The sequence below is a fragment of the Kitasatospora sp. NPDC001132 genome, assembly GCF_053598415.1.
The window spans coordinates 459,034-513,028 of sequence record NZ_JBSFKF010000002.1; the positions used below are offsets into that span (position 1 = coordinate 459,034).

Annotated in this window: 55 protein-coding genes and 1 pseudogene (2 of these 56 running past the window's edge); 29 read left to right on the forward strand and 27 right to left on the reverse strand. The window is 73.8% G+C overall.

The window, feature by feature from the left end; all coding sequences use genetic code 11:
* Positions 1-973, reverse strand: partial view of an MFS transporter gene (locus ACWDBE_RS04015; RefSeq protein WP_449807150.1) — the 5' portion only. Its footprint begins 362 nt before the window's first position; 973 of the gene's 1,335 nt are visible here — the first part of the coding sequence; it begins with the start codon at positions 971-973; its stop codon lies off the left edge, out of view.
* 491 nt (positions 974-1,464) lie between these two features.
* Between ACWDBE_RS04015 and ACWDBE_RS04020 the strand changes: the two genes are divergently transcribed.
* Positions 1,465-2,274, forward strand: coding sequence for an aminoglycoside N(3)-acetyltransferase (locus ACWDBE_RS04020; RefSeq protein WP_392921561.1), 810 nt, complete (start codon positions 1,465-1,467; stop codon positions 2,272-2,274).
* Between the two features lie 56 nt (positions 2,275-2,330).
* Here the strand turns inward: ACWDBE_RS04020 and ACWDBE_RS04025 are convergent, their stop codons facing one another.
* The 5 genes from ACWDBE_RS04025 to ACWDBE_RS04045 form a co-directional block, all read right to left on the reverse strand.
* On the reverse strand, positions 2,331-3,869 hold the full coding sequence (locus ACWDBE_RS04025; protein WP_449807151.1) for a M1 family metallopeptidase: 1,539 nt from the start codon (positions 3,867-3,869) through the stop codon (positions 2,331-2,333).
* Between the two features lie 165 nt (positions 3,870-4,034).
* Positions 4,035-5,573: a M1 family metallopeptidase gene (locus ACWDBE_RS04030; RefSeq protein WP_449787721.1), complete on the reverse strand. Its 1,539-nt coding sequence runs from the start codon at positions 5,571-5,573 to the stop codon at positions 4,035-4,037.
* A gap of 167 nt (positions 5,574-5,740) precedes the next feature.
* Complete coding sequence (locus ACWDBE_RS04035) at positions 5,741-6,613, reverse strand: sulfurtransferase (protein WP_449787722.1); 873 nt, start codon at positions 6,611-6,613, stop codon at positions 5,741-5,743.
* 204 nt (positions 6,614-6,817) lie between these two features.
* Positions 6,818-7,144 (reverse strand): hypothetical protein, encoded by a 327-nt coding sequence (locus ACWDBE_RS04040; protein ID WP_449787723.1) that lies wholly within the window; start codon positions 7,142-7,144, stop codon positions 6,818-6,820.
* A gap of 164 nt (positions 7,145-7,308) precedes the next feature.
* A complete protein-coding gene (locus ACWDBE_RS04045; protein ID WP_449787724.1) occupies positions 7,309-7,944 on the reverse strand; it encodes a polysaccharide deacetylase family protein in 636 nt (211 codons plus the stop codon).
* Between the two features lie 482 nt (positions 7,945-8,426).
* Here ACWDBE_RS04045 and ACWDBE_RS04050 point away from each other — a divergent pair, with 482 nt between their 5' ends.
* A complete protein-coding gene (locus tag ACWDBE_RS04050; RefSeq protein ID WP_449807152.1) occupies positions 8,427-9,287 on the forward strand; it encodes an SAM-dependent methyltransferase in 861 nt (286 codons plus the stop codon).
* Between the two features lie 46 nt (positions 9,288-9,333).
* On the opposite strand, the gene ACWDBE_RS04055 is transcribed toward ACWDBE_RS04050, so the two are convergent.
* On the reverse strand, positions 9,334-10,203 hold the full coding sequence (locus ACWDBE_RS04055; RefSeq protein WP_449787726.1) for an Fpg/Nei family DNA glycosylase: 870 nt from the start codon (positions 10,201-10,203) through the stop codon (positions 9,334-9,336).
* Between the two features lie 191 nt (positions 10,204-10,394).
* Here ACWDBE_RS04055 and ACWDBE_RS04060 point away from each other — a divergent pair, with 191 nt between their 5' ends.
* The 5 genes from ACWDBE_RS04060 to ACWDBE_RS04080 all read left to right on the forward strand — a co-directional run bounded on the left by ACWDBE_RS04060 (position 10,395) and on the right by ACWDBE_RS04080 (position 13,870).
* On the forward strand, positions 10,395-10,904 hold the full coding sequence (locus ACWDBE_RS04060) for an SRPBCC family protein (protein ID WP_449807153.1): 510 nt from the start codon (positions 10,395-10,397) through the stop codon (positions 10,902-10,904).
* Positions 10,905-11,002: 98 nt separating this feature from the next.
* The gene (locus ACWDBE_RS04065; RefSeq protein ID WP_449807154.1) at positions 11,003-11,665 is read left to right on the forward strand and encodes a hypothetical protein; all 663 of its coding nucleotides are present in this window, start codon (positions 11,003-11,005) and stop codon (positions 11,663-11,665) included.
* A gap of 147 nt (positions 11,666-11,812) precedes the next feature.
* Positions 11,813-12,604, forward strand: a complete 792-nt coding sequence (locus tag ACWDBE_RS04070; RefSeq protein WP_449787729.1) for a DsbA family protein — start codon at positions 11,813-11,815, stop codon at positions 12,602-12,604.
* On the forward strand, positions 12,601-13,221 hold the full coding sequence (locus tag ACWDBE_RS04075; RefSeq protein WP_449787730.1) for a vitamin K epoxide reductase family protein: 621 nt from the start codon (positions 12,601-12,603) through the stop codon (positions 13,219-13,221). The genes ACWDBE_RS04070 and ACWDBE_RS04075 overlap by 4 nt, the downstream gene beginning before the upstream one ends.
* A gap of 64 nt (positions 13,222-13,285) precedes the next feature.
* A complete protein-coding gene (locus tag ACWDBE_RS04080) occupies positions 13,286-13,870 on the forward strand; it encodes a dihydrofolate reductase family protein (RefSeq protein WP_449787731.1) in 585 nt (194 codons plus the stop codon).
* Positions 13,871-13,891: 21 nt separating this feature from the next.
* Here the strand turns inward: ACWDBE_RS04080 and ACWDBE_RS04085 are convergent, their stop codons facing one another.
* Positions 13,892-14,875, reverse strand: a complete 984-nt coding sequence (locus tag ACWDBE_RS04085; RefSeq protein ID WP_449807155.1) for an adenosine deaminase — start codon at positions 14,873-14,875, stop codon at positions 13,892-13,894.
* Between the two features lie 184 nt (positions 14,876-15,059).
* On the opposite strand from ACWDBE_RS04085, the gene ACWDBE_RS04090 reads away from it, so the two are divergent.
* Both ACWDBE_RS04090 and ACWDBE_RS04095 read left to right on the forward strand, forming a co-directional pair.
* Positions 15,060-15,341: a DUF6158 family protein gene (locus ACWDBE_RS04090; protein ID WP_449787733.1), complete on the forward strand. Its 282-nt coding sequence runs from the start codon at positions 15,060-15,062 to the stop codon at positions 15,339-15,341.
* A gap of 119 nt (positions 15,342-15,460) precedes the next feature.
* The gene (locus ACWDBE_RS04095; RefSeq protein ID WP_449787734.1) at positions 15,461-16,849 is read left to right on the forward strand and encodes an NADP-dependent succinic semialdehyde dehydrogenase; all 1,389 of its coding nucleotides are present in this window, start codon (positions 15,461-15,463) and stop codon (positions 16,847-16,849) included.
* Positions 16,850-16,881: 32 nt separating this feature from the next.
* On the opposite strand, the gene ACWDBE_RS04100 is transcribed toward ACWDBE_RS04095, so the two are convergent.
* Together ACWDBE_RS04100 and ku are read right to left on the reverse strand one after the other, a co-directional pair.
* On the reverse strand, positions 16,882-17,175 hold the full coding sequence (locus tag ACWDBE_RS04100; protein ID WP_449787735.1) for a hypothetical protein: 294 nt from the start codon (positions 17,173-17,175) through the stop codon (positions 16,882-16,884).
* Between the two features lie 56 nt (positions 17,176-17,231).
* Positions 17,232-18,254 (reverse strand): non-homologous end joining protein Ku, encoded by a 1,023-nt coding sequence (ku, locus tag ACWDBE_RS04105; RefSeq protein WP_449787736.1) that lies wholly within the window; start codon positions 18,252-18,254, stop codon positions 17,232-17,234.
* Positions 18,255-18,400: 146 nt separating this feature from the next.
* Here ku and ACWDBE_RS04110 point away from each other — a divergent pair, with 146 nt between their 5' ends.
* The 3 genes from ACWDBE_RS04110 (at position 18,401) to ACWDBE_RS04120 (ending at position 21,787) form a co-directional block, all read left to right on the forward strand.
* Positions 18,401-18,637, forward strand: a complete 237-nt coding sequence (locus ACWDBE_RS04110) for a hypothetical protein (protein WP_449787737.1) — start codon at positions 18,401-18,403, stop codon at positions 18,635-18,637.
* 266 nt (positions 18,638-18,903) lie between these two features.
* Positions 18,904-20,343 (forward strand): amino acid permease, encoded by a 1,440-nt coding sequence (locus tag ACWDBE_RS04115; protein ID WP_449787738.1) that lies wholly within the window; start codon positions 18,904-18,906, stop codon positions 20,341-20,343.
* Positions 20,344-20,605: 262 nt separating this feature from the next.
* Positions 20,606-21,787, forward strand: coding sequence for a helix-turn-helix domain-containing protein (locus tag ACWDBE_RS04120; protein ID WP_449787739.1), 1,182 nt, complete (start codon positions 20,606-20,608; stop codon positions 21,785-21,787).
* A 153-nt stretch (positions 21,788-21,940) separates the two neighbouring features.
* On the opposite strand, the gene ACWDBE_RS04125 is transcribed toward ACWDBE_RS04120, so the two are convergent.
* A complete protein-coding gene (locus ACWDBE_RS04125) occupies positions 21,941-22,729 on the reverse strand; it encodes a S1 family peptidase (RefSeq protein ID WP_449787740.1) in 789 nt (262 codons plus the stop codon).
* Between the two features lie 141 nt (positions 22,730-22,870).
* Here ACWDBE_RS04125 and ACWDBE_RS04130 point away from each other — a divergent pair, with 141 nt between their 5' ends.
* The 3 genes from ACWDBE_RS04130 to ACWDBE_RS04140 all read left to right on the forward strand — a co-directional run bounded on the left by ACWDBE_RS04130 (position 22,871) and on the right by ACWDBE_RS04140 (position 26,141).
* Positions 22,871-23,710 carry an EI24 domain-containing protein gene (locus ACWDBE_RS04130; RefSeq protein WP_449807156.1) on the forward strand — a complete coding sequence of 280 codons (840 nt, stop codon included), beginning with the start codon at positions 22,871-22,873 and terminating at the stop codon, positions 23,708-23,710.
* Positions 23,711-24,251: 541 nt separating this feature from the next.
* Positions 24,252-24,929 (forward strand): aggregation-promoting factor C-terminal-like domain-containing protein, encoded by a 678-nt coding sequence (locus tag ACWDBE_RS04135; protein WP_449807157.1) that lies wholly within the window; start codon positions 24,252-24,254, stop codon positions 24,927-24,929.
* Between the two features lie 207 nt (positions 24,930-25,136).
* A complete protein-coding gene (locus ACWDBE_RS04140) occupies positions 25,137-26,141 on the forward strand; it encodes a glycosyltransferase family 2 protein (protein WP_449807158.1) in 1,005 nt (334 codons plus the stop codon).
* Here the strand turns inward: ACWDBE_RS04140 and ACWDBE_RS04145 are convergent.
* Positions 26,125-26,772 (reverse strand): HIT family protein, encoded by a 648-nt coding sequence (locus tag ACWDBE_RS04145; protein WP_449787744.1) that lies wholly within the window; start codon positions 26,770-26,772, stop codon positions 26,125-26,127. The genes ACWDBE_RS04140 and ACWDBE_RS04145 overlap by 17 nt on opposite strands.
* Positions 26,773-26,893: 121 nt before the next feature.
* On the opposite strand from ACWDBE_RS04145, the gene ACWDBE_RS04150 reads away from it, so the two are divergent.
* On the forward strand, positions 26,894-29,809 hold the full coding sequence (locus ACWDBE_RS04150) for an FAD-binding and (Fe-S)-binding domain-containing protein (protein WP_449807159.1): 2,916 nt from the start codon (positions 26,894-26,896) through the stop codon (positions 29,807-29,809).
* Here ACWDBE_RS04150 and ACWDBE_RS04155 read toward each other — a convergent pair.
* Both ACWDBE_RS04155 and ACWDBE_RS04160 read right to left on the reverse strand, forming a co-directional pair.
* Positions 29,806-30,309, reverse strand: a complete 504-nt coding sequence (locus tag ACWDBE_RS04155) for a hypothetical protein (protein WP_449807160.1) — start codon at positions 30,307-30,309, stop codon at positions 29,806-29,808. The genes ACWDBE_RS04150 and ACWDBE_RS04155 overlap by 4 nt on opposite strands.
* 42 nt (positions 30,310-30,351) lie before the next feature.
* Positions 30,352-30,855: a DUF1453 domain-containing protein gene (locus ACWDBE_RS04160; protein ID WP_449807161.1), complete on the reverse strand. Its 504-nt coding sequence runs from the start codon at positions 30,853-30,855 to the stop codon at positions 30,352-30,354.
* 74 nt (positions 30,856-30,929) lie between these two features.
* Here ACWDBE_RS04160 and ACWDBE_RS04165 point away from each other — a divergent pair, with 74 nt between their 5' ends.
* From ACWDBE_RS04165 to ACWDBE_RS04175, 3 genes and pseudogenes are all read left to right on the forward strand, one after another.
* On the forward strand, positions 30,930-31,553 hold the full coding sequence (locus ACWDBE_RS04165; RefSeq protein ID WP_449807162.1) for a TetR/AcrR family transcriptional regulator: 624 nt from the start codon (positions 30,930-30,932) through the stop codon (positions 31,551-31,553).
* Between the two features lie 32 nt (positions 31,554-31,585).
* A pseudogene (locus ACWDBE_RS04170) lies at positions 31,586-32,012 on the forward strand (PaaI family thioesterase).
* Positions 32,013-32,108: 96 nt separating this feature from the next.
* On the forward strand, positions 32,109-32,939 hold the full coding sequence (locus tag ACWDBE_RS04175) for an SDR family NAD(P)-dependent oxidoreductase (RefSeq protein ID WP_449807163.1): 831 nt from the start codon (positions 32,109-32,111) through the stop codon (positions 32,937-32,939).
* Positions 32,940-33,039: 100 nt separating this feature from the next.
* Here ACWDBE_RS04175 and ACWDBE_RS04180 read toward each other — a convergent pair whose 3' ends face one another.
* Positions 33,040-33,489 carry a CBS domain-containing protein gene (locus ACWDBE_RS04180; RefSeq protein WP_449787750.1) on the reverse strand — a complete coding sequence of 150 codons (450 nt, stop codon included), beginning with the start codon at positions 33,487-33,489 and terminating at the stop codon, positions 33,040-33,042.
* Positions 33,490-33,591: 102 nt separating this feature from the next.
* Positions 33,592-34,584 (reverse strand): slipin family protein, encoded by a 993-nt coding sequence (locus tag ACWDBE_RS04185; protein WP_449787751.1) that lies wholly within the window; start codon positions 34,582-34,584, stop codon positions 33,592-33,594.
* A gap of 148 nt (positions 34,585-34,732) precedes the next feature.
* Between ACWDBE_RS04185 and ACWDBE_RS04190 the strand changes: the two genes are divergently transcribed.
* Positions 34,733-35,521: a uracil-DNA glycosylase gene (locus ACWDBE_RS04190; RefSeq protein ID WP_449807164.1), complete on the forward strand. Its 789-nt coding sequence runs from the start codon at positions 34,733-34,735 to the stop codon at positions 35,519-35,521.
* 95 nt (positions 35,522-35,616) lie between these two features.
* Here the strand turns inward: ACWDBE_RS04190 and ACWDBE_RS04195 are convergent, their stop codons facing one another.
* The gene (locus ACWDBE_RS04195; RefSeq protein WP_449807165.1) at positions 35,617-36,495 is read right to left on the reverse strand and encodes a CHAD domain-containing protein; all 879 of its coding nucleotides are present in this window, start codon (positions 36,493-36,495) and stop codon (positions 35,617-35,619) included.
* Positions 36,496-36,696: 201 nt separating this feature from the next.
* Between ACWDBE_RS04195 and ACWDBE_RS04200 the strand changes: the two genes are divergently transcribed.
* From ACWDBE_RS04200 to ACWDBE_RS04210, 3 genes are all read left to right on the forward strand, one after another.
* Complete coding sequence (locus tag ACWDBE_RS04200; RefSeq protein WP_392879896.1) at positions 36,697-37,371, forward strand: hypothetical protein; 675 nt, start codon at positions 36,697-36,699, stop codon at positions 37,369-37,371.
* A 151-nt stretch (positions 37,372-37,522) separates the two neighbouring features.
* Positions 37,523-38,326: a DsbA family protein gene (locus tag ACWDBE_RS04205; RefSeq protein WP_449792891.1), complete on the forward strand. Its 804-nt coding sequence runs from the start codon at positions 37,523-37,525 to the stop codon at positions 38,324-38,326.
* Between the two features lie 88 nt (positions 38,327-38,414).
* Positions 38,415-39,065, forward strand: coding sequence for a vitamin K epoxide reductase family protein (locus ACWDBE_RS04210; RefSeq protein ID WP_449792892.1), 651 nt, complete (start codon positions 38,415-38,417; stop codon positions 39,063-39,065).
* A 7-nt stretch (positions 39,066-39,072) separates the two neighbouring features.
* Here ACWDBE_RS04210 and ACWDBE_RS04215 read toward each other — a convergent pair whose 3' ends face one another.
* From ACWDBE_RS04215 to ACWDBE_RS04230, 4 genes are all read right to left on the reverse strand, one after another.
* Positions 39,073-39,573 carry an NUDIX domain-containing protein gene (locus tag ACWDBE_RS04215; RefSeq protein ID WP_449792893.1) on the reverse strand — a complete coding sequence of 167 codons (501 nt, stop codon included), beginning with the start codon at positions 39,571-39,573 and terminating at the stop codon, positions 39,073-39,075.
* A 119-nt stretch (positions 39,574-39,692) separates the two neighbouring features.
* The gene (locus tag ACWDBE_RS04220) at positions 39,693-40,781 is read right to left on the reverse strand and encodes a serine hydrolase domain-containing protein (RefSeq protein ID WP_449807166.1); all 1,089 of its coding nucleotides are present in this window, start codon (positions 40,779-40,781) and stop codon (positions 39,693-39,695) included.
* Positions 40,782-40,833: 52 nt separating this feature from the next.
* Entirely contained in the window at positions 40,834-41,349 is a 516-nt protein-coding gene (locus tag ACWDBE_RS04225) for a GNAT family N-acetyltransferase (protein WP_449792895.1), read from the reverse strand.
* 24 nt (positions 41,350-41,373) lie between these two features.
* Positions 41,374-41,790 (reverse strand): ankyrin repeat domain-containing protein, encoded by a 417-nt coding sequence (locus tag ACWDBE_RS04230; protein WP_449792924.1) that lies wholly within the window; start codon positions 41,788-41,790, stop codon positions 41,374-41,376.
* A gap of 397 nt (positions 41,791-42,187) precedes the next feature.
* Between ACWDBE_RS04230 and ACWDBE_RS04235 the strand changes: the two genes are divergently transcribed.
* The 3 genes from ACWDBE_RS04235 (at position 42,188) to ACWDBE_RS04245 (ending at position 44,788) form a co-directional block, all read left to right on the forward strand.
* Entirely contained in the window at positions 42,188-42,382 is a 195-nt protein-coding gene (locus ACWDBE_RS04235; RefSeq protein WP_392879911.1) for a hypothetical protein, read from the forward strand.
* 105 nt (positions 42,383-42,487) lie between these two features.
* Positions 42,488-44,101, forward strand: coding sequence for a hypothetical protein (locus ACWDBE_RS04240; RefSeq protein WP_449792896.1), 1,614 nt, complete (start codon positions 42,488-42,490; stop codon positions 44,099-44,101).
* Positions 44,102-44,413: 312 nt separating this feature from the next.
* The gene (locus tag ACWDBE_RS04245) at positions 44,414-44,788 is read left to right on the forward strand and encodes an RNA polymerase-binding protein RbpA (RefSeq protein WP_049655293.1); all 375 of its coding nucleotides are present in this window, start codon (positions 44,414-44,416) and stop codon (positions 44,786-44,788) included.
* Positions 44,789-45,000: 212 nt separating this feature from the next.
* On the opposite strand, the gene fxsA is transcribed toward ACWDBE_RS04245, so the two are convergent.
* From fxsA to ACWDBE_RS04270, 5 genes are all read right to left on the reverse strand, one after another.
* Positions 45,001-45,579: an FxsA family membrane protein gene (fxsA, locus tag ACWDBE_RS04250; protein ID WP_449807167.1), complete on the reverse strand. Its 579-nt coding sequence runs from the start codon at positions 45,577-45,579 to the stop codon at positions 45,001-45,003.
* A gap of 82 nt (positions 45,580-45,661) precedes the next feature.
* A complete protein-coding gene (lnt, locus tag ACWDBE_RS04255) occupies positions 45,662-47,281 on the reverse strand; it encodes an apolipoprotein N-acyltransferase (RefSeq protein ID WP_449807168.1) in 1,620 nt (539 codons plus the stop codon).
* A gap of 146 nt (positions 47,282-47,427) precedes the next feature.
* A complete protein-coding gene (locus tag ACWDBE_RS04260) occupies positions 47,428-47,619 on the reverse strand; it encodes a hypothetical protein (RefSeq protein ID WP_449807169.1) in 192 nt (63 codons plus the stop codon).
* Between the two features lie 42 nt (positions 47,620-47,661).
* A complete protein-coding gene (locus ACWDBE_RS04265) occupies positions 47,662-49,269 on the reverse strand; it encodes an amidohydrolase (RefSeq protein ID WP_449807170.1) in 1,608 nt (535 codons plus the stop codon).
* A gap of 50 nt (positions 49,270-49,319) precedes the next feature.
* Positions 49,320-49,760, reverse strand: coding sequence for an Lrp/AsnC family transcriptional regulator (locus ACWDBE_RS04270; RefSeq protein ID WP_045694655.1), 441 nt, complete (start codon positions 49,758-49,760; stop codon positions 49,320-49,322).
* A 229-nt stretch (positions 49,761-49,989) separates the two neighbouring features.
* Between ACWDBE_RS04270 and ACWDBE_RS04275 the strand changes: the two genes are divergently transcribed.
* Positions 49,990-50,508 carry a hypothetical protein gene (locus tag ACWDBE_RS04275; protein WP_449792901.1) on the forward strand — a complete coding sequence of 173 codons (519 nt, stop codon included), beginning with the start codon at positions 49,990-49,992 and terminating at the stop codon, positions 50,506-50,508.
* Positions 50,509-50,583: 75 nt separating this feature from the next.
* On the opposite strand, the gene ACWDBE_RS04280 is transcribed toward ACWDBE_RS04275, so the two are convergent.
* On the reverse strand, positions 50,584-51,747 hold the full coding sequence (locus ACWDBE_RS04280) for an acyl-CoA dehydrogenase family protein (RefSeq protein WP_449792902.1): 1,164 nt from the start codon (positions 51,745-51,747) through the stop codon (positions 50,584-50,586).
* A gap of 211 nt (positions 51,748-51,958) precedes the next feature.
* Here ACWDBE_RS04280 and ACWDBE_RS04285 point away from each other — a divergent pair, with 211 nt between their 5' ends.
* Complete coding sequence (locus tag ACWDBE_RS04285) at positions 51,959-52,615, forward strand: uridine kinase family protein (protein WP_449792903.1); 657 nt, start codon at positions 51,959-51,961, stop codon at positions 52,613-52,615.
* A 322-nt stretch (positions 52,616-52,937) separates the two neighbouring features.
* Positions 52,938-53,995 carry the beginning of an AAA family ATPase gene (locus ACWDBE_RS04290; protein ID WP_449792904.1) on the forward strand. The gene runs 1,105 nt beyond the window's last position, so 1,058 of the gene's 2,163 nt are visible here — the first part of the coding sequence; its start codon is at positions 52,938-52,940; the stop codon falls past the right edge of the window.

Consider the following 53,995-nt stretch of genomic DNA (forward strand, 5'->3'; position numbering starts at 1 on the left):
GCAGCGCGACCGAGGCCAGGACCGGCCCGGCGCCGGTGGCGAGCACGATCAGCAGGCAGCCGCCCAGCACCGTCACCCCGTACCAGCGCACCGCCGCGGCCGCCCCGAGCGGCCCCTCCGCCCAGGCCGAGACCCGCAGTTGCAGCAGCACCACGAGAACCGTGTTGAGCACCAGGAAGATCGGGACGACGACGTGCGGCGCGCCGGTGTGGTGCACCAGCCAGAGCGGCAGCCCGACGTTGAGGATCGAGTCGTCCAGGCTCAGCGGCATGTCCAGCAGGACGAACCGCAGGTAGCCGCGGTCGCGCCAGGGGTTCGGCGGGGCGGCCGGCGCCCCGCCGGGCTCGTCCCCGGTCTTCGCCGCGACCAGGCCGCGCCCGGACGGCTCCCGGGTGCGCCAGACCAGCAGGGCGGCCAGCACGTAGGAGAGCCCGTTGGCCAGGATCAGCACCCGGTAGGCGGACGTGGTCCCCACGGCCAGCCCGATCGCCGCGACGCCCGCCCCGAGCGCGTACCCCGCGTTGGCCACGCTGCGGAACAGCGCCTGGTAGGTGGCCCGCCGCTCGCCCGCGACCCGGGTCGCGAACAGCATCTCCAGCATCTTGGCGGCCCGCTCGGCCAGGCAGATCAGGGCCACCACGGGCAGCAGCGCGGCGAAGTCGTCGACCACCAGCAGCAGCGCCATCGCGCCCAGCCGCAGCAGGTGGCAGCCGATCAGCAGCAGGCGCACCGGCGCCCGCTCGGCCGCCCGCCCGGCCAGCGGGGACCCGGCGATCCCCGCCACCGCGCCCACCCCGAGCAGGAGGCCCAGCTGCCGCGCGTCCATCCCGCAGACGTAGGTGAAGTAGAGCACCGAGGCCGCCGCCCACACCCCCGTGCCGGTCCGGTCGACGCACTGCGCCAGCAGCATGATCCGCGCGTCCCGGCCGCCCGGCGGCCGCCGCAGCTGCGCTATCAGTCCGTTCCCCCGCATGGCGGTCCCCCGTCGCACTCGACAATCCATCCCGGAATCAATCTCGACATCAAGATACTTCATGTCAAGAGACTTACGGAACCCCCGGGAACGCCGATGGCGCCCGACCCTCACAGGGCCGAGCGCCACCGGTGCTGCGACAGGTACCCGACGGGCCCGCCGCCGAGGCGCGCGCCAACTGCTTCAGATCGCGTTCTCGTCCGGAAGGACCGGGTCCGGACCGGCCACCTGGGGCCAACGGGCCACCTGGGACGCCGTACGACAGCTGCCGCCGACCGACGCGCCGCGCTACGAAATCGCCACCGCGGCACCGCTGGACCCGGGGCGGCCCGTGCTCGTCCTGCTCACGGCGCTGCAGCAGCTGCACCCGCCGCAGGGCCCGCCGCCCACGCCTGACCCCGAGGCCGTCCTGACCGCCTGTCAGTGCCACACGCTATGGTCGGCCTCGAACGATCCCAGCACGAACAGCACCACCGTCACCAGGGGGCACCATGACCACACCGGGCACCGGCCCGCTCACCACCGCCGACCTCGTGGAGGGCTGGCACCGGGTGGGCGTCCGTGCGGGCATGGCGCTGATCGTGCACTCCTCGCTCTCCAGCCTCGGCCGGGTCGAGGGCGGCGCGGCGGCCGTGGTGGCCAGCCTGCGCGAGGCGGTCGGGCCCGGCGGCACCGTCGCCGCGCCCACCTTCACCTCGGACACCGTCCGTGACCCGGCCCCCGGGCACAGCGGCCCGCCCGGCCCCGGGGTCGCCGAGCTCCGCGCCGCCGTCCCGCTCTTCCACCCGGGGTTGCCCGCCACCACGGGTGCGGTGGCGGAGGCGCTGCGCGCCCTGCCGGAGAGCCTCCGCAGCAGCCACCCGCAGGTCTCGGTCGCCGCCGTCGGCGCGCACGCCAAGGAGGTCACCGCCCGGCGCTCGCTCGGCTTCGCCGTCGGTCGGGAGTCGCCGTTCGGTGCGCTGCACGATCTCGGCGGCTACGTGCTGCTGGTCGGCGTCGGCCACAACCGCAACACCTTCCTGCACTACGCCGAGACCTTCGCCCCCAACCGCCGGCTCAAGCTCCGCCGCTTCCCGATGGCGATCCAGGGCGAGCGGGTCTGGATCGAGGCGCCGGACGTCGCGGACGACAACGGCACCCACTTCCCGGTCGTGGGGCGTGAGTTCGAGGAGCGGGCGGGAATCCGGGAGGTGCTGGTCGGCGACGCTCCCTGCCGACTGATCCCGGTCCGCGACCTCATACCCTTCGCCGTCCGCCGCCTGACCGAGCTGCTGGCGGCGGACGGCCCCGGAGCGGCATAGGCCGGGCCAGCGATCCCGCCGTAAGCGCGGAACCGCCGACTCCTTCCCGCCTGCCGTCAGTGACGGTCCTGGTGCACCGAGGCGGCGTCCTGGATCTTCTTCCAGGACTTCGGCTCCACCGGCAGCTGCGCCTGCGCTGCCCGGCTCGCGCCCGTCTCCGGCGCCGGCGAGGCGACGGCCGCGGCGCCCGGCGGCACCGGCCCGACGGCCGGCTTGCTCGGGGTGAACAGCCAGGTGTTCAGCAGATCGCCGAGCTTCTGGCCCGACACCTTCTCCGCGTACGCCTGGAACTCCGGGATGGTGGCGTTGCCGTAACGGCGCTCGGTGGGCCAGCCCTTCAGGATCCGGAAGAACTTCTCGTCCCCGACGGCGTTGCGCAGCGCCTGGATGGCCACCGCGCCGCGGTAGTACACCGCGCCGGAGAACTGGTTCTCCTCACCCGGGTCGCCCGGCTTGACGGTCCAGAACGGGTCGTCGGCGGGGCGTGAGGCGTAGATGTAGTCGGCCAGTTCCTGTGCGGTGCCCTCGTTCTCGTGCTCGGACCAGAGGAACTGCGAGTACTCGGCGAAGCCCTCGTTCAACCAGATGTCGCTCCAACGGGAGAGCGAGACGCTGTCGCCGTACCACTGGTGGGCCAGCTCGTGCACGACCACGGAGGTGTTGGACCCCTTGGCGAACAGCCCGGGGCCGTAGGAGACCCGGGTCTGGGTCTCCAGGGCGCCGCTGGACTGGATGTTGGCGACGTAGCCGCCGACCGAGCTGAACGGGTACTCGCCGAAGTAGCCGCTCAGCCAGTCCACCAGCTCGCCGGTGCGCTCCACGCTCGCCCGGGCCGCGGCGGCGTTGTCGCCCAGGTCCTTGCTGTAGGCGTTGTAGACCGGCAGCCCGCCGGCCGTGGTGTCCTGGGTGATGTCGAACTTGCCGATCGCGAGTGTCGCCAGGTACGTCGCCTGCGGCTTGTTCTCCCGCCAGCTGTACCGGGTCCAGCCCGCCTGGGAGGTGGTGCCGGCCAGCACGCCGTTGCTGATCACCTGGGTGCCGCTCGGCACCTGCACCGAGACGTCGAAGGTCGCCTTGTCGCTCGGGTGGTCGTTGCTCGGGAACCACCACCCGGCCGACACCGGCTCGCCGGACGCGACCGCACCGTCCGGGGTACGGCGCCAGGCGGTGTAGCCGCCGTACTTCTTCACGGTGGACGGCACGTCCTTGTAGCGCACCACCACGGTGGCCTGGCTGCCCTTGGCGAGCGGCCGGGCGGGAGTGATCTCCAACTCCTGATCGCCGCTGGTGGCGAAGGTCGCCGGTCGGCCGTTGACCCGGACCTCGGAGACGTCCAGCGCGAAGTCGAGGTTGAACCGGGAGAGGTCCTGGGTCGCCGTGGCGAGGATGGTCGTGGTGCCCTCCAGCTCGTCGGTCGCGGGCTGGTACTTCAGCCGGATGTCGTAGTGCGAGACGTCGTACCCGCCGTTGCCGAGGGTCGGGTAGTACGGGTCCCCGACGCCGTCCGCGCCGGGCTGGTAGTCGGCAGCCGAGGCGGGGACGGCCAGGAACAGGCTCAGCGCACTGGCAGCGGAGACGATCAACCTCTTGCGCACATGGTCCTCCAGGAATCACCGGAACGATGGGGTTGAACCGATCCTTGTCCCGGAGGCTCCGCTCCCACTCCCCGATCGTGAGACCTTCATGAAAAGAAACACGCCGAAATGACGGCTTCGCGGCACTGCCGCGAAGCCGTCACACCACTCGGAGCCGATCCGTCGTCAGTTGTGGACCTCATGGACCGAGTTGGTCTCCTGGATCTTCTTCCAGGACTTCGGCTCCACCGGCAGCTGCGCCTGCGCCTTGGCCGCGCCCGTCTCCGCACCCGGCGCCGGCGAGGCGACGGCCGCGGCGCCCGGCGGCACCGGCCCGACGGCCGGCTTGCCGGCCGTGAACAGCCAGGTGTTCAGCACGTCGCCGAGCTTCCGGCCCGACACCTTCTCCGCGTACGCCTGGAACTCCGGGATGGTGGCGTTGCCGTAACGGCGCTCGGTGGGCCAGCCCTTCAGGATCCGGAAGAACTTCTCGTCCCCGACGGCGTTGCGCAGCGCCTGGACGGCCACCGCGCCGCGATCGTACACGGCGCTCGCGAACTGGTCGTCCGGGCCCGGGTCGCCCGGCTTGACGGTCCAGAACGGGTCGTCGGCCGGGTGCGAGGCGTAGACGTAGTCGGCCAACTCCTGTGCGGTGCCCTCGTTCTCGTGCTCCGACCAGAGGAACTGGGCGTAGCGGGCGAAGCCCTCGTTCAACCAGATGTCGCTCCAGCGCGAGAGCGAGACGCTGTCGCCGTACCACTGGTGGGCCAACTCGTGCACGACCACCGAGGTGTTGGACCCCTTCGCGAACTGTCGGGGGCTGTAGAAGATCCGGGTCTGGGTCTCCAGGGCGTAGCCGGTCGGGACGTTGGGGACGTAGCCGCCGACCGAGCTGAACGGGTACTCGCCGAAGTAGCCGCTCAGCCAGTCGACCAGCTCGCCGGTGCGCTCCACGCTGGCCCGGGCGGCATCCGCGTTCTCGCCCAGGTCCTTGCTGTACGCGTTGTAGACCGGCAGGCCGCTCGGTGTGGTGTCCCGGGTGACGTCGAACTTGCCGATCGCCAGCGTGGCCAGGTACGTCGCCTGCGGCTTGTTCTCGCGCCAGCTGTACCGGGTCCAGCCCGCCTGGGAGGTGGTGCCGGTCAGCAGGCCGTTGCTGATCGCCTGGGTGCCGTCCGGTACCAGCACGGAGACGTCGTAGGTGGCCTTGTCGCTCGGGTGGTCGTTGCTGGGGAACCACCACCAGGCCGCCTCGGGCTCGTTGGCCGCGATCCCGCCGTCCGGGGTGCGGTGCCAGCTGGTGAACCCGTACTTCTTCACGGTGGACGGCACCCCCTTGTAGCGCACCACAACGGTGGCTTGGCTGCCCTTGGCGAGCGGCCGGGCGGGAGTGATCTCCAGCTCCTGCTCCCCGCTGGTGGCGAAGGTCGCCGGCCGGCCGTTGACCCGGACCTCGGAGACGTCCAGCGCGAAGTCGAGGTTGAACCGGGAGAGGTTCTGGGTCGCCGTGGCGAGGATGGTCGTGGTGCCTTCCAGCTCGTCCGTGGCGGGCTGGTACTTCAGCCGGATGTCGTAGTGCGAGACGCGGTACCCGCCGTTGCCGTAGGTGGGGTAGTACGGGTCGCCGACCCCGGCCGCGCCGGGCTGGAAGTCGGTAGCCGAGGCGGGGACGGCCAGGAACAGGCTCAGGGCACTGGCAGCGGAGACGATCAGTCTCTTGCGCACGTGGTCCTCCAGGGGATCACCGGAACGATTGGGTCGGATCGATCCTTGTCCCGGAGGCCCTGCTCTCACTCCCCACTCGTGAGATGTTCATGAAAAGAAACGCACCGACATGACGGCTTCGCAGCACTGCCGCGAAGCCGTCACTCCGTCTCACCCCCGCCCGCCCCTCACGCCCCGAGCACCACCGGCGCCCGCACCAGCGAGCCGTACTCCGTCCACGAGCCGTCGTAGTTCTTGACGTGCGGGTAGCCGAGCAGCTCGGTGAGCGCGAACCAGGTGTGCGCGGACCGCTCGCCGATCCGGCAGTACGCGATCACCTCGCGCTCCGGCTCCACGCCCTTCCCCCCGTACAGCGCCCGCAGCTCCTCCGCCGAGCGGAACGACCCGTCGTCGTTGGCCGCCTGCGACCACGGGATGTTGACCGCGCCCGGGATGTGCCCGGGCACCTGCGCCTGCTCCTGCGGCAGGTGCGGGGGCGCGATCAGCTCGCCCCGGAACTCGGCGGGCGAGCGGACGTCCACCAGCACCGCGTCCGCGCCGGGCTTGGCGAACACCTCGGCCTTCGCCAGGACCTCGTCCCGCAGTGCCCTCAGCTCCGGCCGCTCGGGCCCGTCGAGCCGGTAGCCGCTGTGCTGGTAGTCCATCACCTCGTGGGTGAGCTCCCGCCCCTCCAGCTCCCACTTCTTGCGCCCGCCGTCCAGCAGCCGCACCGGCCCGTAGCCGCGCAGCCGCAGTAGCCAGTAGGCGTAGGTGGCGAACCAGTTGTTGTTGCCGCCGTAGAGCACCACCGTGGTGTCGTCCTCGACCCCGGCCGCCCGCAGCAGGTGCTGGACGCCGTCGCGGTCGATGTAGTCCCGGCCGACCTGGCTGTGCAGATCGGTGGTCCAGTTCCAGCCGACCGCCCCGGGGATGTGGTCCCGGTCGTAGGCCTCGGTGTCCTCGTCCACGTCGACGACCCGGATCGTCCCGTCGTCCAGGTGGTGGGCCAGCCATTCGGTGTGGACCAACGCCTCGGGGTGCGCGTAGCCGTTGCCGGTCATCCCAGGCCCTCCTTCGCTCCGCCCAGGCTGCAGCGCCCGACCACGGGCTCAGCGGGCCGCGCGACGACGGCAGGACGTACGGGCACGGCGGGGCGCCGGCGACCGGGCCGGACAGTTCGAACCTACGCCGTCCGTCCGACCCGGGCCACCCCGCGCCCCCTTGACCTCGCCCCCGCGCCCGCCCCCTCCCCCTTCGCCCTTCGCTCAGGAGAAGACGACGGAGCGCAGCTTCAGCCGGTCGCCGAGCTTCTTTCCGGGGTTCATGACGTAGAACACGTCACCCGCGCAGTCGGCGGCCAGGTAGACCGTGGCCGTGGAGCGGGTGAGGTTCTCCGGCGCGAAGCCCGGGTCGTCCTCGGTCGTCCACGGCAGGTCGATGCACGTACCGCTCTTCGGGTCGGCCAGGCCGGTGACGACTCCCGGGCCGACCTTGTAGAGGAAGTCGCCCTCCGCGGCATTGGCGGAGAACGGAACGGCGAGGACGAGGGCGATGGCGCTGGCGGCGGCGAGCACGGCGTTGCGGAGACGCATGGGTGAGGGCCTTTCAGGTGGTACTCGGCGGTACCCGGTTAGTGATGCGAGATCACCCTAGAGGCCCAAAATCCGCAGAAACGCTTCTTCCAATCCACCTATTCGAGTGATTCAGAGGTTGAAACCGCTACCTGCCTTCATTCGAAAGCCACCGGCAATCCCACTCAGTTCGGCGGGGCCGTGAAGTAGTACCCGGAGTCGACGAGCACCGGCAGGTACGCCTTCAGCGCCGCCACCGTCTGTGACCGGTCCCCGCCGCCGTCGTGGTTGAGCACGATCGCCCCGGGCCGGACGTTCTTGAGCACCCGGTCGATGATCGCCGAGGTCCCGGGCCGCGCCCAGTCCCGTGGGTCCACGGACCAGGCCATGTTCCGCATCCCGAGGTCGGCGGCCACCTTGAGCGCGGTCGGGGACCAGTCCCCGCCGGGTGCGCGGAACCAGGTGGGCTGCCGACCGGTGGTCCGTTGCAACAGGTCCGAGGTGCGCTCCAGCTCGTCCCGCACCTTGCCCTCCGGGAGGTGCCGCAGGTCCGGGTGGGTCCAGGTGTGGTTGGCGATGTGGTGGCCGCGGTCCGCGATCTCCCGGACCAGGGCGGGGTGCTCGACGGCGTTCTCGCCGATCAGGAAGAAGGTCGCCCTGACCCCGTACTGCTCGAACAGCGTCAGCACGGTCGGGGTGTGGCGGGGATCCGGGCCGTCGTCGATGGTGAGCGCCACCACCCGCCGATCCGGGTCCAGGTCGTACACCGGCTTGCCCTCCTCCTCGCTGAGCGCCCGGCGCAGGGGCAGCGCACTGGGCACGCTGGCCGACGGGGACCCGGACGGCGGCAGCGGCGAGGTCACCGTGGACGGCCCGCTCCCCGGGGTGGCCGCCGACAGCGCGGCGGAGGGTTCGCCCCCCGCCCCCTCGGGCCCCGCCGGAGCGGACGGGGCGGCGGCGTCGGTCGCCCCCGCCGTGGCGCCGCCCTCCCCCTCACCCCAGGTGCTCCGACATCCGGCAGCCGTCCCCAGGAGGGACATTCCGGCCGCGACCAGCAGCAATCTACGCGAAGTAATGTGACGATCTGACAGCATTGTGGATGCTTCCCCCGGCCGCCACCGCCGCTCCCCGGAGGCAACTCAGACGGACCCGATCACCACTCCGACGGCCCAGGGGCACCGGCCGCACACCCCGTTCCCCGGGTTCTTCCACGGATCTTCCCCGACCGGACGCCCCGCCTCCTCCTGGGCCCGCTACGCTGTGCCTTCCCCAGTGTGATGATCTGCCATCAGAGGACGTGGCCATGACGACAAGTCAGGACTTCCCCCACCAGGGCCAGCAGGACGACCACGCGACCGAGCTCAGCCAGTGGGAACGTTTCGGTGTCGACACCACCGCCCCGCACTCTGCGCGCGTCTACGACTACTGGCTGGGAGGAAAGACCAACTTCCCGCCGGACCGCGCCATGGGACAGGCCATCGAGCAGGCCGTACCGAGCGTCAAGGCGATGGCCAAGGCCAACCGGGCGTTCCAGGGCCGGGCCGTGCGCCACCTCGCCCAGGAGCACGGCATCCGCCAGTTCCTCGACCTCGGCACCGGCATCCCGACCTCGCCGAACACCCACGAGATCGCCGAGGCGGTCAGCCCGGGGACCCGGGTGGTCTACGTCGACAACGATCCGATCGTGCTCACCCACGCCCGCGCGCTGATGGTCTCCAGTCCGGCCAGCCGCACCACCTACATCCACGCCGACCTGCGCAAGCCCGAGGAGCTGTTCGCCGACCCGGCGCTCACCTCCACCCTCGACCTCACCCAGCCGGTCGGCCTGCTGATGATCGCCGTGCTGATGCTGATCGCGGACGAGGACGACCCGTGGGGCCGGGTCGCCGCGCTGCGCGACGCCCTGCCGGTCGGCAGCTGCATCGCGCTGACCACCCCCACCCCGGACTTCGACCCGGAGGCCGTCGGCAAGGTCGCCGAGGCCGCCCGGGCCGGCGGCATGACCCTGGTGCCGCGCGGCTACGACGACGTGGTCCGCTTCTTCGACGGCTGGGAGCTGGTCGAGCCGGGCGTCGCCCCGGTACTGGCCTGGCGCCCGGACGGCGAGCCCCCGGCGGACCCGAAGGCCGCGTACTACTGGGGCGGCGTCGCGATCAAGCGCTGACGCCACCGGCACGCCTCCGTCCGACGGGCCCCGTCGGACGGAGGCGTCACTTCAGCAGCCGCGACAGCCGCCGGTCCGCCAACGGTTTGCCCCCGGTCTGGCAGGTCGGGCAGTACTGCAGCGAGGAGTCCGCGAACGACACCTCGCGGATGGTGTCCCCGCACACCGGGCACGGCAAGCCGGCCCTGCCGTGCACCCGCAGTCCGAGCTTCTTCTCCGCCTTCAGCTCCCCCGCCGCCAGCCCCCGCGAACGCTCCACCGCCTCGCGCAGCGTCCCGCCGAGCGCCTCGTACAGCCGGGCCACCTCGTCCTCCGTCAGGCTCCCGGCGATCTTGTACGGCGACATCCGCGCCGCGTGCAACACCTCGTCCGAGTACGCGTTGCCCACCCCGGCCAGCACCCTCTGGTCCCGCAGCACCCCCTTGAGCCGCCGCCGCTCGCCGCGCAACAGCCCGGCGAGGTCCGCCAGGCCGAACCCCGGGTCCAGCGGGTCCGGCCCGAGCCCGGCCACCCCCGGCACCTCGGCCGGATCGCGCACCACGTACACCGCCAGCCCCTTCTTCGTCCCGGCCTCGGTGAGCTCGAAACCGTCCCCGGCCTCCCCCGCCAGCCGTACCCGCAACGCCAGCGGATTGCGCGGCCCCGGCCGCGGCGGCTCGGCGGGCAGCCTGTCCTTCCACCGCAACCACCCGGCCCGAGCCAGGTGCACCACCAGGTGCAGCCCCTCCACCTCGATGTCCAGGAACTTGCCCCGCCTGCTCACCCCGCCGACCGTCCGCCCCTCCAACCCCGTCACCGGCGGGTCGTACGTCTTCAACGCACTGATCGCCACCGGCTGCACCCGAGCGATCACCCGCCCGGTCAACCGCTCGGACAGAAAGGCACTCAGCGCCTCGACCTCAGGCAGCTCCGGCATGCGCCCAGTCTCCCCCACCCCGCCCCCACCCGCGCGCCACAAAGCCCCAGACCCCACCCATAGCAACGACCCACCCACCCCTCCCACCCCAGCGAGAGGGACGCGCCCCCGCCCCCGTCCACCCCCAGCACCCCCCATTGCCCACCCCACCCCCAGGGCGCAGGCTGGAACACAGGGAGGTGCACCGCCCCATGAGCACCCTTGAGGAACAGATCGACATCGCCGCCCCCGTCCTCGCCGCCTGGGAGCAGCTGCACCGGGTGCACGAGTACCCCCGGTTCGTCGACGGCGTCCGCAGCGCCCACCCGCACGGCCGGAACCTCGCGCACCTCGGGGTGGAGATCGACGGCGACGAGCGCTCGGTCGACGCCGAGATCACCGACCGCGGCCGGGGCCGGGTGATGTCCTGGCGGACCACGGACGCCCCCCGGCTGCGCGGCGCCTTCGCGCTGCTGCCGCTCGACGCCGGGCACACCCGGTTGCAGATCCGGGTGGAGTACGACCCGGAGGCGTTGCACCGGGAGTTCGGCGGGCCGCGCGGCTTCGCCCAGGCCGGGGCGATCGAGCGGGCGGTGCGCGAGGATCTGGACCACTTCCGGGAGCTGGTCGAGGCACGGGTGAACGCCGCCGAGGCCCACCCGGAACCGTCGGACACCCCCGCCCCAACCCCCGCCCCAGCCCCCGGCCACCACCGCCCGTAAGCGCTGCATAAGCCCAGCTCAGGACGGGTGGTGAGGCTGTTCACAGCTCACCACCCGGCAGACCGTTCCAGTTTCAACCTGTGGCAGACTCGGGTCCCATGGACATCGGCCCGGTCACCAGGACGCTCCGCGCGGCGGTCTTCGCCGCGCTGGTCGTGCTGCTCGCCGGGCTCGGCCAGGTGCTGGTGACCGGCCGTGCGCTGCCGGTCGGCCCGATGCTGCCGGCCTTCGCCGGCGTCTTCGCGGTGGCCTTCGCGCTGGCCGGCCGCGAGCGCGGCTACCCGGCGATCGCGGCGGTGTTCCTGCCGCTGCAGCTGGGCACCGGCGCGCTGTTCGACCTCGCGCAGAGCACCTGTCCCTCGCTGCCGCCCGGTGCCGGGCACGGCCTGCGGCCGCTGCTGTGCGGCGGCGGCTCGCTCGGCGGGTTCCTGCTCGGCCACGGCGCCTCCGCGCAGACCGGCGTACTGCTGCTCCTGCTCGTGCTGCACACGGTGATCGCGCTGGCCGGCGCCTACTGGCTGCGCCGCGCGGACGCCGCGCTGTGCTGCCTGGCCGGTGCCGTCCGGATGCTGGGCGAGTTCCTGCACCGCCACCTGCCCGCCGCCGCCCGCTGGCTGCGGCTGCTGTTCGCCCCGCTGCCGGCCCGTCCGCCGGCGCGGGTGCCGTTTCCCCGGGCCAGCCGCACGCTGGTCCCCGCCGAGGACGTCGTCGTCCGTCCGGCCGTCCGGCGCGGTCCGCCGGTGTTCGCCCTGGCCGCCTGAGCGACGGCGCTCCCGCCCGCTCGACCGGCTGTTCTCTCCCCTCCCCACGGTCCCCGACCCTCCCCACGGTCCCCGACCGGCCCCTCCACGCGGTCCCCGACCGACCGCGTGCCTCCCCGTACGCCCGAGAGCACAGGACGACACCCCATGAGCAACACCCGCAAGGCCGACAAGAAGGCCTCCGCCACCGACCGCATGCGCGCCGCCCGGGCCCAGGCCGAGCGCTCCGACCGGATCCGCCGCCGGGTGGTGGTCGGCGGCGCCTCCGCCGCCGTGCTCGCCCTGGCGGCGGGCGTGGCCTTCGCCGTCGGCGGCTCCTCCGGCTCCGGCTCGGGCGCCGCGAACGGCCCGCTGGTCGTGCCGGCCAACGCGGGCGGCTCCGGCGGCACCGTGATCACCTACGGCAAGGCCGACGCCCCGCACACCCTGGAGGTCTACGAGGACTTCCGCTGCCCGTTCTGCGAGCAGCTGGAGACGACCACCGGCAAGGCGATCCAGCAGCTCGCCGACGAGGGCACCTACAAGGTCGAGTACCACCTGGCGACGTTCCTGGACAACAACCTCGGCGGCAAGGGCTCGCGCACCGCGCTGGCCGCCGCCGGCGCCGCGCTGAACGAGGGCGTGGACAAGTTCAAGGCCTTCCACGACGTGCTGTACGCCAACCAGCCGGACGAGCGCAGCGACGCCTTCGGCGACGTCAACCACATCCTGGACCTGGCCGGGCAGGTGCCCGGCCTGAAGACCGACGCCTTCGTGAAGGCGGTCACCGACCGGACCTACGCCCCGTGGGCGGCCAAGGTCAACGAGGAGTTCAACAAGAGCGACGTGACCGGCACCCCGACCGTCAAGCTGGACGGCAGGAAGCTGGACGTCCTCAGCAACGGCAAGGCCGTCTCCCCCGAGCAGTTCACCGCGATGGTCAAGCAGGTGACCGGATGACGGCCGACTCCCCCGCCGTACGGCCCGCGTACGGCGCGAGCCGCCCGTTCGCCTGGCTGCTGCTGATCGGCGGCGCGGTCGGCCTGTTCGCCTCGACGGTCCTCACGCTGGACAAGATCCGGCTGCTGGAGGACCCGTCGTACGTCCCCAACTGCAACATCAACCCGATCATCAGCTGCGGCTCGATCATGCGCAGCGAGCAGGCGGAGGCCTTCGGCTTCCCCAACTCGCTGATCGGGCTGGTCGCCTTCGGGGTGGTCGTCGCGATCGGTGCCGGGCTGCTCTCGGGCGCGGCGTTCCGGCGCTGGTTCTGGCTGGGCCTGCAGGCCGGGACGGTGTTCGGGGTCGGCTTCGTGACCTGGCTGATGTACCAGGCGCTGTACCGGATCGGCGCGCTCTGCCCGTACTGCATGGTGGTGTGGGCCGCGGTGATCCCGCTGTTCTGGTACACCACGCTGCACAACCTGCGTTCGGGTGTGATCCCGGTGGGCCCGCGGCTGCGGGTGGCCGTCCGGGAGGCGGTCCGCTACCACTGGGTCGTCCCGGCGCTCTGGTACGCGGTGATCGCGCTGCTGGTCCTCAACCGGTTCTGGTACTACTGGAGCACCCTGATCTGATCCCCGTCCGCCGCCCTGCCCGCTCCGGCGGGAGGGCGGCGGACCGTCCTCCCCGTGGGGTGCCATGCGTCGCAGGATCGTTCTCTTCGTCTCCGTGTCGGTCGACGGCTACTTCGAGGGCCCGAACCACGACCTCGGCTGGAACCTCGTCGACGACGAGGTGCACACCCACTTCAACCGGGTGCTCGCCCGGATGGGTGGTTTCGTCTCCGGCCGGGTGACGCACGAGCTGATGGCCTCCGTCTGGCCCACCGCCGACCAGGACCCGGACGCCGACGCCACGGTGGCCGAGTTCGCGGGCATCTGGCGCGCGATGCCGAAGACGGTCTTCTCCCGGACCCTCGACCGCGCCGACTGGAACACCACCGTCGTCCGCGAGGTCACCCCGGAGTCGGTCGCCGCCCTCACCGCCGGTCCCGGCGGCGACCTCGCCCTCAGCGGCGCGAACCTGGCGGAGTCCTTCCTCGCCCAGGACCTCGTCGACGAGTTCCGCTTCTACGTCCATCCCGTCGTCCTCGGCCGCGGCACCCTCTTCTTCCGCCCCGCCGACCACCCCGTCCCGCTCACCCTCAAGGACACCCACCGCTTCACCAACGGCGTCACCCTGCTCCACTACGAGCGCGGCGGCCCGTCCCCGCTGGACGGGTGACGGGCCGCCGCTGCGCTCGGGTCAGAAGGTGTACGCCTCGACCTCGGCGAGGAGTTCGGCGCGGCGCTCCTCGCTGACGAAGGAGGCGCGGAAGGAGTTGGCGGCCAGGCGGCGCTGGGTCTCCTGGTCGAGGCCGAGGGCCTCGCGGACGGCGCGGAAGTTGTCCTCGACGTAGCCGCCGAAGTAGGCCGGGTCGTCGGAGTTGACGGTGACCAGCAGGCCGGCGTCCAGCATCTCCCCCAGCGGGTGGTCGGCGAGGGTGTCGACGCAGCGCAGCCGGACGTTGGAGAGCGGGCAGACGGTCAGCGGGATCTGCTCGCGCACCAGGCGGGCGACCAGCTCGCCGTCCTCCAGGCAACGCAGCCCGTGGTCGATCCGCTCGACGCCGAGGACGTCCAGCGCCTCGGTGATGTACGCGGCCGGGCCCTCCTCGCCCGCGTGGGCGACCCGGCGCAGCCCGGCCTCGGCGGCCCGGCGGTACACCTCGCGGAACTTCACCGGCGGGTGGCCGACCTCGGCGGAGTCCAGGCCGATGCCGGCGATCCGGTCGAAGTAGGGGCGGGCGGCCTCGAAGGTCTCCAGCGCGGACTCCGCGGACTCGTCCCGCAGGAAGCACATGATCAGCTGGGTGCTGACGCCGTGCCGTTCCTCGCTGCGCTGCAGCGCCCGGGTCAGGCCGTCCACCACCACGCCCAGTGGCACCCCGCGGGCGGTGTGCGCCTGCGGGTCGAAGAAGACCTCCGCGTGGCGGACGCCCTGCTCGGCGGCGCGGGCGAGGTAGGCGTCGGCGAGGTCGGCGAAGTCGTCCTCGGTGCGCAGCACGGCCATCAGCGCGTAGTAGAGGTCCAGGAAGGACTGGAGGTCGCTGAAGGAGTACGCCTCGCGCAGCGCCTCGGTGTCGGCGTACGGCAGCTGGACGCCGTTGCGGGCGGCGAGCTCGAAGGCGAGCTCGGGCTCCAGGGTGCCTTCGATGTGCAGGTGGAGTTCGGCCTTGGGAAGCGGCATGTGCGATCTGTCCAGCGGTAGCGGGTGGACCCGGAGGTGACGGAAGGATCATCCTATGAGCTTCTCGACGTGGGGGGCTCGGCGGGCGACCCGCTCGGACCTGCCCGGCCGGAACCGACCGGGTGCACCGGCGACGCTCCGCGGGCACCCTGTAGGAGGGGACTTCCGCCGAGGAGGCACCGAGATGCGGCACGCCGAAGACCCGCACATCCGGCCCGCGGGCATCTCCCCGCACGCCCTGGGCAACGACACGCTCCTGCACGAGCTGGAACAGCTGCACCGCACCCGCCACGAGACCTTCCTGTACGGCTCGGAGGAGGCGCTGAAGCGGCACACGCTGCGCACCGGCGAGCTGGAGGCCGAGTACCTGCACCGCTTCCCCAACCGGCAGGTCACCGCGGCCCGGACCAGGGCCGGGGCCAGGGCCAGGGAGGCGGCCGCCCGGGTGGAGTCGCTGCCGGAGTGACCGGAACGGGCCGCGCGCCCGCCGGGACACGCCGGGCGCGCGGTGGTGTGCCCGGAGCCGGGCCGTCGGAGAGGGTGTGAGGGCAGACGCACCGGACCCGAACCTCCTGGGAGCCCCGCATGCCCATCGCCAGCGTCAACCCCGCGACCGGCGAGACCGTCCAGACCTTCGAGCCGCTCGACGCGGCCGGCATCGAACGGCGGCTGGCCCGCGCCGAGGCCGCCTTCCACAGCTACCGCCGCACCTCCTTCGCGGCCCGCGCCGAACTGCTGCGCCGCGCCGCCGACCTGCTGGACCAGGAGCAGGAGGCGGTCGCCCGCACCATGACCGAGGAGATGGGCAAGCCGCTCGCCGGGGCCCGCGCCGAGACCGCCAAGTGCGCCAAGGCGATGCGCTGGTACGCGGACAACGCCGAGGCGCTGCTCGCCGACGAGCACCCGGCCCCGGAAGACGTCGCCGACTCCGGCGCCGCCCGCGCCTACGTCCGCTACCGCCCGCTCGGCCCCGTGCTGGCCGTGATGCCGTGGAACTTCCCGCTGTGGCAGGTCATCCGGTTCGCCGCGCCGGCGCTGATGGCGGGCAACGTCGGCCTGCTCAAGCACGCCTCCAACGTGCCGCGCACCGCGCTGGCGATCGAGGAGCTGTTCCAGCGGGCCGGCTTCCCCGAGGGCTGCTTCCAGACGCTGCTGATCGGCTCGGGCGCGGTCGAGGGCGTGATCCGGGACCCCAGGGTCGCCGCCGTCACCCTCACCGGCAGCGAGCCGGCCGGGCGGGCGGTCGCGGCCACCGCGGCGGACGTGGTGAAGAAGGCCGTGCTGGAGCTGGGCGGCAGCGACCCGTTCGTCGTCCTGCCGAGCGCCGACGTGGACGAGGCGGCGCGCACCGCCGTCCGGGCCCGGGTGCAGAACAACGGCCAGTCCTGCATCGCCGCCAAGCGCTTCATCGTGCACACCGACGTGTACGACCGCTTCACCTCCGCCTTCACCGAGGCGATGCGCGCGCTGAAGGTCGGCGACCCGATGGACGAGGGCACCGACGTCGGCCCGCTGGCCAGCCGCCAGGGCCGGGACGACCTGGAGGAGCTGGTCGAGGACGCCCGTACCCGGGGCGCCCGGGTGGAGTGCGGCGGCGGGCGGCCCACCGGCTGGGACTCCGGCTGGTTCTTCGAGCCGACGGTGCTCACCGGCATCACCCCGGCGATGCGGATCCACCACGAGGAGACCTTCGGCCCGGTCGCCACCGTCTACCGGGTGGCCGACCTGGACGAGGCGGTGGCCGTCGCCAACGACACCCCGTTCGGGCTCAGCGCCAACGTCTGGACCACCGACGAGGCCGAGCGGGAGCGCTTCGTGCGGGACATCCAGGCCGGCGGGGTGTTCTTCAACGGGATGACGGCCTCCCACCCGGCGCTGCCGTTCGGCGGGGTCAAGCGTTCCGGGTTCGGGCGGGAGCTGTCCGGGCACGGGATCCGGGAGTTCTGCAACGTCACCACGGTGTGGATCGGCTGAGCCCTCCCGGGCCCGCGCCCGCCCCGGGCCGGTCAGGACGCCACGCGGTGGCGGCCCGGCCCGGGGGTCATCCAGCGGGCGATCACGCCGCCCAGCGCGATGAGCGTCAGCCCCCAGAAGATCGCCATCGGTATCAGCACCGGCAGCAGGCTCACCTGGACGGCCACCATGCAGAGGCCGATCGAGAGCGCGACCATGAACGTCACCACGGTGGGGCTGAGGCCGAGCAGCCAGTGCCAGGCGCGGTGCCCGAAGCCCCGGTTCCGCTGGGCTTCGGGCTCGGCCCGTTCCTTGGCGTCGAATTCCTGGTAGGTCAGCAGGTCCATCGGGATCGCCTCCAATGCTGGACGGCTGGACGGGAGGAACGCCTGGCCCGGGAGGGTCAGGAGGCCTTGCGGGGAGCCGAGGACTTCCGGGCGGTGGTCTTCTTCGCGGCCGAACCCTTCGCCGATCCCTTCGCCGAGCCCTTCGCCGAACCCCCTGCGGAGCCGGCGCCGGTGGTCTTCGCGGTCGCCTTCGGGGCGGCTTTCGGGGCCGACTTCGCGCCGGTCCGCTTCGTCGGGGCGCGCCTGCGCGGCGCGGGCTCCTCCCCCTCGGCGTCCTCGGCGCCGCCCGGCCCGCCGCCCCGCCCGCCCTTGGCCTGCTTGAGGCTGCTGCGCAGCGCCTCCATCAGGTCGATCACGTTGTCCGGCGCCTCGCCCGGCTCCTCCTCGTGCGGGACCTCCACGCCCTCCAGCCGCGCGGTGATCACCTGCTGCAGCGCCTGCTGGTAGTCGTCGTGCAGCTGGGAGAGGTCGAAGTCCTCGGAGAGGGTGTCCATCAGCGACCGCGCCATCTTGAGCTCCTGCGGTCGGACGGTGACGTCCCCCTCGGGCGCGATGCCGGCCGCCGGGCGGACCTCGTCGGGCCAGATGCAGGTCTGGAGCACCAGGGTGTTGTCGTGCACCCGCAGCACCGCGGGCGACTCCCGGGTGCGCAGCGCGATCTTGGTGACGGCGATCTGCCCGGACTCGGTGAGCGCGTCGCGCAGCAGCGCGTACGGCTTGGCGGCGGCCTTGTCGGCGACGCCGACGTAGTAGGCCTTGGAGAACATCAGCGGGTCGATCTCGTTCTCGTCCACGAAGGCCAGCACGTCGATGATCTTCTTGCTGGGCAGCGGCAGGTCGGCGAGGTCCTCGTCGGAGAGCGTGACGGTCCGCCCGTCGGGGGACTCGTACCCCTTGGCGATCTCCGCGTATGGGATCTCCTTCTCCTCCCGCTCGCAGTACCGCTTCATCCGCACCCGGCCGCCGTCCTTCTCGTGCACCTGGTGCAGCGGGACGTCGTGCTCCTGGGTCGCGGAGTACAGGTGGACGGGGATGGTGACCAGCCCGAAGCTGATCGTCCCCTTCCAGGTGGTCTGCATGGGGTCGCTCCTGACCGGCGCCGGGAGCCGGCCGGCACCGCGAACGCTCGGGATGCTCCTACGGCATGCCCCGAGAGTCCCACTCTGCCCGGATTTGCGAGGATCGGCCACACCGCGCCGACAATGGGCCGAGGAGGACGATGTGGATGACCGCCCGCAGCCGGGAGAACCGGCAGGACCGGGCCGGGCCGCCCCCGCCGGAGCGGTACGGCTACCTGGTGACGTACGCGGTGCGGGGCGAGCCCGGCGCCCGGCGCGCGGAGGTGGCCGTCCTGCCCGGATACTCACAGGAGGAGGACATCCCCCGGATCCTGGCCGCCCGGCTGACCGGGCGACCGGCGGACGAGACCTCGATCACCGTCCTCGACGTGCGGCCGATCTGACCGCCCACCCACGGGCGATTTGAGCCCCAACAGAGCTTGGGAACCTCTCAAAAGGCTGACGATGCATCAGATTTGAGGTTTCCATGCCACCTTTCCACCCACCCCGACCAGGTCTTTTACGTTCGTTGAGCGAACAGTTACCAAAAAATTGTTCCGATCACCGGTGCGTGGAAGTTAGGTTGCGACGCAATGCGCGGGCAAGTCCCCCACCCTCCGGCATGACGAGTCGAGGGTCACACCGCGCTGGAAAGGCACAGGGTCCCGAGATGAGTGCGGACACCACCAGGCCCACCACGGCCACCAAGCTCCCCCAGCAGACCGGCCCGGTCGGGCACGGCGGCGACGGCCACCTGAAGGCCGGGCTCAAGAACCGCCACCTGTCGATGATCGCCATCGGCGGCGTGATCGGCGCCGGCCTGTTCGTCGGCTCCGGCGCGGGCATCGCGACCACCGGCCCGGGCATCCTGCTCTCCTACGCCCTGGCCGGCGCGCTGGTCGTGCTGGTGATGCGGATGCTCGGCGAGATGGCCGCGGCCGACCCGCAGAGCGGCTCGTTCTCGGCGTACGCGGACCGCGCGCTGGGCCGCTGGGCCGGCTTCTCCATCGGCTGGCTGTACTGGTTCTTCTGGGTCGTGGTGCTCGCGGTCGAGGCGACGGCCGGTGCGAAGATCCTCAACAACTGGGTGCCCGGCGTGCCGCAGTGGGGGTGGGCGCTGATAGTGATGGCGGTGCTGACCGCCACCAACCTCTTCTCCGTGGCCTCCTACGGCGAGTTCGAGTTCTGGTTCGCCGGGATCAAGGTGGTCGCGATCGCCGCCTTCCTGGTGATCGGCACCCTCGCCGCCTTCGGCCTGCTGCCCGGCACCCACGCGGTCGGCGCCAGCAACCTCACCGGCCACGGCGGCTTCCTGCCGCACGGGGTGGGCGCGGTGTTCACCGGAATGCTCACCGTGGTCTTCGCCTTCATGGGCAGCGAGATCGTCACCCTGGCCGCCGGCGAGTCGGAGGACCCGGAGAAGGCGGTCAGCAAGGCCACCAACAGCGTCATCTGGCGCATCGGGATCTTCTACCTGGGCTCGATCCTGCTCGTGGTCACCCTGCTGCCGTGGGACTCCGCCGACGTCAAGGCGAGCCCGTACGTGGCGGTGCTGGACCACATCGGCATCCCGGGCGCCGGCCAGGTGATGGACGTGATCGTGCTGACGGCGGTGCTGTCCTGCCTCAACTCCGGGATGTACACGGCCTCCCGGATGGCCTTCTCGCTGGGCCAGCGCGGGGACGCGCCCAAGGCCTTCGCCACGGTGACCTCGCGCGGCGTGCCGCGGGTGGCGATCCTCTCCTCGGTGGTCTTCGGCTTCATCGCGGTCTTCTTCAACTACACCTCGCCGGACACCGTGTTCGCCTTCCTGCTCAACTCCTCCGGCGCCGTCGCGCTCTTCGTCTGGCTGGTGATCTGCGCCACCCAGCTGCGGATGCGGAAGATCATCGAGCGTGAGATGCCCGAGCGGCACACCGTCCGGATGTGGCTGTACCCGTACCTGACCTGGACGGCCATGGGCATGATCGGGTTCGTCATGGCGTACATGTTCACCGACGCCGACGGGCGCAAGCAGATGTACCTGTCGCTGGTCGCCGCAGCCATCGTGCTGGCGGCCTCGGCCGTGGTGGGCCGACGGCGGCGGGCCGCGGTGGCGGCGGGCTCCTGACCCGCCCGCCCCGCGCGGGAACGCCGGGCCCGGGAGCCGATGCGGAGGCTCCCGGGCCCGGCGCCGTTTCTCCGGCGCCGTCCCGCCGGCCGGTCCGTTGGTCGGTTCGTTCGACGCCCCGCCGGGCGCCCTGTTCGCCACCCCGCCGGGCGTCCTGTTCGACGCCCCGTTCACCCTCCACAGTTTGACCAAGGCACGTCAAGGGGGATATCTGGGCCAGCGCTCCCCCACGAGCACTTCCCGACCCTCACCGGGAGATCCCGTGCCGATCCCGCCCACCCCCACGCCGCCCTCCCCGCCACCGCCCCGCGCGGAACCCGAGACCGCACGCCTGCGCTTCGGCCGTCGGCTGCGCCACTGGCGCGAAGCCCGCGGCCTCAGCCAGGCCGAGCTCGGCCGGCTGCTCGGCTACCACGACTCGCTGATCAGCCGGGTGGAGAACGCCCGCCGCTGGCCGCCGCCGGGGATGCCCGACCGGGCCGACGAACTCCTCCTCGCCGACGGCGAGCTGGCGCAGCTGTGGCAGGCCCTTCGACGGGAACGCCGACGCCTCGGCGAACTCGCCGCCGCCGCCCGGAAACCCCTCGCCGCCGACACCGCCCCACCGGACGCCGCCACCGTCGAGGTGCTCGCCCAACTGCTCGCCGTCTACCGCGCCGCCGTCGACCGGATCGGCGGCGAGGAGCTGGCCGCCGTCCTGGAGCACCACGCCCGCACCCTGGCCGGCCGGCCATGCACCGGCCCGCGCGAGAGCCCCACCGCCGACCGCTCGCTCGCCGCCCAGTACGCCGAGCTGGCCGGCTGGGCCCACTTCGAGGGAGACCGCCACGCCCACGCGCTCGGCTGGTACACCACCGGGCTGGAGTGGGCCCGCACGAGCGACGACCGGGCCACCACGGCCGCCCTGCTCGCCCGGCAGAGCACCCTGTACTGGTGGCACGGGGACGCGGCCACCGCGCTCGCCCTGGCGGAGGCCGCCCGGAGCACCGCCCCTCCCCTGCCGGAGCTGCGGGCCTGGGCCGCCGTCGTCCAGGCCCATGCCCACGCACTGGCCGGACAGGCACCGCAGGTCCGCCGGACCCTGGCGGACGCCCGGCGACTGACCGGCGCCGCACTGCGCTCCGGCGCGCCGACGCCCTGGACGGAGCGCGCCGAGCTGGTCCTGGCCGTCGCCCATGGCACCTGCCACCGGGACCTCGCCCTCCACACCGGCCGCAGCGCCCACGCCCACGCCGCGGCGGACCGGCTGGAGGCGGCCCTGCGACTACTCGACCGGGCCGCCCGCCCGCGCGACCACGCCCTGATCACCGCCCGCCTCGCCGGCGCCCGCGCCCTCGCCGGTCACCCCGACGCCGCGGCCGCTCTGCTCTCCCGGCTGCCCGCGAACACCACCGGCCGCATCGCCCGCGAGCAGCGGCGTGCCGGGGAGTGGCTGCGCCGGTGAAAGCCGAGCTCCGCGGCCCCGGCCCGGACGCCGCCGCCGGTGAAAGCCCGGACGCCGCGCCGGCGCCCGGACGCACGGCAGCGGGGCCGGCCACCACCTGCGGGAGTGGTGGCCGGCCCCGCCGGACCGGTCCGGCGGCCCCTGCGGGTCGGCTCAGAGGCCGGCCGCCGCCGAGGCGATGGCCGCCGCGTACGTGCTCACCTGGGAGTAGACGCCCGGGTAGCCCGCGCGGGCGCAGCCGTTGCCCCAGCTGACGATGCCGACCTGGATCCAGCGGCCCGCCGCGTCCTGGCGGACCATCGGGCCGCCCGAGTCGCCCTGGCAGGTGTCGACGCCGCCCTGGGAGACGTAGCCCGCGCAGAGCGAGCCGGCCTTGTTCAGGCCCGGGTAGGCGCCGGCGCAGGTGGCGTCGTCGACGAACGGCACGGTGGCCTTGAGCAGGTACCGCTGCTGGGCGCCGCCCTCGCTCGCGGCGCCCCAGCCCATGATGGTGAAGGTGCCGTTGTCGTAGGCGGTGGAGGTGGCGATCGGCAGGGTGCTGACCAGGCTGCCGCTGATCGGCGAGGCCAGCTTGATCAGCGCCCAGTCGTTGCCGTTCTCGGCGCCGGTGAAGGACGGCGACTGGTAGACGTACGAGGAACGGACCTTGATCGCGGTGCCGCTGCGCAGGTCGACCGCTCCCGCGGTGACGGTGATGCTGCTGTTGGCGCCGGTGCCGTCGACGCAGTGGGCGGCGGTGAGCACGATCTGCGAGGTGTAGAGCGCGCCGCCGCAGCCCATCGAGAGCCGCACCATGAACGGGAACTCGCCCTGCGCCGCCCGCGTGCCGCCGACCACGCTCGGCGACGGCGCGGGCGAGGCGGCGGCGGGCAGCACGAGTGTGCCGACGCCGAGCACCAGACCGATCAACAGGCTCATCAGCCTGCCGAGTTGACGCTTCATCGGACTCCTCCTTGCAGGTGGGGGAAGACCGAGGGTGGCCCGGCGGGCGGCGCTACAGGAGGGGGGCGCCCTTGCCGGTCGGAACTGGCAGGAACACGGCAATGCGGGGTTCCGGGCCGGGAGGCCCTAGGGTGATCGCCCATGCGAGATCTTGTGGCGGGGACGAAGTACCTGGTCGCGGGCCAGAAATGGGTGGGCCGGCACGGCCGCTGGTGGGGCTTCGGGATGCTGCCGGCCCTGCTCACACTGGTCGGCTACGTCATCGCGCTCGCCTTCCTCGGCGCCTGGGCCAAGGACCTCGCGGACTGGGCAACCCCGTTCGCCGACCACTGGGGCTCACCCTGGCGGGAACTGCTGCGCGACGCGCTCGCGGCGATCGTCTTCGGCGGCGGACTGCTGCTCTCCCTGCTCACCTTCACCGCGGTCACCCTGGTGGTCGGACAGCCCTTCTACGAGGCGCTCTGCGCCGAGGTCGACGAGACCGAGGGCGACGCGCCCGCCGCACCGGACACCGCGCTCTGGCGCGAGCTGCTGACCGCGGTGCGCGACAGCCTGTACGTGCTGGTGCGGGTGGCCGCGTTCGGCGTGGTGCTGTTCGCCTGCGGGTTCATCCCGGTGGTCGGGCAGACGGTGGTCCCGACGCTCGGCTTCCTGGTGGCCGGCTTCTTCATGACCGTCGAGCTGACGGCCGTCGCCCTGCAGCGGCGCCGGGTGCCGCAGCCCGAGCGAATCCGGCTGCTGCGCGCCCGGCTCGGGCTGGCGCTGGGTTTCGGCACGCCGCTGGTCCTGGCCTTCCTGGTGCCACTGGTCACGGTGCTCGCCATGCCGGGGGCCGTCGCCGGCGCCACTCTGCTGGCCCGCGACCTCGTCCCGACCGCCCCGCAGGAGGAGCGGGAGAGGCCGGCCCCCGGCGCCTCCGCCCCCGACGCCCCCGCCCCCGCCGGGCCGCCCGTCCCGGGCAATCCGTACGCGACCCCCTGAGGCCGTGACCCTCCGCTCACGCTGCGCCGACATCGGGTGGGCGAACGTGTGAGCCCGCCCACAGGGGGATCGCCATCCACGATCCCCGATAGTGGACGCGCGCCCCGGGGCTGCCGACCCGACTCCGCCGAGGCTCCCCGGGCGGACCGTCCACGGCCGCGCTCCGCCTGAAGAACACAGGCCACAGTCGGTGTCGACACTGCGATCCTTCACCGCCTCCGAGCCTCTTCCCCCGGATGGGCAATTCGGGCAAACGCGCACAAATCAACCGCCGATCCTTGCCGCGTCGGCTCCGCGGCCACGATCGGACGTAGTAGAGAACGCCTTTGCCACCCGTCCTCGGCCCTGCCAAGAATGGCCCGTCGCCAGGCAGCGCAGCCTCACCTCCGCCGCCGCGCCGCCCGCCCCCGCCTCTCCGGCCGGGGCGCCACGGCCGTCCGTCCAGGGCGGCCGCAGCGGGCCCCGCTCAGCCGGAGCCCGCGCGATGCCCCGCCCCCGATGCCCACCGGCACGGCCCCGACGGAGAAGGATCGTCCGCCCGATGCAGCTCAGCCAGCTCAGCCATGCCCGACGCAACTCCCTGATCACCGGTGTCGCCACCCTCGTGGTCGCGAGCGCCGCCACCGCGGCCCTCGCCATCCCGCAGACCGGGAACGCCACCGCGGCCGCCCCGGTGGCCGCCGTGTCGGCGGATGGCCGGCCGGTCACCGAGCCGGGCCAGGCCGACACCGCTGCCGCCGACGCGCAGGCCGCCCAGGAGGCCCAGGCCAAGGCCGAGGCGGACGCCGCCGCCCAGGCGCAGGCCCAGGCGCAGGCTCAGGCCGAGGCCCAGGCTCAGGCTCAGGCCGACGCGAAGGCCAAGGCCGACGCCGAGGCCGCCGCCTCCCGTTCCCAGGAGCGCCAGAACCTCGACAGCGCGCCGGCCGCCTACTCCGGCACCCCGCAGCAGATCGCCGCGCAGATCGTCCCGGCCGGCCAGCTCCAGTGCTTCAGCAACATCGTGTTCCGCGAGAGCAGCTGGAACCCGCTCGCGGTCAACGCCTCCTCCGGCGCGTACGGTCTGGTCCAGGCCCTGCCCGGCTCCAAGATGGCCTCCGCGGGCGCCGACTGGCGCACCAACCCGGCCACCCAGATCAAGTGGGGCCTGAACTACATGAACACCCGCTACGGCAGCCCCTGTGCCGCCTGGTCGTTCTGGCAGGCCCACCACTGGTACTAAGCCGGACCCGTTCGGCCACCGGTGCCCGCGACGCACCTCGCGTCGCGGGCACCGGCGCACATCGCCGCAGGTCGGGGCGGGCGTGGACACGTCCGGCAGGCGGCGTGAAGATATGGCGCACGCTCGTACGATTTGCCACCGATTGCTCGGAATTACGGACCGTCAGGGCTTTGCCACGGTCCGCAGGCCCACTTACGCTCCGGCGTCATGCCCTCGCCCCTGATCAGCGTCGTGGTCCCCGCCTACGACCAGCACGGACAGCTCGCCGACTGCCTGGACTCGCTGCTCGCCCAGTCCCTGGCCGACATCGAGGTGATCGTGGTCGCCGACCGCTCCCCCGAGACCGCGGGTGGGCTCGCCGACGCGTACGCCGCCCGGCACCCGCACGTGTCGGTGCTGCACCTGAACGCGGCGGTCGGGGTCGGGGCGAGCCGGAACGCGGGGGCGGCGCGGGCGGCCGGCGAGTACCTGCTGTTCCTGGACGCCGACCACCTGCTGCCCCGGGACGCCCTGCGGACGCTCGCCGACCGGCTCCGGCAGACCGGGCCGGTGGACGTGCTGCTGTTCGGCCACTCCCGCCGCCACCAGGACCGGGACTGGCCGGGCGGGGCCGAGGCGCTGCTCGCCGAGGCCGGCCCCGAGCCGTTCGCGCCCTTCGACCGGCCCGAGCTGTTCGGCGCGCCGCCGCTGATCTGGGACCGGCTGGTCCGCCGCGGCCACTGGGCCGAGCTGGGCCTGGCCTTCCCGCCCGGCCGCTACGAGGAGGTCCCGGTGGCGCACGCGGCGCTGCTCGGCGCCCGGAGCGCCGCCGTGCTGGCGCGCGAGTGCGTCCAGCTGCGCCGCCGGGAGACCGTCCACCCGGCGGGCGGGCCCGGCAGCAGCGTCTTCGACCTGTTCGAGCAGTACGAGCGCAGCTTCGCCCTGCTGGAGGACCAGCCGCACCTGTACGCGGTGCGCGACGCGCTGTTCGTCCGGATGATCAGGCACTACCTGTTCGTCTTCGACCTGGCCGGCTGCGTCCCCCGCGCCGAGCGGCCGCAGTTCTTCCACCGCGCCGCCGAGCACCACCGGCGCTTCCAGCCGCCCGGCCACCGCCGGCCCGGCGGCCGCGAGGGGATCAAGTTCTCGCTGCTGGCGGGCGGCGCCTACCCGGCGTTCGAGGTGGCCAAGCTCTCCCACATCGCGCGCGGCACGCTCACCGGACGGAAGTAGCTCGGCGGGCGTGCGCGGTGCCGCCCTCGGCGGCCATCGCCGCCGCGATCCGGCGGGCCCGCTCGGCCCTCACCCCCGCGGGCTGCGGCGGCAGCACGTCCATCCACAGGGGCAGGGTCGAGCCGCGCAGCTGGGCCACCCCCTCGGGGCGGGCGAGCAGCCACAGGTGCAGGTGTGCCGAGCCGTCGCCCCAGCGGTTCACGTGGACCCGGCCGACGCCGCCGAGCGACCGTACCGCCCGCTCCACCCGCTGCAGCATCGGGCCCAGCCGCGCGGACAGTTCGGCCGGCAGGTCCAGCAGGTCGTGGTGGGCGCGCGGCCAGAGGAGCAGGGTGGCGGGCAGACCGTTCGGCTCGTCGGTGGTGCCGAGCCGCCAGTGCTCGTCGGTCCACAGGAAGTCGGTGTCGGGGCGGGCACAGTCCGGGCAGCTCTCCGGGCCGTCCTCGCCGTTGCGGGGCGGCTCCGGCAGCTCGGGCGCGCGCAGTTCCCGGACGGTCAGCTCGCCCTCGTACGGGAAGATCTCCCAGGACGGCGCGCCGTCCGCCGGGAAGGGCAGCGGCTCGCCGATCGGGAGGCGGGCGAGGTAGGCCTCGGGGCCGGCCGGGTCAACGGGCACGGGTTCGTCGATCATGACCGCCGAGGGTGCCACATGACACCCCGTCGGCGGTACCCCCGTCGTGCCCGGTACCGGTCCGGCCGGGTGCCTGCGATCATCGGCGGAGCCGTCGCCGCACCCGCCCGGGAGGTCCCTGGTGAGCCGTCCGTCCGCCGTACCCGGGGCCGCGCTGGCCCGTGAGCTGGCCGCCGTGCTGCGCGGCGAGGTCCGCTTCGGCGCCGCCGAGCGCACCGTCTACAGCCAGGACGCCTCCAACTACCGGCAGTTGCCGCTGGGCGTGGTCAAACCCGCCGACCTCGACGACGTGCGCACGGCACTGGCGCTGTGCCGCGAGCACCGGGTGCCGGTGGTGGCGCGCGGGGCCGGGACCAGCATCGGCGGGCAGGCGATCGGCCCGGGCGCGGTGGTGCTGGACTTCCGCCGCCACCTCGGCGCGGTGCTGGAGCTCGACCCGCAGGCCCGCACCGCGCGCGTCCAGCCCGGCACCGTGCTGGACGACCTCCAGCGCGCCGCCAGACCGTACGGGCTGCGCTTCGGCCCCGACCCGTCCACGCACAGCCGCTGCACCATCGGCGGCATGATCGGCAACGACTCCTGCGGCTCGCACTCGCTCGCCTGGGGGCGCACCGCCGACAACGTCGAGCGGCTGGAGCTGCTTCTCGCGGACGGCACCGAGCTGACCGTCGGCGGACGGCTCACCTCCCGGGAGCGTGCCGCGCTGGCCGCGCGGCCCGGAAGGGTCGGTCGACTCCACGCCGAGCTACAGGAGTTCACCGACCGCAACCTCGCCGTCATCCGGCAGGGCATGCCGCAGCTGCCCCGCCGCACCTCCGGCTACCCGCTGGACGCGCTGCTGCCCGAGCACGGCCACGACCTGGCCCGGGCGCTCACCGGCACCGAGGGCACCTGCGCGCTGCTGCTCGGCGCCACCGTCCGACTGGTCGAGGACCCGCCCGCGCGAGCCCTGGTGGTGGCCGGCTACCCCGACGAGGGCGCCGCCGCCGACGCCGTCCCGGCGCTGCTGCCCCACGGCCCGCTGACCGCCGAGGGCATGGCGGCCGACCTGATCGCCGCGCTGCTCGCCGCCGGGCCCCGGCCGCCCGCGCTGGACCGGCTGCCCGCCGGCGAGTGCTGGCTGTTCCTGGAGACCGGCGGCGACACCCCGTTGGCGGCCTACCAGGCCGCCCGCCGACTCGCCGACGAGGTGCGCCGCGAACGCTCCGCCACCGTCGCGCTGGTCACCGACCCGGTCGAGCGGCGCCAGCTGTGGGCCGTCCGGGAGGCCGGCGCGGGGATCGTCACCCGGCTGCCCGGAGGCGGCCAGGCCTGGCCCGGCTGGGAGGACTCCGCCGTCCCTCCCGAGCGGCTCGGCGACTACCTCCGGGACCTGCGCGCCCTGCTGCGCCGGCACAGCCTGCGCGGTGTCCCGTACGGGCACTTCGGCGACGGCTGCGTGCACCTGCGGATCGACTTCCCGCTGGACGAGCCCCAAGGGGTGCTGGTCTTCCGGGAGTTCCTGGAGCAGGCGGCCGATCTGGCGGTCTCGTACGGCGGTTCGCTCTCCGGCGAGCACGGCGACGGGCAGGCCAGGGCGGAGCTGCTGCCGCGCATGTACCCGCCCGAAGTCATCGGCTTGTTCGGCGAGTTCAAGCGGATCTGGGACCCGGAGAACCTGCTCAACCCGGGCGCCCTGGTCGATCCCCGCCCGCTCGACGCGGACCTGCGCTTCGTCACCGCCCCGCGCCGCACGCTGCCACTGGCGCTCCCGTACGAGCAGGACGGCGGCAGCCTGGTCAAGGCGGTGCACCGCTGCGTGGGCGTGGCCAAGTGCGTGGCCCCGGGCAGCGGGGTGATGTGCCCGAGCTACCTGGCCACCAGCGAGGAGCGGCACTCCACCCGGGGGCGGGCCCGGCTGCTCGCCGAGATGCTGCGGGGGATGGGGGCGCCTCCCGGCCGCCGGGCCGGGGCAGCGGTCGCGGACGGGTGGCGCTCGCAGGAGGTCCGCGAGGCGCTGGACCTCTGTCTGAGCTGCAAGGGCTGCGCGAGCGACTGCCCGGTGCACGTCGACATGGCGACGTACAAGTCCGAGTTCCTGTACCAGCACTACCGGCACCGGCCGCGTCCGCTCGCGCACTACTCGATGGGCTGGCTGCCGCTCTGGCTGCGGGTCGTCGCTCTCGCGCCCGGGGCCGCCAACACGCTCGCCCGCTCCCGGGCCGGCGCTCTGCTCAAGCGGCTCGGCGGGATCGACCGGCGCCGGGTGCTGCCGGTCTTCCCGCCGGAGACCTTCACCGCCTGGTACCGGCGGCACCGCGCCGAGCACCCGGCTCCGGCGGGCGCCCGGCCGGTGCTGCTGTGGCCGGACACCTTCTCCGAGCACCTCCAGCCGAACGTGCCGCGCTCGGCCGTCGAGGTGCTGGAGCACCTGGGCTTCGACGTCCGGCTGCCCTCGGGCCCGGTCTGCTGCGGGCTCACCTGGCACTCCACCGGCCAACTCGGCACTGCCCGAAGGGTGTTGCGGCGCAGCCTGCGAACGCTGGACGGAACCGGTCTCCCGGCCGACACCCCCGTGGTCGGCCTGGACCCGAGCTGTACCGCGACCCTGCGCGAGGACCTGCCCCGACTGCTCGGCACCGAGGGCCGCCCGCTCGCCGACCGCACCCGCACCTTCGCCGAGTTCCTCGACGAGTACGCCCCCGACGCCCCGCTCCCCCGGATCCGGCTGGACGCCCTCACCCAGACCCACTGCCACCAGCACGCGGTGCTCGGCAGCGCCGCCGACCGCCGGGTGGAGGCCCGGCTCGGTCTGAACAACCGGGTACTGGAGGCCGGTTGCTGCGGCCTGGCGGGCAACTTCGGCTTCGAGCAAGGGCATTTCGAGGTGTCCGTGGCGATCGCGGAGCGGGTACTGCTGCCCGAGGTCCGCGCGGCCGGTCCGGCGACGGTGGTGCTGGCGGACGGCTTCAGCTGCCGCACCCAGATCGCCCAACTCGCCGACGGGCGGCAGGCCCTGCACCTGGCGGAGCTGATCGCCCGGGAACTGCGCCGCTAACGCGCGTGCGCGGCGAGGAAGGCCCCGGCGTGCGCCGCGGCCTCCTCCCGGGTCCGGTGCTCGTCGGCCGCCTCGCCGGTGGCGCCGTCGGCGCCGGTGGCCACCCAGCGCCAACCGCCGACCGTCTCGACCAACTCCGCAGTACCACCGAAGAGTTCGAGCGAGTCAGACTTCGCCACCGGGCGACTGACGGCCTCCGGCCACTTCTTCCTGGCTCCCTGTCGGGTGATACCCCAGGCGGCGCCGAGTCGCTCGTAGCTGGCACCGTAGGACCCCGCGGTGGCGGCCGCGCCCGCGGCGAGCCGCTTGACCTCGGTGTCCACCAGCTTCCAGGCGGACAGCACGGAGAGGGCCACCTCGACCGGATCGGCGTTCCACATCCGCTCCGCGGGCAGGCCGGTCGTGCGGGCGCGCACGGCGGCGGCGAGGGGGCCAAGGGCATCGAGAAGGGCCTTGGCCAGTTCGGCCCGTTCCTCATGGGTGATCTCCACGACGGTCATATCGACAACTTTAGTTTCCAAGCTCGGTCACGACAACCGAAGTTACCGACGGAGTCGATCCAGCGGGCTCGAGCCCTGCCCCTCCGGCGCGAACGGGACCCCCGAGGAGAGCCCCCGCAGGCCGACCGCCAGGGCCTCCCCGAGGAAGCCCACGCCGATCGACAGTTGGACCGGCCGAGCGTCCGCGGCCAGGCCGAAGTGCGCGGCGAGCGCGGCGAAGCCGGCCATCACGGCGAGCGAGAGCGCCGCGACGAGGAAGGTCCACCCGGTGTAGCGCTGCCACAGCACGCCCTCGCGCTCGTAGACCCGGACGGTCGCGCCGCGCACCGCCCCCAGCGCGACGCCGAGCGCGGCGCCCGCCACGATCCAGCCGTAGTCGGCCGCACCGAGGCCGTGCCGCTGCGCGAGCGCCCACACGCCGAGGCCGGTGAGCACCACCGGCGGCGCGAAGAGGTCCCGGGCGTTGAGCGGTTCGCCTCGCAGCCGCAGGATCACGACCACCACGACCACGGCGGCGATCAGCCCCACGTGCACCCAGCCGTTCATTCCCGCTCCCCCAAAGTTTTGTAGCTCGACCGTGCTAAATCAGCAATTTAGCTCGCCCGTGCTATAACGGCAACATGCCGAAGATCGTCGACCCCGCCGAACGCCGCCAGGCCGTCGCCGACGCCGTCCTGCGCGTCGCGGCCCGCGAAGGACTGGAGCACGCCTCACTGCGCAACGTCGCCGAGGAAGCCGGACTGGCCGTCGGCTCGGTGCGGCACTACTTCGCCGGCAGCTCGGAGCTGATGGTCTTCGCGATGGGCGAGCTGGCCCACCGGATCGAGACCCGCATCCGCGTCCACGCCGCCGCCCTGCTCGACCCTGCCGCCGCCGGGACCGACCGGCGCGAGCGGACCGTCCGACTGCTCGCCGAAACCCTCCCGCTGGACGCCGCGCGCCGGGAGGAGTCCGCGCTCTGGCTCTCCTTCGTCACCGCCGCCCGCACCCGGCCCGGCCTGCGGCCCCGTGCCGCCGAACTGCATTCCGGGCTCGACGAGTTGGTCCGCCGCGTCCTCGCCGAGTCCGCACGCGCCGGCGGCCTGGCCCCCGGCCTCGACCTCGAGCTCGAGACCCGCCGGCTCTCCGCCCTGTTGGACGGCCTCGCCCTCCAGGCCGTCCAACACCCCGACCTGGTCGGCCCGGACGACCTGCGCGCGGTACTGCGCCGACACCTCGACACCCTTGCCGCACCGACCTCCTGACGGAACGTCTACTCACCCCGCACAATGGCGCGATGACCCTCACCACCGCCGACGCGGACAAGCTGTTGACCGAGCACTTCGCTCCCTGGGTGCGGGACCTGGGGCTGTCGACCGTCGAGACCGGCGAGCCACGCGGTACTGCGGCTGCCCTCGTCCGACCAGCTCGCCCGCCAGGGCGGCGCGCTGTCCGGCCAGGCGCTGATGGCCGCCGCCGACACGGCCTGCGTGATCGCCCTCTCGGCCGCCCGCGGCGGCTTCGGCCCGATGACCACCGTCCAGCAGTCCGCCGCCTTCCAGCGGGCCGTACTCGCCCAGGACCTCCTGGTGCACGCCCGGATCACCAAACTCGGCCGCCGGATCGCCTTCCTCGACATCACCCTCACCCCCGATGGCGCCGAAAGCCCCGAGGACACCGCAGACCCGGCCGCCCACGCCACCGCCGTCTACGCCCTGGGCTGACCCGGCCACCACCCGGGTGTCACACCGCCGTGCCCGCCGGTGTCCTGATGCCGCCAGGTCATCGGACCCCGTCATCGGACACAGTGGAGCGCACACATGAGCAAGGTCTGGTTCGTCACCGGTTCCTCCCGCGGCCTCGGCCGCGCCTTCGTCGAGGCGGCCCTGTCCCGCGGCGACAAGGTGGCCGCGACCGCCCGCGACACCGCGCGGCTCGCCGACCTGGTCACCGCCCACGGGGACGCGGTGCTCCCGCTCCCGCTGGACGTCGCCGACCGGGACGCCGTCCACCGCGCCGTCCAGCGGGCCCACCGGCACTTCGGCCGGCTCGACGTCCTCGTGAACAACGCCGGCTACGGCCTGTCCGGCGCCGTCGAGGAACTCTCCGAGGAGCAGCTGCGCGACCAGCTGGACACCAACCTGTTCGGCCCGCTGCGGGTCGTCCAGGCCGCACTCCCCCTGCTGCGCGCCCAGGGCTCCGGGCACGTCGTCCAGATCTCCTCGGTCGCCGGCGTCGCCGCGTTCCCGCTCGGCGGCGGGTACTGCGCCTCCAAGTGGGCCCTGGAGGGCCTGAGCGAGGCGCTCGCCCAGGAGGTCGCCGGGTTCGGCGTCAAGGTGACCGTGGTCGAGCCGGGCAGCTACGCCACCGACGCGGTCGCCTCCGCCGTACGCGCCGAGGCCGACCCGCACTACGACGGGCTGCGCGCGGCCTTCGCCGCCCACGCCGCCTCACTCGACGTCGGCGACCCGGCCGCGGCGGGCCGGGCCCTGCTCCGGCTCGTCGACGCCGAGCGGCCGCCGCTGCGGGTGTTCTTCGGCGCCCAGGGCCGGCCGATACTCCAGCAGGTCTACGCCGACCGGCTGGCCGGCTGGGCCGAGTGGGCCGAACTCTCCCTCGAGGCGCACGGCCCCGCCGCCCCGGCCGCCTGACCGGCACGACCAAGCGACCGTGGCTCCACCCCGGCGGGGGCGGGGCCACGGCCCACGTGCGCACGACGGCTTCAGCCCCCGGGCGGTCGTCCCGGGCGGGTCAGCCCTGGGCGGCCCCCGCGGGCGCCTCCTCCGCGCAGACCGCCGCCACGAACTCGGCGACCCGTGCCTGCGGCAGACCGCGCGCGATGTCCGCCTCACTGATCATGCCGACCAGCTTGTGCTCCGGATGGTTGATCACCGGCAGCCGACGCACCTGGTACTGCTCCATCACCCGCAGCACCTGGTCACAGTCCTCGTCCGCCTCCACCGTCATCGGCCGCCCCTGCGCCAGTTCGCCCGCCGTCACGGACGCCGGGTCGCGGCCCTCGGCGACGCAGCGCAGCACGATGTCCCGGTCGGTCAAGATCCCCGACAGCTTGTCGCCCGGCCCGCAGATGGGCAGGGCGCCCACATGGCGTTCCCGCATGATCCGGGCGGCAGCCGCGAGCGTCTCGTGCTCGCGGATGCACTCCGCGCCCGGGTGCATGATGTCGCTGGCTTTGGTCATGGTCCGCCTCCTGACCTGGCTTCCCCTCTCTCGTCCATCGTGGTCCGGGTGGATGGCCGACGCCACCGGGGCCGTCCCGCCCGTCCCGCTCGGGCGGTGGGCTCAGCCCCCTCCGCCCGGCCCGGTGGCCTCGTCCGGCTCGATCCGACCGTCCGGCGACTCCGTACGGTTCAGCGGCGAGCGCTCCAGCACCTCCTCCAGCGGCGGGAGTTCGTGCCGGGGCTGGTCCGGTTCGAGCTCCTCCTCCGGGACCTCGCCGCTCTCCACCGCCTCCTCCGCGGCCTTCGCCCCGGCCGCGGCCGCGGCGGCCGTGAGCAGGTTCCGCTGCTGGACCTCCGTCGCGCTGTCCAGGAAGCGCAGCAGCTCCACCGGGAACGGCAGCACCAGCGTCGAGTTCTTCTCCGCGGCCACCTCCACCACGGTCTGCAACAGCCGAAGTTGGAGCGCGGCCGGGGTCGCGCTCATCACCGCCGCGGCCTCCGACAGCCGCTCCGAGGCCTGGTACTCGCCGTCCGCGGTGATGATCCGGGCCCGCCGCTCCCGCTCGGCCTCCGCCTGCCGGGCGATCGAGCGCTTCATCGACTCCGGCAGCGCGACGTCCTTGATCTCCACCCGGTCGATCTCGATGCCCCAGCCCAGCGCCGGACTGTCGATCATCAACTCCAGCCCCTGGTTGATCGGTTCCCGGTTGGCCAGCAGGTCGTCCAGCTCGCTCTTGCCGATGATCGAGCGCAGCGAGGTCTGCGCGACCTGGGAGATCGCGAAGTTGTAGTCCTGCACGTTGACGGTGGCCTTCACCGGGTCCACCACCCGGAAGTAGACCACCGCGTCCACCCGCACGGTCACGTTGTCCCGGGTGATGCCCTCCTGCGCCGGGATCGGCATCGTCACGATCTGCACGTTCACCCTGCGCAGCCGGTCCGCGATCGGCATCAGCGCCACCAGCCCGGGAGCGCGCACCTCGTCGCGCACCTTCCCGAAGCGGAACACCACGCCCTTCTGGAACTGCTGGACGACCCTGATGCTCATGCTCGCCCAGATCGCCCCCAGCCCGGCGAGCCCCGCGAGGGCGCCCAGCACCGCATCGACGATCATCGCGGCCTCCTTGCGGCCTGCGCACACACCGGCGCGTCCGGCCGGCCCCGACCCGGACCGGCCGGGGACCGCCGGAGCAACTGATTCCACGCTACGCCTGCCCGGCCGACGCCGGAACGAACGCCCGGAAGCCCCTAGGATCTCGACCATGCCGACCGTGGCCGCGCCCTCCTCCCCCGCCGACGACCCGGACGACCCCCGGCACCCCGCCGAGGCGGCCGCCCGGGCCGGCACGCTCGCCGCGCTGGACCGCGTCGTCACCGGCTGCCGGGCCTGCCCGCGCCTGGTCCAGTGGCGCGAGGAGACCGCCCGCACCAAACGCCGCGCCTACCAGGACTGGGACTACTGGGCCCGCCCCGTCCCCGGCTTCGGCCCGCCGGACGCCCCGCTCGTCCTGGTCGGCCTCGCCCCCGCCGCCCACGGCGCCAACCGCACCGGCCGGATCTTCACCGGCGACCCCTCCGGCGACCTGCTCTACGCCGCCCTGTACGAGCTCGGGTTCGCCAACCGCGCCGTGTCCGTCCGCCACGGCGACGGGCTGGAGCTGTCCGGCGTCCGGATCACCGACCCGGTCCGCTGCGCCCCGCCGGACAACAGGCCCAGCACCGCGGAACGCGACACCTGCCGGCCCTGGATCAGCCGGGAGCTGGAGCTGATGCGCCCCACCGTGCGCACCGTCGTCGCCCTCGGCGGCTTCGCCTGGCAGGCGATGCTGCCGGTGATCGCCGACTCCGGCTGGCAGGTCCCGCGGCCCCGCCCCGCCTTCGGCCACGCCACCCTGGCCACCTTCCCGGCCCGCGACGGCGGCCCGGAGCTGCGGATGTACGGCTGCTACCACGTGAGCCCCCGCAACACGAACACCGGTCGGCTGACCACCACGATGCTCCGCGACCTGCTGCGCGAGGCAGCCCGCTCGGCCGGGCTCGACCCCCGGTAGCCCCAAGCGCCAACCGCGCCCGCAGGTGCACCCGGGCGCCGACCGAGCACGACACCGCAGGACGCGCCCGTGTTCCGGGGCACACCGCCCGGGCGCTAGCCGAACCGGGCCAGCTTGCGCTTGCCCGCCCGCCGCCAGACGTCCGGCAGCCGTCGCCGGGCGGCCTCCTCGGTGGCCAGCTGGCGGCCGTACAGGACCCCGTAGCCGAACGGCTCGCCGCTGCCCGCCGCGTGGGCGGCGAGCGTGCCGGCGGCGACCACCGCGTCCTGGTGCTCGCCCAGGACGTCCTGGACGGCCTTCATCCGCCGGGCGTAGCGCTCGGCCCGGGCGCCGATCGCCGCGGCGGCGGTCTCGCCGGCGTAGCGGGCGCGCTTGGCCGCCTTGCGGGCCTGGTGGAGGGCGACGGCCCGGTCCGCGGGGGCGGCGGCGAGGGCGGTGCGGACACGCTCGGCGGTGCGGTGCTGCTCGCGGGCGGCGATCCGGGAGAGCTCCGGGACCGCGCTGCGGGCGGCGCGCGGTCGCAGCGGCGGGTCGGCCAGCAGGGTGGCGAGGGCCTCGCCCATGGCGCGGCGGCGGGGGCTGTCGAGGGCGGCGACCACCTCGGGCCACACCTCGCGGTACTCGGCCCGGCCCCACCGCTCCAGCGCGGCGGCGACCCGCTGCGGCTCGCACTCGGCGGGCAGCTCGCGGGCCTCGGCGGCCAGGCGCTCGGCCAGCACCTCGCGGTCCCGTGCCGCGCCGAGGGCGGCGGCGAGCCAGCGCAGGTCGGCGACCAGCTCGTCGGTGGCACCGGGGATGAACAGCCGTCGGAAGGTCCGCAGGGCGCTGCGCAGCCGGCGGCAGGCGACCCGCATCCGGTGCACGGCGTCCGGCTCGTCCGCCCGGACGGCGTCGTCCAGGCCGGCCAGTTCCGCCGTCTGCGCCCCGATGCGGGCCAGCAGCACCTCCCCCACCGTGGGATCGGGTCTCGCCATGCGCGCTCGCCCCCTCGTCGGGTCAGCGGGAACGTCTTCCAGACTAATCCGCGGACGGCCGCTGTCGACCGGGCGGCAACCCGGCGGGTGATCCCCGGCCGAACTCGTGGCGGACCTCGCAGGCTACTGAGCGCGCGTCAGCCGCACCAGGGACCTACGGGCCCTCGTGCCGGGCGCGGACCCCATGACATACTCCGGAGCGTGACGACCTCCTCCCCCACGACCAGGGCCCTGCGGGCCGCGGTGTTCACCGCGCTCGCCGTGCCCATGGCCGCGCTGGGCCAGGTCGTCATCACGGGCCGCCCGCTGCCGCTGACGCTGGTGGCCTCGGCCGGGGCCGTCGTCTTCCTGGTCGCCGCCGTGCTGGCCGGCGGGGAGCGGCGGATGCTGCACATCTCCGGCGTGATGGTGCCGGTCGAGCTGCTGCTCAACACCACGTTCAACCTGGGCCAGGCCGGCTGTTCGCCGGTGCTGACCGGTCAGGTGCCCGCACGCGGGGTGAACCTGCTGGTCTGTGGCGGCGGTTCGGTGGACGGCTCACTGCTGGCAGGCCCGCTGGGCCACGCCGGGCAGCTGGCCCCCGCCGCGACCCAGCTGCTGCTCCTGCTGGTGCACGTGGTGATCGCCCTGGCCGCCTCGGCCTGGCTGCGGATGGGCGACGCCGCCCTGTCGGGCCTGGCCCGGGCGCTGTGCGCACTGCGCCAGTCGCTGGCCGCCCCGCTGCACGCCCTGGTCGTCCTGCTGGTCCCGGCTCCGGTGCGTCCGGTGCTGCGGGTGCCGCTGCCGGAGTCGGACCGTGCCCGGCCGCGCCGCGAGGACGTGGTGCTGAGCCCGGCGCCCCGGCGCGGCCCGCCCGCCTTCGCGCCTGCCTGCTGATCACCTCTCCCGGCTGATCCCCCCGTACCCGGCCGAACGGCCCCGGCACGCCCGCAGGCAGTGCGCACGACTCCCGCGTTCACCGACCAAGCCGCACCCGGTGCGGCTCCCCGCGCGCACCCGCGCGCCGCGTACAGGAGTTGACTTCCCCATGTCGCAGGACAAGAACAAGAAGCGCGTCAGTGCCCGTGAGCGGATCCAGGAGGCGCAGCGCCGCGAGAAGCAGGCCGCCAAGCGTCGTCAGCGGATCGTGGTGACGGTCTCCGCCGTCGTCGTCCTGGCCCTCGCGGGCGGCGTGGCCGTCGCGATCGGCTCGGCCTCGGACAAGAACGACAAGTCCTCCGCCGCCGCCTCGGCTCCGCTGGTCGTGCCCGCCAACGCCTCCGGCCCGAACGGCACGGTGGTCACCTACGGCAAGGCGGACGCCCCGCACACCATGGAGATCTACGAGGACTTCCGCTGCCCGGTCTGCAAGCACTTCGAGGCGGCGAACGGCGAGACCGTCAAGAAGCTCACCGAGGACGGCCAGATCAAGGTGGACTTCCACCTGGCGGCCTTCCTGGACAAGAACCTCGGCGGCAAGGGCTCGCGCACCGCGCTGGCCGCCGTCGGCGCCGCGCTGAACGAGGGCGTGGACCAGTTCAAGGCGTTCCACGACGTGCTGTACGCCAACCAGCCGGACGAGCGCAGCGACGCCTTCGGCGACGTCAACCACATCCTGGACCTGGCCGGCCAGGTGCCGGGCCTGAAGACGGACGCCTTCGTGAAGGCGGTCACCGACCGGACCTACGCCCCGTGGGCGGCCAAGGTCTCCGACGCGTTCAACGACAGCGGGGTGACCGGCACGCCGACCGTCAAGGTCGACGGCAAGCAGATCAACCTGTTCGCCGGCAACGCCTCGGTCTCGCCCGAGCAGTTCACCGCGCAGGTGAAGCAGGCCGCCGGCCTCCAGTAGGCCGCGGCCCCGCACGTACGGCACCACCCGGCCCGGCCGACTCCCGGCCGGGCCGGCTCCTCCCAGCCAGCCATCGGAGTGTGCTGCCATGTCCGCTGCTACCACCGTGCACCCGTCCCGCTCCGCCCCCGACGACGCCGGCCGGGCCCCGGTCGCCGCCGGCCGGGCCTACGCCTTCCTGCTGTTCCTCGGCGGGCTGGTCGGGCTGGCCGCCTCGGCCGTCCTGACCTTCGACAAGCTCCGCCTCCTGGAGAACCCCTCCTACGTCCCCAACTGCAACATCAACCCGATCATCAGTTGCGGTTCGGTGATGCGCACCGAGCAGGCGGAGGTCTTCGGCTTCCCGAACCCGCTGCTCGGGCTGGCCGCCTTCGGCGCGCTGGCGGCGATCGGCGCGGGGCTGGTCGCCGGTGCCGCGTACCGGCGCTGGTTCTGGCTGGGGCTGAACGCGGGCACCGCGGTGGGCGTGGTGTTCGCGCACTGGCTGATCTACCAGGCGCTGTACGACATCGGCGCGCTCTGCCCGTACTGCATGGTGGTGTGGGCGACGGTGGTGGTGTTGTTCTGGTACACCACGCTGCACAACCTGCGCTCGGGCGTGATCCCGGTGGGCCCGGGGCTGCGGGCGGCCGTCCGGGAGGCGGCCCGGTACCACTGGGCGCTGCCGGTGCTGTGGGCGGCGGTGATCGCGCTGCTGATCCTCAACCGGTTCTGGTACTACTGGAGCACCCTGCTCTGACCGGCCCTCACCCGACGTACCCGGGCGAGTGCAGCAGCGCGGCGGCGCCGGTCCGCCGGGCCTCCAGGGCCGCGGTGAGCCGGCGTGCCGCACCGGGCTGCAGCAGGACGGCCGCCTGGGCCGGGGTGAAGTACCCGTGGTCGGCGATCTCCTCGGCCTGGGCCCGGATCACCGCGCCGGCCGCGACCGTTCCGCCGTCGAACATGAACTGCACGGCGGGGTGGGCGTGTTCGCCCTGGTCGGGGATCGCGTCGCGCCACTCCACGACGAGCAGCCGCAGCGGACCGGCCAACAGCCCCGTCTCCTCGTACAGTTCGCGGGCCGCGCACTCGGCGGGACCCTCCCCCGGGTCCATCCCGCCGCCGGGGAACTGCCACTGGTCGCGGTAACTGGCCTTCAGCAGCAGGATCTTGCCCGCCTCGTCGGTGAGCAGCACACTGCACCCGACGTAGGCGCGCACCAGCCCGGCGAGCCACTCCTGCTCCGAGAGTGCCCAGGTGTCCGTCATCGCGCCTCCTCCGCCGACTGCCGCTCTCGGAGGACAATCTGCCGCAATCCCCCTCCGCGAAACGGCGGTTCGCGCCGAATCCACCCGAATGGGTGCCGCCGGCTTGCCTCGGACGCGCGTCAGCCGAACACGGCCCGCCGGAAGGCGTTGCGCAGTTCGGTGAGCCGCTCGATGCCCCGGTCGTAGTGCACCTTGTTGGTGAGCAGCAGGGCCCAGCGGCCGAGCCGCCGGGAGACCCAGAAGCCGGTGCCGGTGAAGCCGTAGTGGACGAAGGTGCCCTCGGCCGGGTCGGTGCCGGGGGCGTACAGCCAGGACAGGCCGCGGGCGGGGAGCAGGCCGCCGGTCTGCTCGCGCAGCGACTCCTCGATCCACGCCCCGCCCCAGCGGAGCCCGGGCGGCGGGGCGAGCACCGCGGTGAGGAAGCGGGCGAGGTCGCGGGCGGTGGAGAAGGCCCCGGCGTTGCCGGAGACCCCGCCGAGCAGCCGGGCGGAGGGGTCGTGGACGACGCCGCACAGGTGGGTGCCGGCCGCTTCCTCGTACTCGGTGGGCGCGGTACGAACGGCGAACGCCGCGTCGAGCGGACCGTAGCGGGTGTCGGCCATGCCGAGCGGCGCCCAGACCAGGCGCGCGGCGAGCTCGTCCAGCGGCGCGCCGCCGAGGTCCTCCACCAGGTGGGCGAGCAGGACGGCGGCCCGGTCGGTGTACTCCACGACCGTGCCCGGCGTCCGGTGCAGCGGCGCGGCGAGGACCCCGGCCCGGATCGCCGCGGACTTCCGCCCGTAGAGCTGCTCGAAGCGGGTGTACGGGAGCATCCCCGCGGTGTGGGCGAGGAGTTGACGGGCCGTGACGGCCCCGGCGGGGCGCCCGGCGGCCGGCGGCCACCAGCGGCCGAGCGGTTCGTCCAGCGGGAGCCGGCCGGACTGCCACAGCACCCCAGCGCAGGGCCAGAGCGCGACGACCTTGGTGAGGCTGGCGAGATCGTACAGCGTGTCCGGCCCGGGTCGCAGCCGCGCGTACGGGCCCTGGCCGAGCACGCCGTGGGCACCCCCGCCGAGCGTGCCGCCGGCATCGCCGACCGCCCAGACGGCACCCGCCCCGACGGTGCGGACGCCGTCCCCGACCAGCCGGTCCAGCTCCCCGCCGGGCGCGGCCAGGCCGGGGAGCCGGTCCGCTCCGGGCGCCCCGGGTCCAGGTGCTCGCCGACTCATCCGTCCCCTCCTCGCCCCTGGCCGAGGGAAGCCTTCCCCGCGCGGCGGGGGCTCAGACCGCCGGAGTCAGCTCCTTGCCCAGGCAGATGCTCTGCGGGTGGTCCTTGTAGATGCCGAACTTCCGGATCGCGGCGTAGCCCTCGGACTGGTAGAGCGCGACGGCCTCGGGCTGCTCGGTGCCGGTCTCCAGGACGAAGCGGCCCCGCCCGGCCTCGACCGCGGTCCGCTCCAGGCGGCGCAGCACCGCGCGGGCCAGGCCGCGGCCGCGGGCCTCGGGGATCACGAACATCCGCTTGACCTCGGCGTCACCGTCGCGCAGGTCGTCCGGGCCGGCCTGCTTGGCCCGCCAGCCGCCGCAGGCGACCGGGCGGCCGTCCAGGTAGGCGATCATGAACAGTCCGGCCGGCGCCTCGAAGTCCTCGGGGTGCATGACGGTCTCGTCCGGGTCACCGTAGCGGCGGACGTACTCCTGCTGCACCTCCGCCGACAGGGCCTGGGCGTCGGGGTGGGCGTAGCCGGTGATGCGGAACTCGACGGTGCCGATGTCCTGGGTGGTGCTGGTGCTCATGCTCGAAGAGCCTACGGTCCCCGCTCAGCCGACCTCGAACCGGGCGACCAGGTCGTCCTTGCCGAACATCCGCGCGGTGTCCACGGCGCTCGGGGAGCCGGCCCGCGGGTCGGCGCCGCCGGCCAGCAGGACGTCGAGCACGTCCGTGGCGCCCTTGAAGACGGCGCCGGCCAGCGGGGTCTGGCCGTGGTCGTTGGCACGGTTCGGGTCGGCGCCGTGCCGGAGCAGCTCCGCCACGGTGGCGGCGTGGCCGTGGTAGGCGGCCAGCATGAGCAGGGTGTCGCCGCGGCCGTTGGTCAGGTCCGCCGGGGCGCCGGCGTCCAGGTAGGCGGACAGCGTGTCGGTCTCCCCGGCCCGGGCGGCGTCGAAGAGCTTCCCGGCGAGCGCGATCACCTCGGCGTCGGGGGCGTCGGCGGGCTGTCGGCTGGCGGCGTCGGTCATGGCGGCGGCCTTTCCGGTCGGATCGTCGGGCGGTCGGAGGGACTGCACCCAGGGCACGGTAACGGCCGCTGCCGGCGCGGACCAGCGGGCGTCCGGAATCCGGATGACGGCCCGCGACCGCCACGACACGCGACCGCGCGCGTCGCGCAGCCATTCGAGCGAACTTCCCGGACCCCCCGGAAACTTCCCGCCCGCCGCCCGGGAATGTCTCGGCACACCGAATCCCCGCGACGCCCGGCCCCCACCCCGGCCGGTCCGCATACCGCGGCCCGGCCGCCGGAACGGTATTGAACGGCAGAACCACCCATTTGCGCCGTTCCATCATCTATTACTTTTTGTCACGATTAGTGCACTTTCCGTAGCACCCCTGCTTGTCCCCCTTCCTGAGGAGCGGAACGTGATCCTCTCGATTTCCGGCATCGTCCTGTTCGGCACCATCGCCTTTCTCTTCTTCCGCAGGGACGGACTAAAGGTCTCCCACGCCATCGTCTGCTCCCTCCTCGGCTTCTACATCGCCGGCTCCTCGATCGCACCGAGCATCACCGCGGGCGGCGCCAGTCTCGCCAGCCTGCTCAGCGGCATCAAGTTCTAGCCCCGTCCTCCCCCGTACCGGCCCGGGCGCGGGTCCCACCGCCCCGGGCCCCGTCGTTCCGCACCCGCGCCACCCCACCCGTCCCACCGCCCGGGGAGTCAAGGAATGCCGCTCCACCGCAACTTCAGCAAGGGCCGCGCGATCGCCCGGACCGCCGGGGACCACGCCTCCGACATGTTCGCCCCGCTCTCCGTCATCGGCCGCGGCCTGCGCCACCACGTCGACTGGGCCAAGGCCCGCTGGCAGGACACCCCGAAGGATCGCCGCGGTCCGACGCTGTTCCTGACCGCCGCCCTGCTGATCGGCGTCTACCTGCTGCCGCACGGCCTGCTGTTCGCCCTGATCGCCCTGATGGCCAGCGCCGCCTGGGCCGGCCGGCCCCCCAAGGCGGCGCCCGCACCGCCCGCACCGGACGTCGCCGACGTCAAGCTCGCGGCCCTCTACGCGGCACTCACCCCGTACCTGTGCGGCCCCGAGGACGCCAACCCGCTGTACCACTTCACGGGCAGCCACAAGAACGCCTTCAGCGCGTGGGAGTTCGACCGCGAGGGCCGGCTCGCCCGGCTGGACATGAGCTACCCGGCCTACTTCACCGACACCGAGCCGACCGCCCGGGCCCGGATCGAGCAGGTGGTCCAGGGGAAGGCCGGCCGGGCCCGCGAGTACCGCTTCGACTGGGACGAGGAGTCCAACCGGCTGCGGATCGTCGCGCTCGCCCCGCTCCCGGCCGACATCGCCGCCCAGCGCTTCGTGGCCGCGCCCGGCGAGATCGTGCTGGGCTTCACCGACGAGGACGGCACCGCCCGGACCATCCCGGTCACCCGGGGCGGTGCCACGGTCCAGCAGCCGCCGGTGGTCTGGCGCACCGGCCCGCGCTCCTCCGAGCCGCACCTGCTGGTGCTCGGCGTCGCCGGCTACGGCACCTCCAGCCTGCTGCGCTCGGTCGCGCTCCAGGCCCTCCCGTACGCCGACCTGGTGGTGGTCGACGGTGCGGGCACCGGCGAGCACGCCTGCCTGGTGAACCGGCCCGGCGTGCACACCGTGGAGACCAGCCTGCACGGCGCGCTCGCCGCCCTGGACTGGGCCGTCGGCGAGACCGAGCGCCGGCTGGCCGCACTCAACGCCGCCCGGCACGCGGGCAGCGCCCCGCCCGAGGACGTCACCCGGCCGCTGTGGCTGCTGCTGGACCACCCGACCGAGCTGAGCGAGCTCGCCCGGGCCGAGGGCCGCCCCGACCCGCAGGACCTGCTGGAGCTCCCGCTGCGGCACGGCCGGGCCGCCCGGGTCACCGTGGTGGTCGCCGACGACCTCGACGCCCGGGACCGGATCACCGCCACCGTCCGCGCCACCACCCGGGCCCGGGTGGTGCTCGGCCCGGCCGGCCCCGACGAGGCGCACGACGCGCTCGGCGCGCCACTGGACATCGCCCCCGCCGCCCACGCCCCGATCGGCCGCGGCTACGCCCGGATCGGCAACGGCGCCCCCGTCCGGCTCCAGGTGCCCGCCACCGTCGACCCACTGGACGACGAGGCCCCGGCGCCGCTGCGGGACGCGGTGATCGCCCTGCTGCCGCACCGGGACACCCGCACCGAGGCCGCCGCCGTGCCGCCCCGCCCGGAGCACCCGCCGACGGTCCCCGCGGCCGACCCGGCCGCCGCGGCCCACCCGGTCGAGCTGGCCAAGGGCGAGCCGATGATCCGCCCACGGCCGATCTCCTGACCACCAGGCCGACCCGCCTCCCGGAGCCGGTTCTCCGGCCTCCGCCCGGGGGGCGGCCCTCGCCGTCGAAACCCGTCCCGGTAGGCTCGTCACGGAAAGTCCGCCCGATCACCAGTTGTGAAATAGGTGACACCTGGGGTGATATCACCGGTCAGATGTGACAAATCGGGCGCAGGTGGGTACAAACAGGGGCGGCACTACAGACGACGCATGTCCCGGGACGGGAATCTTCGTCGGAAGCCGAGCGTTGACCGAACGACGAAGAACAGCGACCACTAGTCCTGTGGGCCATAAGCCCGGGAGGCACGATTCATGAGCGAGCGAGCTCTCCGCGGCACGCGACTCGGGGCCACTAGCTACGAGACCGACCGTGGTATCGATCTGGCTCCCCGCCAGACCGTCGAGTACGCATGTCAGAACGGACACCGTTTCGAGGTTCCTTTCTCGGTCGAGGCGGAGATCCCCGCGACCTGGGAATGTCGCTTCTGTGGCCAGGAGGCGGCGCTTCTCGACGGCGACGAGCCGGAGGAGAAGAAGATCAAGCCGACGCGCACCCATTGGGACATGCTGATGGAGCGCCGGACGCGCGAGGAGCTGGAGGAGGTGCTGGCCGAACGGCTGGCCGTGCTCCGCTCCGGTGGGATGAACCTCGCGGTGCACCCGCGGGACACCCGTAAGAGCGCCTGACACCTCGCTCCCGCCCCGAGCGGGAGGACGCGAAAAGGGACCCTGGTGACCAGGGTCCCTTTCGCGTTGCCCGGCCGGTCCGCTGTCCGCTCCCGGTCGCCGCTGTCCGGTCCCGGTCGGCTGTCCGGCACGGGCCGGGAGCCGTCGCCGGGCGAAGGACGGGCCGCCCGGGGCGGCGTGCGCCCCGGGCGGCCCGGTGGGAACGGGTCGGATCAGCCCGAGATCGGCGGGCGGTGGGTGGTGTCCGGGCCCTGCGGTCCGCGCGGGCCGGAGTCCTGGTCCACGACCTCGCCCTGGATCACCTTCCCGTCCGGGCGGTGGATGCGCAGCTGCTCCTGGAGCCGCATCGCGTCCGCGAACGGGTCGGCGCCGGCCGGCGAGGCGCTGCGCAGCGCCTTGTCCGCGACCCGGCGCCCGACCGCCCGCCACAGCGCCCGGGTGGGCGGGAGGACCAGGGTCAGGGCGACCAGGTCCGACAGGAAGCCGGGGACGATCAGCAGCACGCCGGCCAGCACCGTCATGCTAGTGCCGGTCTGCGGCTGCTCGGACTGCGGGTTCTTGCTCTGCTCGACCGCCGCCGAGAACGCCTTCAGACCGGCCCGCTTGATCAGCGAGCCGCCGATCAGGGCGCCCCCGATGAGCAGCAGCAGGACGGTGAAGCCGCCCAGCCACGAGCCGACCTGGACCAGCAGCCAGATCTCCAGCACCAGCCAGGCGGTGATCAGCAGCGGCAGCACCCGGCGGAGCCTGCTACGCGGGGCCGGACGGGTGGGGGTAGCTTGCTGGGTCACGGTACGAATCCACTCCAGGCGGTGCTCTGCGCGCCGCACGGGAGGTCCGGGCCGGCTACGGCACCACCTGGTCCAACGATTCCTACTCGGCCGGTGTTCCGGCAGCGTCCTTCTTGCGGCGACCGATGAGCACGGCCGCGCCGCAGGCCAGCAGGCCTCCGAGGGCCAGCGTCCACTCCGGGGCGGCACCGACCCGGTCGGCCACCGTGGTGCCGTCGCGCAGCGGGACGGTGGCCGACAGCTCGGCCGCCGTCAGCTCCTCGGTGCGCTGCTGGACGCTGCCGTCCGGAGCGATCACCGCGCTGATGCCGCTGGTGGCGGCGATCAGCACCGCCCGGCCGTGCTCGACGGCCCGCAGCCGGCTCATCGCCAGCTGCTGCTCGGGCTGGCCGGTCTTGGCGTACGTCGCGTTGTTGGTCTGGACGACCAGCACCCGGGCGCCGCTGTCCACGGTGTCGCGGACGATCTCGTCGTACGCGACCTCGAAGCAGATCACGTCGCCGATCCGGGCCGGGCCGAGCTGCATCACGCCGTTGTGGTCGCCGGGGTAGAAGTCCCGGGCGACCCGCTGGAGGCGGGTGATCACCGTCATCAGCTGGGCGCGGAAGGGGACGTACTCGCCGAACGGGACGGGGTGCTGCTTGGTGTAGGAGGCGCCGGGGCCGGTGACCGGGTCCCAGACGATGCCCTCGTTCTGGACGTGCTGCGCGTCCGGTCCGTCCACCAGGGTGCCGACCAGGGTGGGCACGCCGATCGCCTTGACCGCCTCGTCGATCCGCCTGCGGGCCAGCGGGTCGCTGAACGGGTCGAGGTCGGAGGAGTTCTCCGGCCAGATCACGATGTCGGGGCGCTCGACCTTGCCGGCCCTGATGTCGGCGGCGAGCCGCTCGGTGGCCGAGGCGTGGTTGTTGAGGACCATCATCGGGCGGCCCAGGAAGTCCATGCCCGGGTTGGGCACGTTGCCCTGGACGATGGCGACCTTGACGGTGTCGGCGGCGGCCGTGGGCACCGGGACGAGGTAGCCGGCCAGCAGCGCGGCCACCGCGCCGAGCGCCGCCAGCGCGGCGGCCTTCGGGGCCTTCGCCGGCCCGCGCAGGCGCAGCGCGGCCCAGGCCAGCAGGGCGCCGGACAGGGCGACCGCGAAGGTCACCAGCGGGGCGCCGCCGAGCGCGGCCAGCGGGGTGTACGGGGTGGCGGTGTTGGCGAAGGCGAGCCGGCCCCAGGGGAACCCGCCGAGCGGCAGTCGGTCCCGGGCCCACTCCTGGGTGATCCACAGGCAGGCCGCCCAGAGCGGCCAGCCGGGCAGCCGGGAGGTGACGGCCAGCGCGCCGCCGAGCAGGGCCAGGAACAGCGCCTCCACGACGGACAGGCCGATCGTGGCGTCCCAGCCGACCACCCGCAGCCAGCTGAGCAGCATCAGGAAGAACGGCAGGCCGAAGACGAAGCCGGTCCACAGTCCCTGGCGGAAGGTGCGGCCCCGGGTGAGCAGCGAGAGCGCGGCGGCGCCGAGCAGCGACAGCGGCCACAGGTCGTACGGCGGGAAGGCGAGGGCCAGCAGCAGGCCGGCCAGCGCGGCGAGGCCGGTGCGGGGCAGCCCGGCGCGGACCTTGGCGAGCGCGCGGGCTCCGCGGCTCGGTCGGGGCGCCGGCTCCTGCGGCTCGGGGACGGCCTCGGACCGTTCCTGGGTGACGGGAGTGGCCACCGGCGCACCATCTTCCTGGGGCTTGCTGTTCGGACGCTGTGCGAAGAAGGTACCCCGGAACGTCGGTGCCCCGTGAGGTGAGGGTGGTACGGCCGTCCCACCGGTCGGCGCGGACCCGGGAGTGACCGGTGGTACGGCATCCGGGGTCAGCGCGGGGCGTAGCGGAACTCCCGTGGGGGCCACCGGCCGGTGAGCCAGTCGGAGACGGCGCGGTACAGCGGCGCGTCCAGGTGGGCGCGGTCGGAGGCGTTGTGCCGCTCGCCCAGGGGCTCCAGGCGGAACTCCGGGGCGAGCAGGTCGCGCGGGACGGTGAAGTCGGCGGGCACCGGTTCGGTCATGGTGGTCAACCTAGGACTCGGCGGCCCGCCGCTCCACGGGGTCTACCGCTGGTGCACCGTGCGGCCGCGGACCACGGTGCGCAGGCAGGTCGGCAGCGGGTGGCCCGGGGTCAGGTCGGGCAGGCCGGGGGTACCGGAGCGCGGGTCGGTGGACCAGCCGGCCACCCGGGAGTCCGGGGCCTGGACGACCAGCTCGCCGGCCGCCCAGATCGCGAAGCTGGCGACCGCGCCGGGGACGAGGACGCCGTCCTGGTCCCGGCCGATGGCGCGCCAGCCGCCCCGGGTGTGGGCGGTGAAGGCGGCCCGCACCGAGATCCGGTGGTCCAGGGTCTGGTGGAAGGCGGCGGCCCGTACGGTGCCCCAGGGGTCGAGCGGCGTGACCGGGGCGTCCGAGCCGAAGGCCAGCGGGACGCCGGCCCGCAGCAGCCCGGCGAACGGGTTGAGGGCGGCCGCCCGCTCGGCGCCCAGGCGCTGGACGTACATGCCCTCGGGGCCGCCCCAGGCGGCGTCGAAGGCGGGCTGGACGGAGGCGGTCAGGCCGAGGTCGGCGAAGGCGGCGACGGCCTCGTCGTCCAGGGCCTCGGCGTGCTCGACGCGGTGGCGCAGGGCCTTGACCCGGTCGGCGCCGACCCGGGCGCCGGCCGCCCGGACGCCCTCGATCACCGCGGCGACGGCCGCGTCGCCGATGGCGTGGAAGCCGGCCTGGAGCCCGGCCTCGGTGCAGGCGGCGACGTGGTCGGCGACCTGCTCGGCGGTCAGGTAGGCGGTGCCGGTGTGCTCCGCGTCGGAGTAAGGCTGGTGCAGGCAGGCGGTGTGCGAGCCGAGCGCGCCGTCCACGAAGAGGTCTCCGCCGGCGCCCACCGCGCCGAGCCTGCGGGCGGTGTCGATGCCGCCCAACTCGCCCCAGTAGCCGAAGACTTCGGGCCCCTCGTGCTCGGCGGCCAGGGCCAGCAGGGCGGCCAGGTCGGTCTCCGAGGAGATCTCCGGGCCGGCGCACTCGTGCAGGGCGCCGATGCCGAGTTCGGCGGCGCGGGCCAGGGTGGCGCGCTGGGCGCGGCGGCGCTGCTCGGGGGTGAGGTGGGCCAGCGCGGCCTGCCGGACGGCGTGGTGGGCGTCCTTGGTGAGCGGGCCCTCGGGATCGAAGCCGGGCGCCTCCGCCAGTCCCTCGGCGAGGCTGCGCAGCGCGGTGGTGGCGAGCGCGGAGTGCACGTCGGTGCGGGAGAGGTAGAGCGCGGCACCGCGGGCGGCGGCGTCGAGTTCGGCCAGCGTGGGCGGGCGGCCCTCGGGCCAGCCGGTCTCGTCCCAGCCGTGGCCGATCAGCACCCCGCCGGGCTCGGGCCGGGCGTCCACGAAAGCGGTGACGGCCTCCAGGGCGGCGGCCAGCGAGGGGCTGCCGGTGAGGTCCAGACCGGTGAGTGCCAGACCGGTGGCGGTGGCGTGCACGTGGGCGTCCACGAAGGCGGGGGTGACCAGGGCGCCGTCCAGCTCGACGATCTCGTCGGCGGTCGCGGCGTACGCCTCGGCGGCGCCGTCACTGCCGACCCAGGCGACGTGCTCGCCCTCCACGAGCATCGCGGTGGCGAAGGGGTCGGCGGGGCTGTAGACGGCGCCGCCGCGCAGCAGGACGGTCCGGAGATTGCGTTCGGTCATGCGGCCAAGTCTGCACGTCACCGGTTCCTCCGCGGAGACCGGCCCGCGGTTCAGAGCTTCGGGGGGCGCGCCTCGTACGGGGTGGACAACACGACGGTGGTGCGGGTGGAGACGCCGGCGGCGCTGCGGATGCGGGCGAGGAGGTCCTCGAGGTCGCCGGGGGCGCCGACGCGGACCTTCAATATGTAGTTCTCGTCGCCGGCGACGCTGTGGCAGGCCTCGATCTCGGGCAGGCCGGCCAGCCGCTCGGGGGTGTCGTCCGGGGCGCTCGGGTCGAAGGGTTTGACCGAGATGAACGCGGTCAGTGCCAGGTCGACGGCGTCGGGATCGATGATCGCGGTGTAGCCGCGGATCACCCCGCGCTGTTCGAGGCGGCGCACCCGCTGGTGCACCGCCGAGGTGGACAGGCCGGTGGCCTTGCCCAGGTCCGTGTAGCTCATCCGGCCGTCTTCGAGGAGCAGCTGGACGATGCGTTGGTCGAGATCCTCCACAGTGCGCAAACCTACCCGGTCGGGAGCACGGGGGGCGCACGCGGTGGCACAGGACAGGACCGCAGGTGCCGGGCGGGCACATGCCGGGCGAATGTGGCATCCGGTGTGGCCAAGGACACACCCGGTGCATCACGGTGCACGGGAGCGCAGGGTTATGAGTCCGGATCACAGGGAATTGCTGGTTGTGGCCCTGGATGACCACGCCGGGCCCGATCCTAGGGGGATCCTCATGCCTGCTACTGACCAGCGCGTGCTGGGCGCCGACGAGACCGACGATATGACCGACCGCGAGGGCCTCGCGGTCGACCACATGCCGGGCACCGACCCGGGCGAGGCGGAGAACTGGGACATCTTCCGGGTCGACTGCCCCGAGTGCCGCCGCCCGATCGCCCTGGTCGCGGACGAGGAGCGGCTGCCGCAGCACGCGCTGCTGCCGACCGCCTGGAACCCCTTCTCCCCCGCGATCTGCCCGGGTTCCGGCACGCCGACGGACGACCTGGCCGAGGTCGAGGTCCCGGAGGACGCCGAGCCGGCCCGGTTCGACGCGCTGTTCAAGCTCCCGAGCGGGCTGGACTGGCGGACGCAGCCGTTCTCGCACGCGGTCGCGCACCGGCCGGTGCGGCTCGCCGCGGTCGCCCCCGCTCCGGCGGCGCCCGCCGTCCCGACCGTCGCCGCGCTGCGGGCCGCCATCCCGGAGCAGCGCCGCCGCCGTCCGGCGCTGGCCGGCCGCACCGCCAAGGCGAGCTGACACGCCACCGGGAACGCCTCCGGCCGTCACTCCGCACCCTGGAGTGACGGCCGGAGGCCGTGTGGAGGAAAGGCCTCAGGCCTTCGTGAGGTGGCGGCCGATCACCAGCCGCTGGATCTGGTTGGTGCCCTCGACGATCTGCAGCACCTTGGCCTCGCGCATGTACCGCTCGGCCGGGAAGTCCTGGGTGTAGCCGTAGCCGCCGAGCACCTGGACGGCGTCGGTGGTCACCCGCATCGCCGCGTCGGTGCAGAACAGCTTGGCCATCGCCGCCTCCTTGGAGAACGGCCGACCGGCGTCCTTCAGCCGGGCCGCGGCCAGGTAGAGCGAGCGGCCGGCCTCGATCTGGGTGGCCATGTCGGCGAGCATGAAGGACAGGCCCTGGAACTCGGCGATCGGGCGCCCGAACTGGCGCCGGGTGCGGGCGTAGTCGACGGCGAGGTCGAGCGCGGCCTGGGCGACGCCTACCGCGCAGGCGGCGATGCCGAGGCGACCGGAGTCCAGCGCGGCGAGCGCGATCTGGAAGCCCTGCCCCTCCTCGCCTATCAGCCGCTCGCGGGGCACCCGGGCGCCGTCGAAGTGCAGCTGCGCGGTCGGCGAGGAGCGCATGCCCATCTTGTGCTCCGGCGGGGCCGCCGAGAGGCCCTGCTGGTCGCCGGGGACCAGCAGGCAGCTGATGCCCTTGGGGCCGTCGCCGCCGGTGCGCACCAGGGCGCTGTAGAAGTCGGCCCGGCCGCCGTGGGTGATCCAGGCCTTGGTGCCGTTCACCACGTACGCGTCGCCGTCGAGGTCGGCGCGGGTGCGCAGCGCGGCCGCGTCGGAGCCGGACTGCGGCTCGGAGAGGCAGTAGGCGCCGAGCTGCTCGCCGGAGAGCATGGCGGGCAGCCAGGTGTCGCGCTGCTCGTCGGTGCCGAAGGTGGCCAGCGCGTGGCAGGAGAGGGTGTGCACGCTGACGCCGAGGCCGACGGCCAGCCAGCCGGCCGCGAGCTCCTCCAGCACCTGCAGGTACACCTCGTAGGGCTGTTCGCCGCCGCCGTGCTTCTCGTCGTACGGGAGGGAGAGCAGGCCGGCCTCGCCGAGGGTGCGGAAGACCTCTCGCGGGAAGCGGCCCGCGGCCTCGTCCTCCGCCGCACGGGGCTGGAGCTCGCGCTGGACCAGGTCGCGGGTGAGGCTCAGCAGCTCGCGGGCCTCCTCGCTGGGCAGCTGGCGCTCCACGGCTTTCACAGGGGAGGGGGTCATGGCGGTGGTCGCCTCCTCGATCGGGCGCCGGACCGAGGTGTCGGCTGACCCGGCGGGGGTGTGGCTGGTCGGACCGACCGGCACCGGGTTGCGGTGAACGGCCGTTCACAGTCGTGGCGAAGGCGAGTATGCCCGAAACCCGCGTCGGCGTCACGACCTGCACAGATGATCTGTCCGCAGTGGCGGGCTACGGCACCGTAGGGTTGACGTTGTGGCTGCATCCGAACCCTTTCCGCCCCTCCCCCGGCCCGCTCCGGACGACCGGCTGACCGCGCTCGCGGCGGAGCTGCGCGCGCTGCCGCCCTCCTGCGGGCCGGTGCGGCTGGTCGCGGTGGACGGGCACGCGGGCTCCGGCAAGACCACCTTCGCCGGACGGCTGGCGGCGGCGCTCGGCGGGGCCCCGGTGGTCCATCTCGACGACCTGGCCACCCACAGCGAGCTCTTCGGCTGGACCGGACGGCTGCGCGAGCAGGTACTGGAGCCACTGACGGCCGGGCGGGACGCCGAGTACCGGGTGTACGACTGGACGCTGCGCCGCTTCGCGGGCACGGCGCGGGTGCCGGCCGCCCCGGTGGTGCTGGTGGAGGGGGTCGGCGCCGGGCGGCGGGCGGTGCGGCCCTGGCTGGCCCGGGTGGTCTGGATGGAGTTGGACGCGGCCTCGGCCCGGCGGCGCGGCGAGGAGCGGGACGGTCCGGATCTGGCCGAGTTCTGGGCGGGCTGGGCCCGGGCCGAATCGGCGCATTTCGCCGCCGATCCGAGCCGTCCGTACGCCGCGACGCGGGTCGACGGGGTGACCGGCCGGATCGCCCCGGGCACCGTGGGTGAACATTCAACCATCGCCTTGACCTGCGACGTCGCCAGGATCTAGGTTCTCCCCAGCCGCCGGAACCACGGCTTCCGGCCGCCTCGGACCCGGCGTCCTCGGCTTGTTCCCCCGTGAGCCGGGGGCGCCGTCCGGTCCGTTTCCGAAACTCGCTCCCCCACCGCCCGTTTCCTCGTCCGAGCGCTCAAGAGCCGCTCGCGCGTTCACATTTGACCCTGTACGGCACCCTTCCGGATCAGCCCCGCGCCGGTACGATTCCTGGCAGGCGCATATGCGCGACAGGGGGTCGACGACCACCGGCCAGGCTGGGCGCAGGCGACTCGCCGGCCGAGCCCCGGCCGCACCGCGGGGGGCGTGAGTGACGACGGTGGACAGTTCCGACAGCACGGCGGGTGGGCCGGACCGGCTCGCCGACCGCGCCTGGCTGCGCGCCATGGACGCGTACACGGCCGGTGCGTACACCCGGGCCGAGGAGGAGTTCCGGGCCGCCGTCCGGCTGGACCCGGGCATGGCCGACGCCTGGCTCGGACTGCACGCGCTGCGCAGCGACACCTCGGCCGCCCTGCTGGCCATGTACCGCCACCAGAAGCGGTTCGGCGAGCAGCGGCGGCTGCACCGACGGCCGCTCAGCTCCTGGTACTGGCTGGGCTGGTGGGTCCAGCCGGTGCTGGAGGACGCCCGCGACCTCGCGCTGGCACACGCCTCGCACTGGCTGGACGGCCGCCACCTGGCCGAGCTGGACGGGGCGTTGGAGCAGTGCCCGGCACCCGGCGAGGACCCGTCCGCCCGCTTCCTGTACGCCTGCCGGTCCTACCTGCTCAAGGACTGGGAGCAGTTGATCCGGGACACCGACCGGCTGCTGGACGACCCGCTGCTCGGCATCGAGGCCGGGCTGTTCGCCGGCATGGCGCGGGTGCGCCTCGACATGTGCGCCCAGGCGCAGGCCCCGCTGGCCGCCTCGCTGGCCCGCTGCCGCTCCGAGCAGCCGCAGCGCAAGGAGCTGCGGTACTGGCTGGCCCGGGCGTACGAGGGGGCCGGGCGCAGCGCCGCGGCACTGCCGCTCTACCGGGCGGTGCACCGGGCGGATCCGGCGTTCATGGACGCCGCGGCCCGGCTGGCGGCCATCTCGGCCGAGGACGGGCTGGCGGACGGACTCGCCGACGTGCTCGCGGACGGGCTGCCGACGGGCGGGCGCCCGGGTGCGGGCGACGCCGCGGGACCGGGCGGGCCGGGTGTCGGCGCCGGGTTTCCGGAGGAGGCCGGGTTCGCCGGACTGCCCGGGTACGGCGGGGAGTTCGGGGACGCGACGGGCGGGCCGAGCGGCGCGACCGCCTCCGGCGGCGGGGTGTCGAACGACACCGTGCCGACCGGCGGGTTCCCCGACGGCGGGCCCTCGGTGGACGCCACCCTGTCGGAGGCCGGACT

What these genes read in the sequence shown, in the direction of transcription:
- ACWDBE_RS04280 (WP_449792902.1), bottom strand. Translation starts at nt 51,747, where the DNA reads ATGACCCCCTCCCCTGTGAAAGCCGTGGAGCGCCAGCTGCCCAGCGAG.
- ACWDBE_RS04075 (WP_449787730.1), top strand. Translation starts at nt 12,601, where the DNA reads ATGACGGCCGACTCCCCCGCCGTACGGCCCGCGTACGGCGCGAGCCGC.
- ACWDBE_RS04240 (WP_449792896.1), top strand. Translation starts at nt 42,488, where the DNA reads ATGCCGCTCCACCGCAACTTCAGCAAGGGCCGCGCGATCGCCCGGACC.
- ACWDBE_RS04115 (WP_449787738.1), top strand. Translation starts at nt 18,904, where the DNA reads ATGAGTGCGGACACCACCAGGCCCACCACGGCCACCAAGCTCCCCCAG.
- ACWDBE_RS04185 (WP_449787751.1), bottom strand. Translation starts at nt 34,584, where the DNA reads ATGATCGTCGATGCGGTGCTGGGCGCCCTCGCGGGGCTCGCCGGGCTG.
- ACWDBE_RS04135 (WP_449807157.1), top strand. Translation starts at nt 24,252, where the DNA reads ATGCAGCTCAGCCAGCTCAGCCATGCCCGACGCAACTCCCTGATCACC.
- ACWDBE_RS04210 (WP_449792892.1), top strand. Translation starts at nt 38,415, where the DNA reads ATGTCCGCTGCTACCACCGTGCACCCGTCCCGCTCCGCCCCCGACGAC.
- ku (WP_449787736.1), bottom strand. Translation starts at nt 18,254, where the DNA reads ATGCAGACCACCTGGAAGGGGACGATCAGCTTCGGGCTGGTCACCATC.
- ACWDBE_RS04165 (WP_449807162.1), top strand. Translation starts at nt 30,930, where the DNA reads ATGCCGAAGATCGTCGACCCCGCCGAACGCCGCCAGGCCGTCGCCGAC.
- ACWDBE_RS04060 (WP_449807153.1), top strand. Translation starts at nt 10,395, where the DNA reads ATGAGCACCCTTGAGGAACAGATCGACATCGCCGCCCCCGTCCTCGCC.
- ACWDBE_RS04040 (WP_449787723.1), bottom strand. Translation starts at nt 7,144, where the DNA reads ATGCGTCTCCGCAACGCCGTGCTCGCCGCCGCCAGCGCCATCGCCCTC.
- ACWDBE_RS04035 (WP_449787722.1), bottom strand. Translation starts at nt 6,613, where the DNA reads ATGACCGGCAACGGCTACGCGCACCCCGAGGCGTTGGTCCACACCGAA.
- ACWDBE_RS04125 (WP_449787740.1), bottom strand. Translation starts at nt 22,729, where the DNA reads ATGAAGCGTCAACTCGGCAGGCTGATGAGCCTGTTGATCGGTCTGGTG.
- ACWDBE_RS04140 (WP_449807158.1), top strand. Translation starts at nt 25,137, where the DNA reads ATGCCCTCGCCCCTGATCAGCGTCGTGGTCCCCGCCTACGACCAGCAC.
- ACWDBE_RS04095 (WP_449787734.1), top strand. Translation starts at nt 15,461, where the DNA reads ATGCCCATCGCCAGCGTCAACCCCGCGACCGGCGAGACCGTCCAGACC.
- ACWDBE_RS04180 (WP_449787750.1), bottom strand. Translation starts at nt 33,489, where the DNA reads ATGACCAAAGCCAGCGACATCATGCACCCGGGCGCGGAGTGCATCCGC.
- ACWDBE_RS04110 (WP_449787737.1), top strand. Translation starts at nt 18,401, where the DNA reads ATGACCGCCCGCAGCCGGGAGAACCGGCAGGACCGGGCCGGGCCGCCC.
- ACWDBE_RS04175 (WP_449807163.1), top strand. Translation starts at nt 32,109, where the DNA reads ATGAGCAAGGTCTGGTTCGTCACCGGTTCCTCCCGCGGCCTCGGCCGC.
- ACWDBE_RS04220 (WP_449807166.1), bottom strand. Translation starts at nt 40,781, where the DNA reads ATGAGTCGGCGAGCACCTGGACCCGGGGCGCCCGGAGCGGACCGGCTC.
- ACWDBE_RS04130 (WP_449807156.1), top strand. Translation starts at nt 22,871, where the DNA reads ATGCGAGATCTTGTGGCGGGGACGAAGTACCTGGTCGCGGGCCAGAAA.
- ACWDBE_RS04050 (WP_449807152.1), top strand. Translation starts at nt 8,427, where the DNA reads ATGACGACAAGTCAGGACTTCCCCCACCAGGGCCAGCAGGACGACCAC.
- ACWDBE_RS04260 (WP_449807169.1), bottom strand. Translation starts at nt 47,619, where the DNA reads ATGACCGAACCGGTGCCCGCCGACTTCACCGTCCCGCGCGACCTGCTC.
- ACWDBE_RS04070 (WP_449787729.1), top strand. Translation starts at nt 11,813, where the DNA reads ATGAGCAACACCCGCAAGGCCGACAAGAAGGCCTCCGCCACCGACCGC.
- ACWDBE_RS04090 (WP_449787733.1), top strand. Translation starts at nt 15,060, where the DNA reads ATGCGGCACGCCGAAGACCCGCACATCCGGCCCGCGGGCATCTCCCCG.
- ACWDBE_RS04080 (WP_449787731.1), top strand. Translation starts at nt 13,286, where the DNA reads ATGCGTCGCAGGATCGTTCTCTTCGTCTCCGTGTCGGTCGACGGCTAC.
- ACWDBE_RS04225 (WP_449792895.1), bottom strand. Translation starts at nt 41,349, where the DNA reads ATGAGCACCAGCACCACCCAGGACATCGGCACCGTCGAGTTCCGCATC.
- ACWDBE_RS04215 (WP_449792893.1), bottom strand. Translation starts at nt 39,573, where the DNA reads ATGACGGACACCTGGGCACTCTCGGAGCAGGAGTGGCTCGCCGGGCTG.
- ACWDBE_RS04195 (WP_449807165.1), bottom strand. Translation starts at nt 36,495, where the DNA reads ATGGCGAGACCCGATCCCACGGTGGGGGAGGTGCTGCTGGCCCGCATC.
- ACWDBE_RS04065 (WP_449807154.1), top strand. Translation starts at nt 11,003, where the DNA reads ATGGACATCGGCCCGGTCACCAGGACGCTCCGCGCGGCGGTCTTCGCC.
- ACWDBE_RS04100 (WP_449787735.1), bottom strand. Translation starts at nt 17,175, where the DNA reads ATGGACCTGCTGACCTACCAGGAATTCGACGCCAAGGAACGGGCCGAG.
- ACWDBE_RS04085 (WP_449807155.1), bottom strand. Translation starts at nt 14,875, where the DNA reads ATGCCGCTTCCCAAGGCCGAACTCCACCTGCACATCGAAGGCACCCTG.
- ACWDBE_RS04155 (WP_449807160.1), bottom strand. Translation starts at nt 30,309, where the DNA reads ATGACCGTCGTGGAGATCACCCATGAGGAACGGGCCGAACTGGCCAAG.
- ACWDBE_RS04230 (WP_449792924.1), bottom strand. Translation starts at nt 41,790, where the DNA reads ATGACCGACGCCGCCAGCCGACAGCCCGCCGACGCCCCCGACGCCGAG.
- ACWDBE_RS04145 (WP_449787744.1), bottom strand. Translation starts at nt 26,772, where the DNA reads ATGATCGACGAACCCGTGCCCGTTGACCCGGCCGGCCCCGAGGCCTAC.
- ACWDBE_RS04245 (WP_049655293.1), top strand. Translation starts at nt 44,414, where the DNA reads ATGAGCGAGCGAGCTCTCCGCGGCACGCGACTCGGGGCCACTAGCTAC.
- ACWDBE_RS04265 (WP_449807170.1), bottom strand. Translation starts at nt 49,269, where the DNA reads ATGACCGAACGCAATCTCCGGACCGTCCTGCTGCGCGGCGGCGCCGTC.
- ACWDBE_RS04020 (WP_392921561.1), top strand. Translation starts at nt 1,465, where the DNA reads ATGACCACACCGGGCACCGGCCCGCTCACCACCGCCGACCTCGTGGAG.
- ACWDBE_RS04160 (WP_449807161.1), bottom strand. Translation starts at nt 30,855, where the DNA reads ATGAACGGCTGGGTGCACGTGGGGCTGATCGCCGCCGTGGTCGTGGTG.
- ACWDBE_RS04055 (WP_449787726.1), bottom strand. Translation starts at nt 10,203, where the DNA reads ATGCCGGAGCTGCCTGAGGTCGAGGCGCTGAGTGCCTTTCTGTCCGAG.
- ACWDBE_RS04275 (WP_449792901.1), top strand. Translation starts at nt 49,990, where the DNA reads ATGCCTGCTACTGACCAGCGCGTGCTGGGCGCCGACGAGACCGACGAT.
- ACWDBE_RS04190 (WP_449807164.1), top strand. Translation starts at nt 34,733, where the DNA reads ATGCCGACCGTGGCCGCGCCCTCCTCCCCCGCCGACGACCCGGACGAC.
- ACWDBE_RS04205 (WP_449792891.1), top strand. Translation starts at nt 37,523, where the DNA reads ATGTCGCAGGACAAGAACAAGAAGCGCGTCAGTGCCCGTGAGCGGATC.